Source organism: Pseudomonas sp. RL_5y_Pfl2_73 (genome assembly GCF_963970515.1).
Classification (GTDB): Bacteria; Pseudomonadota; Gammaproteobacteria; order Pseudomonadales; family Pseudomonadaceae; genus Aquipseudomonas.
The window spans coordinates 1-57,671 of sequence record NZ_CAXAPD010000016.1; the positions used below are offsets into that span (position 1 = coordinate 1).

48 protein-coding genes and 3 pseudogenes (1 of these 51 running past the window's edge) are annotated in these 57,671 nt (G+C 61.1%); 17 read left to right on the forward strand and 34 right to left on the reverse strand.

The features are described from left to right. Window positions 1-127: 127 nt before the first annotated feature. On the reverse strand, window positions 128-649 hold the full coding sequence (locus tag AACY42_RS16615) for a hypothetical protein (protein ID WP_339480994.1): 522 nt from the start codon (window positions 647-649) through the stop codon (window positions 128-130). Between the two features lie 382 nt (window positions 650-1,031). Here AACY42_RS16615 and AACY42_RS16620 point away from each other — a divergent pair, with 382 nt between their 5' ends. Further along, the gene (locus AACY42_RS16620) at window positions 1,032-2,018 is read left to right on the forward strand and encodes an alpha/beta fold hydrolase (RefSeq protein WP_235862359.1); all 987 of its coding nucleotides are present in this window, start codon (window positions 1,032-1,034) and stop codon (window positions 2,016-2,018) included. A gap of 287 nt (window positions 2,019-2,305) precedes the next feature. Here AACY42_RS16620 and AACY42_RS16625 read toward each other — a convergent pair whose 3' ends face one another. After that, complete coding sequence (locus tag AACY42_RS16625; RefSeq protein WP_339480998.1) at window positions 2,306-3,205, reverse strand: LysR family transcriptional regulator; 900 nt, start codon at window positions 3,203-3,205, stop codon at window positions 2,306-2,308. 119 nt (window positions 3,206-3,324) lie between these two features. Between AACY42_RS16625 and AACY42_RS16630 the strand changes: the two genes are divergently transcribed. Further along, on the forward strand, window positions 3,325-4,602 hold the full coding sequence (locus AACY42_RS16630; RefSeq protein WP_445261510.1) for an MFS transporter: 1,278 nt from the start codon (window positions 3,325-3,327) through the stop codon (window positions 4,600-4,602). Window positions 4,603-4,872: 270 nt separating this feature from the next. Here AACY42_RS16630 and gspM read toward each other — a convergent pair whose 3' ends face one another. The 24 genes from gspM to AACY42_RS16750 form a co-directional block, all read right to left on the reverse strand. Continuing rightward, window positions 4,873-5,328 carry a type II secretion system protein GspM gene (gene gspM, locus AACY42_RS16635; protein WP_339480999.1) on the reverse strand — a complete coding sequence of 152 codons (456 nt, stop codon included), beginning with the start codon at window positions 5,326-5,328 and terminating at the stop codon, window positions 4,873-4,875. Further along, the gene (gspL, locus tag AACY42_RS16640) at window positions 5,328-6,431 is read right to left on the reverse strand and encodes a type II secretion system protein GspL (protein WP_339481000.1); all 1,104 of its coding nucleotides are present in this window, start codon (window positions 6,429-6,431) and stop codon (window positions 5,328-5,330) included. Before gspL ends, gspM begins: the two co-directional genes overlap by 1 nt. Beyond that, a complete protein-coding gene (locus tag AACY42_RS16645) occupies window positions 6,431-7,276 on the reverse strand; it encodes a type II secretion system protein GspK (protein WP_339481001.1) in 846 nt (281 codons plus the stop codon). Before AACY42_RS16645 ends, gspL begins: the two co-directional genes overlap by 1 nt. Next, the gene (locus tag AACY42_RS16650; RefSeq protein WP_339481002.1) at window positions 7,273-7,812 is read right to left on the reverse strand and encodes a type II secretion system protein GspJ; all 540 of its coding nucleotides are present in this window, start codon (window positions 7,810-7,812) and stop codon (window positions 7,273-7,275) included. The genes AACY42_RS16645 and AACY42_RS16650 overlap by 4 nt, the downstream gene beginning before the upstream one ends. After that, entirely contained in the window at window positions 7,805-8,191 is a 387-nt protein-coding gene (gene gspI, locus AACY42_RS16655) for a type II secretion system minor pseudopilin GspI (RefSeq protein ID WP_339481003.1), read from the reverse strand. Before gspI ends, AACY42_RS16650 begins: the two co-directional genes overlap by 8 nt. Beyond that, on the reverse strand, window positions 8,184-8,651 hold the full coding sequence (gene gspH, locus AACY42_RS16660; RefSeq protein WP_339481004.1) for a type II secretion system minor pseudopilin GspH: 468 nt from the start codon (window positions 8,649-8,651) through the stop codon (window positions 8,184-8,186). The genes gspI and gspH overlap by 8 nt, the downstream gene beginning before the upstream one ends. 2 nt (window positions 8,652-8,653) lie before the next feature. Continuing rightward, window positions 8,654-9,109: a type II secretion system major pseudopilin GspG gene (gene gspG / locus AACY42_RS16665; protein WP_339481005.1), complete on the reverse strand. Its 456-nt coding sequence runs from the start codon at window positions 9,107-9,109 to the stop codon at window positions 8,654-8,656. Window positions 9,110-9,112: 3 nt separating this feature from the next. After that, complete coding sequence (gene gspF, locus AACY42_RS16670) at window positions 9,113-10,321, reverse strand: type II secretion system inner membrane protein GspF (protein ID WP_339481006.1); 1,209 nt, start codon at window positions 10,319-10,321, stop codon at window positions 9,113-9,115. 4 nt (window positions 10,322-10,325) lie between these two features. Further along, the gene (gene gspE, locus AACY42_RS16675) at window positions 10,326-11,789 is read right to left on the reverse strand and encodes a type II secretion system ATPase GspE (RefSeq protein ID WP_339481007.1); all 1,464 of its coding nucleotides are present in this window, start codon (window positions 11,787-11,789) and stop codon (window positions 10,326-10,328) included. Then, the gene (gspD, locus tag AACY42_RS16680; protein ID WP_339481008.1) at window positions 11,786-13,714 is read right to left on the reverse strand and encodes a type II secretion system secretin GspD; all 1,929 of its coding nucleotides are present in this window, start codon (window positions 13,712-13,714) and stop codon (window positions 11,786-11,788) included. Before gspD ends, gspE begins: the two co-directional genes overlap by 4 nt. 8 nt (window positions 13,715-13,722) lie before the next feature. After that, complete coding sequence (locus tag AACY42_RS16685) at window positions 13,723-14,247, reverse strand: type II secretion system protein N (RefSeq protein WP_339481010.1); 525 nt, start codon at window positions 14,245-14,247, stop codon at window positions 13,723-13,725. Beyond that, a complete protein-coding gene (locus AACY42_RS16690; protein WP_339481011.1) occupies window positions 14,244-14,786 on the reverse strand; it encodes a cytochrome b in 543 nt (180 codons plus the stop codon). Before AACY42_RS16690 ends, AACY42_RS16685 begins: the two co-directional genes overlap by 4 nt. Window positions 14,787-14,853: 67 nt before the next feature. Beyond that, on the reverse strand, window positions 14,854-16,320 hold the full coding sequence (gene gbpA, locus AACY42_RS16695) for an N-acetylglucosamine-binding protein GbpA (RefSeq protein ID WP_339481012.1): 1,467 nt from the start codon (window positions 16,318-16,320) through the stop codon (window positions 14,854-14,856). Between the two features lie 341 nt (window positions 16,321-16,661). Next, window positions 16,662-17,729: a uroporphyrinogen decarboxylase gene (gene hemE / locus AACY42_RS16700; RefSeq protein ID WP_339481013.1), complete on the reverse strand. Its 1,068-nt coding sequence runs from the start codon at window positions 17,727-17,729 to the stop codon at window positions 16,662-16,664. A gap of 252 nt (window positions 17,730-17,981) precedes the next feature. Then, window positions 17,982-19,400 (reverse strand): FAD-dependent oxidoreductase, encoded by a 1,419-nt coding sequence (locus AACY42_RS16705; protein WP_339481014.1) that lies wholly within the window; start codon window positions 19,398-19,400, stop codon window positions 17,982-17,984. Between the two features lie 33 nt (window positions 19,401-19,433). After that, complete coding sequence (gltB, locus tag AACY42_RS16710; protein WP_339481016.1) at window positions 19,434-23,882, reverse strand: glutamate synthase large subunit; 4,449 nt, start codon at window positions 23,880-23,882, stop codon at window positions 19,434-19,436. 350 nt (window positions 23,883-24,232) lie between these two features. Next, on the reverse strand, window positions 24,233-25,804 hold the full coding sequence (locus AACY42_RS16715) for an SPOR domain-containing protein (protein ID WP_339481017.1): 1,572 nt from the start codon (window positions 25,802-25,804) through the stop codon (window positions 24,233-24,235). A gap of 9 nt (window positions 25,805-25,813) precedes the next feature. After that, a complete protein-coding gene (gene aroB, locus AACY42_RS16720; RefSeq protein WP_339481019.1) occupies window positions 25,814-26,914 on the reverse strand; it encodes a 3-dehydroquinate synthase in 1,101 nt (366 codons plus the stop codon). A 148-nt stretch (window positions 26,915-27,062) separates the two neighbouring features. Then, window positions 27,063-27,581 (reverse strand): shikimate kinase AroK, encoded by a 519-nt coding sequence (gene aroK / locus AACY42_RS16725; RefSeq protein WP_339481020.1) that lies wholly within the window; start codon window positions 27,579-27,581, stop codon window positions 27,063-27,065. Between the two features lie 4 nt (window positions 27,582-27,585). Then, window positions 27,586-29,673, reverse strand: a complete 2,088-nt coding sequence (pilQ, locus tag AACY42_RS16730; protein WP_339481021.1) for a type IV pilus secretin PilQ — start codon at window positions 29,671-29,673, stop codon at window positions 27,586-27,588. 13 nt (window positions 29,674-29,686) lie between these two features. After that, window positions 29,687-30,214, reverse strand: coding sequence for a pilus assembly protein PilP (locus AACY42_RS16735; RefSeq protein WP_339481022.1), 528 nt, complete (start codon window positions 30,212-30,214; stop codon window positions 29,687-29,689). Continuing rightward, window positions 30,211-30,834 (reverse strand): type 4a pilus biogenesis protein PilO, encoded by a 624-nt coding sequence (gene pilO / locus AACY42_RS16740; protein WP_339481023.1) that lies wholly within the window; start codon window positions 30,832-30,834, stop codon window positions 30,211-30,213. The genes AACY42_RS16735 and pilO overlap by 4 nt, the downstream gene beginning before the upstream one ends. After that, window positions 30,831-31,397, reverse strand: coding sequence for a PilN domain-containing protein (locus AACY42_RS16745; RefSeq protein WP_339481024.1), 567 nt, complete (start codon window positions 31,395-31,397; stop codon window positions 30,831-30,833). Before AACY42_RS16745 ends, pilO begins: the two co-directional genes overlap by 4 nt. Continuing rightward, window positions 31,397-32,461 (reverse strand): pilus assembly protein PilM, encoded by a 1,065-nt coding sequence (locus AACY42_RS16750; RefSeq protein ID WP_339481025.1) that lies wholly within the window; start codon window positions 32,459-32,461, stop codon window positions 31,397-31,399. The genes AACY42_RS16745 and AACY42_RS16750 overlap by 1 nt, the downstream gene beginning before the upstream one ends. Before the next feature lie 207 nt (window positions 32,462-32,668). Here AACY42_RS16750 and AACY42_RS16755 point away from each other — a divergent pair, with 207 nt between their 5' ends. Next, window positions 32,669-35,113 (forward strand): penicillin-binding protein 1A, encoded by a 2,445-nt coding sequence (locus AACY42_RS16755; protein WP_445261515.1) that lies wholly within the window; start codon window positions 32,669-32,671, stop codon window positions 35,111-35,113. A 304-nt stretch (window positions 35,114-35,417) separates the two neighbouring features. Here AACY42_RS16755 and AACY42_RS16760 read toward each other — a convergent pair. Further along, a pseudogene (locus tag AACY42_RS16760) lies at window positions 35,418-35,747 on the reverse strand (group II intron reverse transcriptase/maturase); the annotation flags it as partial. Window positions 35,748-36,282: 535 nt separating this feature from the next. Further along, window positions 36,283-37,355: pseudogene (locus AACY42_RS16765) on the reverse strand (IS630 family transposase). Between the two features lie 216 nt (window positions 37,356-37,571). Here AACY42_RS16765 and AACY42_RS16770 point away from each other — a divergent pair. Beyond that, window positions 37,572-37,874, forward strand: a complete 303-nt coding sequence (locus tag AACY42_RS16770; RefSeq protein ID WP_339481028.1) for a hypothetical protein — start codon at window positions 37,572-37,574, stop codon at window positions 37,872-37,874. A gap of 154 nt (window positions 37,875-38,028) precedes the next feature. Here the strand turns inward: AACY42_RS16770 and AACY42_RS16775 are convergent, their stop codons facing one another. From AACY42_RS16775 to rpmE, 3 genes are all read right to left on the reverse strand, one after another. Beyond that, window positions 38,029-39,297 carry a malic enzyme-like NAD(P)-binding protein gene (locus AACY42_RS16775; RefSeq protein ID WP_339481030.1) on the reverse strand — a complete coding sequence of 423 codons (1,269 nt, stop codon included), beginning with the start codon at window positions 39,295-39,297 and terminating at the stop codon, window positions 38,029-38,031. A gap of 185 nt (window positions 39,298-39,482) precedes the next feature. Then, a complete protein-coding gene (locus AACY42_RS16780) occupies window positions 39,483-40,265 on the reverse strand; it encodes a thermonuclease family protein (protein WP_339481032.1) in 783 nt (260 codons plus the stop codon). A 41-nt stretch (window positions 40,266-40,306) separates the two neighbouring features. After that, entirely contained in the window at window positions 40,307-40,528 is a 222-nt protein-coding gene (rpmE, locus tag AACY42_RS16785) for a 50S ribosomal protein L31 (RefSeq protein ID WP_339481033.1), read from the reverse strand. 292 nt (window positions 40,529-40,820) lie between these two features. On the opposite strand from rpmE, the gene AACY42_RS16790 reads away from it, so the two are divergent. The 10 genes from AACY42_RS16790 to AACY42_RS16835 all read left to right on the forward strand — a co-directional run bounded on the left by AACY42_RS16790 (window position 40,821) and on the right by AACY42_RS16835 (window position 54,047). Continuing rightward, complete coding sequence (locus tag AACY42_RS16790; protein WP_339481034.1) at window positions 40,821-43,040, forward strand: primosomal protein N'; 2,220 nt, start codon at window positions 40,821-40,823, stop codon at window positions 43,038-43,040. A gap of 210 nt (window positions 43,041-43,250) precedes the next feature. After that, window positions 43,251-44,987: an arginine--tRNA ligase gene (gene argS, locus AACY42_RS16795; protein WP_339481035.1), complete on the forward strand. Its 1,737-nt coding sequence runs from the start codon at window positions 43,251-43,253 to the stop codon at window positions 44,985-44,987. A gap of 1 nt (window position 44,988) precedes the next feature. Then, the gene (locus AACY42_RS16800; protein ID WP_339481036.1) at window positions 44,989-45,693 is read left to right on the forward strand and encodes an SPOR domain-containing protein; all 705 of its coding nucleotides are present in this window, start codon (window positions 44,989-44,991) and stop codon (window positions 45,691-45,693) included. A gap of 292 nt (window positions 45,694-45,985) precedes the next feature. Further along, entirely contained in the window at window positions 45,986-46,516 is a 531-nt protein-coding gene (gene hslV, locus AACY42_RS16805; protein WP_003196958.1) for an ATP-dependent protease subunit HslV, read from the forward strand. Window positions 46,517-46,572: 56 nt separating this feature from the next. After that, window positions 46,573-47,910, forward strand: a complete 1,338-nt coding sequence (gene hslU, locus AACY42_RS16810) for an ATP-dependent protease ATPase subunit HslU (protein ID WP_339481037.1) — start codon at window positions 46,573-46,575, stop codon at window positions 47,908-47,910. Window positions 47,911-48,134: 224 nt separating this feature from the next. After that, window positions 48,135-48,512 carry a DUF971 domain-containing protein gene (locus AACY42_RS16815; protein WP_339481038.1) on the forward strand — a complete coding sequence of 126 codons (378 nt, stop codon included), beginning with the start codon at window positions 48,135-48,137 and terminating at the stop codon, window positions 48,510-48,512. 278 nt (window positions 48,513-48,790) lie between these two features. After that, window positions 48,791-50,470 (forward strand): class II poly(R)-hydroxyalkanoic acid synthase, encoded by a 1,680-nt coding sequence (phaC, locus tag AACY42_RS16820; protein WP_339481039.1) that lies wholly within the window; start codon window positions 48,791-48,793, stop codon window positions 50,468-50,470. A gap of 243 nt (window positions 50,471-50,713) precedes the next feature. Then, a complete protein-coding gene (gene phaZ / locus AACY42_RS16825) occupies window positions 50,714-51,571 on the forward strand; it encodes a poly(3-hydroxyalkanoate) depolymerase (RefSeq protein ID WP_339481040.1) in 858 nt (285 codons plus the stop codon). Window positions 51,572-51,683: 112 nt separating this feature from the next. Next, window positions 51,684-53,366: a class II poly(R)-hydroxyalkanoic acid synthase gene (gene phaC, locus AACY42_RS16830; protein ID WP_339481041.1), complete on the forward strand. Its 1,683-nt coding sequence runs from the start codon at window positions 51,684-51,686 to the stop codon at window positions 53,364-53,366. A gap of 60 nt (window positions 53,367-53,426) precedes the next feature. Further along, window positions 53,427-54,047, forward strand: a complete 621-nt coding sequence (locus tag AACY42_RS16835; RefSeq protein WP_339481043.1) for a TetR/AcrR family transcriptional regulator — start codon at window positions 53,427-53,429, stop codon at window positions 54,045-54,047. Between the two features lie 112 nt (window positions 54,048-54,159). On the opposite strand, the gene AACY42_RS16840 is transcribed toward AACY42_RS16835, so the two are convergent. From AACY42_RS16840 to AACY42_RS16850, 3 genes are all read right to left on the reverse strand, one after another. After that, window positions 54,160-55,020 carry a phasin family protein gene (locus AACY42_RS16840; protein WP_339481044.1) on the reverse strand — a complete coding sequence of 287 codons (861 nt, stop codon included), beginning with the start codon at window positions 55,018-55,020 and terminating at the stop codon, window positions 54,160-54,162. Between the two features lie 10 nt (window positions 55,021-55,030). Next, the gene (locus tag AACY42_RS16845) at window positions 55,031-55,453 is read right to left on the reverse strand and encodes a phasin family protein (RefSeq protein ID WP_046064121.1); all 423 of its coding nucleotides are present in this window, start codon (window positions 55,451-55,453) and stop codon (window positions 55,031-55,033) included. Window positions 55,454-55,723: 270 nt separating this feature from the next. After that, window positions 55,724-55,999 carry a polyhydroxyalkanoic acid system family protein gene (locus AACY42_RS16850; RefSeq protein WP_339481046.1) on the reverse strand — a complete coding sequence of 92 codons (276 nt, stop codon included), beginning with the start codon at window positions 55,997-55,999 and terminating at the stop codon, window positions 55,724-55,726. Window positions 56,000-56,154: 155 nt separating this feature from the next. Here AACY42_RS16850 and ubiE point away from each other — a divergent pair, with 155 nt between their 5' ends. The 3 genes and pseudogenes from ubiE to ubiB form a co-directional block, all read left to right on the forward strand. After that, window positions 56,155-56,925, forward strand: a complete 771-nt coding sequence (gene ubiE / locus AACY42_RS16855; RefSeq protein WP_003196937.1) for a bifunctional demethylmenaquinone methyltransferase/2-methoxy-6-polyprenyl-1,4-benzoquinol methylase UbiE — start codon at window positions 56,155-56,157, stop codon at window positions 56,923-56,925. Continuing rightward, window positions 56,925-57,549: pseudogene (locus AACY42_RS16860) on the forward strand (ubiquinone biosynthesis accessory factor UbiJ). Before ubiE ends, AACY42_RS16860 begins: the two are co-directional and overlap by 1 nt. Beyond that, window positions 57,546-57,671 carry the start of a ubiquinone biosynthesis regulatory protein kinase UbiB gene (gene ubiB, locus AACY42_RS16865; protein WP_339481049.1) on the forward strand. It continues 1,479 nt past the right edge of the window, so only the first 126 of its 1,605 coding nucleotides appear in the window; it begins with the start codon at window positions 57,546-57,548; its stop codon lies off the right edge, out of view. Before AACY42_RS16860 ends, ubiB begins: the two are co-directional and overlap by 4 nt.

Genomic DNA, 57,671 nt, shown 5'->3' on the forward strand with positions numbered 1-57,671 from the left:
CTTGCGGGTCTGCTTGCGCTTGCCGGCGTACTCGGCATCGGCGAAGGTCATCTGTTTCATCATTGAAAAGCTCGGCGACTGGTGTCCGGTAATTTTGCCAAATCAGGAAGTCTTTTTCAGAGTTTCCCTAGTGGAGATAATGAACCTCCGCCAGCCTGAGAGCAGGCAAAAAATCCTCCGCCATCGGCACCCCCTCCCGCACGATAATCATGAAACGCCTCTGAAGCGTATTAATGATCTCATCGCCATTGCTCAGGCGACTGCCCACCAATGCAATGTTGCTATTGTTTTTCCCAGCGCCAGTGATGATCCGTGCCGTGCTGCCATCGGCATACACCACCTCATCGCCTTTCTGCGCGGCGCGTACTTTCCAGCCGTTATCCAAGGTGAACGTCAACGACGATGACACTTGCTGGATCGTCCCGCCGTTACGCGTCTGGCTGCCCTCGGTGGCCACTCGATAAATAGCGATGGGCGGATGAGCTTCGACGAAGGCTTTTTGTCGACTCATGAATGCCGCGACGTCTTCGCCGTAACCCTCCAGTTGCCGGGGCTCCAAGTAAAAGTCATCCAGATGACGAAGAGCTTCATGGGAGATTTCGTTGGTGTAGGGGGCATCTAAAGATGAGTGCATTTCCAGGGATCTCATTCATGGGCTTCAGGCTGCATCCCTTGCACTGGGAAGGAGCGCTGAGCCGGCGGCTTCGCAATGATGAATAAGACGTTGTAGCGCCGGTGAGTCGCAACCCCTGCGGAGTGGCCTATGCAACGAATCGGAAGCGTCGTAACTAGAAATGCGCGTTTTCCTACAGTCGAAGGGTATTTGACACAACTTTTCGTCCCGCCCCTGCCCTGCTGATACCAATCGAAGCAACGCTCTTTGCCGCTTGTCGGAACTGTCAACTCTGACAGTTTCGATGGGCTTCGCAATCGCTTCAGGCTTCTAGCCGTTATCCAGGTCAACGCTCGATAAAACTGTTCGACCTTATGAGCTGCAACTCGCATCTCAAGAAAATCAAGCTGGTCCAAACATGGATAAAAAATTGATGAGCACAATAGCCTGGTCGGGCCGCACAGCCATATCTCGCAAACACCCCGCCACATCACCTTCTACGGAACAAGACAGCGTCGTTGTCGACGGCGCGACATTTACACATGCCTATGCATGCGTGAACGGTATTCGCCTTCACTACCTTATGGGCGGTGATGGTGAGCGCCCAATTTTGCTGGTGCATGGGTTTCCGGGCAGTTGGCGTAGTTGGGAGCCGTTGATGGGCGCATTGGTGCGTGCCGGCTATACACCCATCGTTCCTGATTACCGCGGCGCTGGCGAAACGGATATTGCAGTCGGTGGCTACGACAAAAAAAGCATGGCCCATGATCTGCACGAACTGGTCACCCTCTTGAACATCAAGCAGGTCGATATCATTGGCCATGACATCGGCTTGATCATTGCCTACGCCTACGCGGCACTTTATCCGGATGAAACCAAACACATCGTATTGATGGATGGATTCATTCCAGGCATCCCCGGGTGGGAAACCGCTTATAACGGAAACCCTGCTGTGGGCACTACCAGCAAATGGCATTTTCGCTTCTTTGGCAAAACGGCCATTGGCATGATCAAAGGGCATGAAAAAACCTACCTGGATATGTTTTTTGATGACTTTGTATTCGAGGGCAACGACAAAGTGCCAGATATGGTGCGACAGGCATTGATAGAAGACTACTCTCGACCCGATCGCATGGAAGCGGCATTCAAGCTTTATGCAGCCTGGGTAGAAAATGACGCGAATGACAACCTGGAGTTTGCCAAGAATAAACTGACTATTCCGCTGCTCACCATCGGCGGGGACCATTCGAGAGGAAAAAACCTGGCCGAACAGGCTCTGCACATCGCAACGCAACCGCATTCATTGATATTGATCAATACCGGCCATTGGGTGCTTGAGGAACAAACTCAGGCTACCCGCGATGCAATCCTGGCATTTCTGACGATAAAAAATGTCGGGCAATAGGCCATCATAAGATCTGATGGTGGGGTATGAACGAAGAAGGACGCCTCCTTTGGGCTAATGCCTATCAGTTAGGCGCAAACGGCATAAGTCCTGTGGGAGCAAAGCTTGCTCGCGATAGCGGTGGAGCAGCTTGCATCAGCGCTGGATGTGCCGCCGCCTCGCGAGCAAGCTTTGCTCCCACAGGTTTGCTGCTTAACTGACTGACCTTACCCCTTTGGGCGCCCTTCTTAATCGAGTCGGCTGGTCGCTTTTCATGTTGCCCTCCTTCTTCGGTGGTCCTGGGAAGCTCAGGCAACGCATTGATCACCATCGGTCAACAACGCCACAAACGCCTTCGCCATCGGCGAACGCTGATCCTTGCGCTGGACCAGCCACACCGCCGACACCGCCGCCGGATCGAGCAGCGGTCGATAGACCACCCCATCGATACGCATCCGCTGGTAAGACGCCGGCAATACCGAGACACCCAGCCCCGCCGCGACCAAGCCGATGATGGTCATGGCCTCGCCGGCTTCCTGGGCGAAATGCGGGCTGAAGTCGGCGTCGCGGGCCAGGTTCAGGAGTTGGGCATAGAGGCCGCTGCCGTAGCTGCGGGGGAAGAACACGAAGGGTTCCAGGGCCAAGGCCGAAAGGAACAGACCGTCTTCATTGCCCTGGGCCAGGGGATGCTTGGCGCTGAGCACGGCTACCAGCGGTTCGCGGCTGAGTTCGATTTCCGTCAAGGAGTCGGGCAACGGCAACGGTCGCATGATGCCCACCTCGATCTCTTCGTCCACCAACGCGTCGGCCACTTGGGTACTGCTCATTTCCCGCAGGTTCAGGTGCACGGACGGGAAGCGTTGCCGGAATGAAAAAATCGCCTGGGGAATGGTGGAGTTGAAAGGTGCCGAGGAGGTGAAGCCGATTTTCAGCTCGCCCAATTCCCCCAGTTGGGCGCGGCGGGCGACGTCGGCGGCCTTGTCGACCTGGACCAATATCCGTCGCGCTTCTTCAAGGAACAACCTTCCGGCCTCGCTCAATTCGACCCGACGATTGGTGCGCTCGAACAGCCGCGCACCAATCTCCTGCTCCAGTGCCTGGATCTGCTGGCTCAAGGGCGGTTGGGAGATCCCCAGGGCCAGCGCGGCGCGGCCGAAATGCAGTTCTTCGGCAACGGCGATGAAGTAACGCAAATGACGCAGTTCCATGGGCCACCCAATAGGTCGTTAAACGTCTTAAACAGGTCGAACAATATATTGGATAGAAACATTAGCCGGCTATATGCTTTTTCCATTGCCTGCCTGATCGTGCCCTTGCGAGGTCCACCGTGAAAACTGCTGTCGCTCCACTGGCCCATGAAATCCCACCGCGAGTGCAAGGTGACGTCGTCGCCGAACTCAAGGAGATCTACATCGAGAAAGGCACGCCAATGTTCATGCGCACGGTGCTGGCGCTGTTCAGTGGTGGCTTTGCGACCTTTGCCCTGCTGTATTGCGTGCAACCGATGATGCCGCTGTTATCCAAGGAGTTTTCCATCAACGCGGCGCAGAGCAGCCTGATCCTCTCGGTGGCGACCGGCCTGCTCGCCATCGGCCTGTTGATCACCGGCCCGCTTTCCGACCGTATCGGGCGCAAGCCGGTGATGGTCGCGGCGCTGTTCGCCGCCTCGGCGTGTACGATTGCCAGCGCCATGATGCCGACCTGGCAGGGTGTATTGCTGCTGCGTGCCTTGGTGGGGCTGTCGTTGAGCGGGTTGGCAGCGGTCGCGATGACGTACTTGAGCGAAGAAATCCATCCCAGGCACATCGGCCTGGCGATGGGTCTGTATATCGCCGGCAACGCCATCGGCGGCATGTGCGGACGCCTGATCACCGGCGTCTTGATCGACTTTGTCAGTTGGCACACCGCGATGCTGGTCATTGGTGGCTTGGCGCTGATCGCGGCGGCGGTGTTCTGGAGAATCCTGCCCGAGTCACGCAACTTCCGTCCCCGTTCGCTACACCCACGCAGTCTGCTGGACGGCTTCACCCTGCACTTTCGCGACGCCGGCTTGCCGCTGCTGTTTCTCGAAGCTTTCGTGCTGATGGGTGCATTCGTGACGCTGTTCAACTACATCGGCTACCGCCTGTTGGCCGAGCCTTATCATCTGGATCAGGCCTTTGTCGGGTTGTTGTCGGTGGTGTACCTGTCCGGTATCTACAGCTCGGCAAAAATCGGCGCATTGGCGGACAAACTCGGCCGGCGCAAAATGCTCTGGGCGACCATCGCACTGATGCTGGCCGGTCTTGCGCTGACCATGACAACCCCGCTGTGGCTGGTAGTGCTGGGTATGCTGGTGTTCACTTTCGGTTTCTTTGGCGCCCACTCGGTCGCCAGCAGCTGGATCGGCCGCCGCGCCCTCAAGGCCAAGGGCCAGGCTTCGTCACTTTATCTGTTCAGCTATTACGCCGGATCCAGCGTGGCGGGTACGGCGGGCGGCGTGGCCTGGCACCTGGGCGGGTGGAACGGTGTCGGCTTGTTCATCGGCGGTTTGCTGGTGGTCGCATTGTGCGTGGCGGTGAAGCTGGCGAAATTGCCATTGTTGCCGGGGAATGTGCAGGTTTAGGCCCTCAAGATTTCACGACCCAAACCAGGAACAGCGTGGACACTTTGTGGCGAGGGAGCTTGCTCCCGCTGGGTGGTGTAGGAGCTGTGTAGGAGCTGTCGAGTGCAACGAGGTTGCGATCTTTCCCAGACACTTGAGTCTCAAGCGAAAGATCAAAAGATCAAAAAATCGCAGCCTTCGGCAGCTCCTACAGGGCGCAGCCGAGCGGGAGCAAGCTCCCTCGCCACAAGAGCTCATGCGCCTGGCCAAAATTGTTGTGTGCTCGGTCGATCATTGACGCAAAACCACCCGCGCACCCAGCAAACCATTCTCAGCTTCCAGGGTCAGCGACTGCAGCACCGCCCCATCGCGCTCTTGTTGATCCAACCAACGAAGCAACGAATTGGCCTCGCCACTGACGGCAAGCCGCAACGAATCGCCGTCGACCTCCATTTCCGCTATTTCCAGTCCCGCCGCGGTCGCCCCCTCGTTGACTCGCACTGACAGGGGCCCCGTGGCGGCAGTCGCATCCCGGGTGGGTTCGGCGCGCTGGATCCGGGCCATCAGCTCGGCCTGTTGACGGTGCTGGCGTTCGGCAAGCTCCAGTCGTTGCCGAGTCGGTTGCCAGATCGACGTGTAGGCCAGCGCCACCAGCACCAGCCCGACCAGCCCCAACAACAACCCTTGTTCACGGCGCGATGTTTCCCCCCAGGCCTGTTTCAAAGCCAGCCATCCCTTGACGTTCATCAACTGTTCTCCAGTGTGAGAATGGCCTGCACGCGATTGTTCTGTTTGCTCGCGCTGCCCAGGGTGACGGGCAATCCGTTCTGCTGCCCGCGTTCGCGCAGTTGTTCAAGTTCGACGAAGCTGTTGGCCGTCAGTTGGATCTTCCAACCCTCGCTTTCACGAAAATCGATGCGCTGCACCTCAACGTTGCTGGCGCCAATGACCTGCTCGGTCAAGCGGACCAGCCGCGCGACCTGGGTGTCCTGACTGTGTCCATGACGGCTCTGCAATGCCTGGAATTGCGCCGCCAGGTCGACGATCCGCTCCTGCCCGGGATACAACGACCTGAATCGCTGCTCGCTTTGGGCATACAGAAGCCGGGTTTCACTTTCAATAAAACGTAGGCGGGCGTCACTGAAAGCCCAGGTGAGCAACAAAGCGCCCAGCACAGCCGCCGAAGCGCCGCGCCATGGCAGCGGTTGGCGGCGCCGACGAAACGCGCCCTGCAACAAGTCGATGGGGTGTCCGCCAGCGCTCAACAGCCTCTCATCGACCCCCTGGCGATCACGTTCCTCATCCAGCCAGTGGATGTCTTCAGGCAGGCCTGGTTTGAGCGTTGCCAAGCCTCGGGCCGACAACGACATCCGCGCCGACAGCCCTGCGCCCAAGAGCCAACGCCCGAACCAGCGCACGCCAAACGCCTGGTCATCGGCAAGCAGATCGGCATCAACATGCACCGCACGCACTTCAATGCCTTGTGCCTCCAGCAACACCAGGAGCGCCTGGAACCGGGCCCGCTCCGTCACCATCATGGGATAGCGGTGCTGACGGTCGCGCGGGCCGATGCTGATGTGCAGCGCCTCCAGGTTTTCACTCAGTTGCTCTTCGATGGCGAATGCCAGGGCCTGGGGTTTGGGCTGGCGTCGAGAGGGCCATGGAGCGCTGCGCAACCAACTGCACATTTCCATCGGCAACAGCACATCGACGAGCCGTCCGTTCAACTCGCCGGCCGCCTCATGCAAAGTCAGGCGACGACGCTCGCCGGTTGGCGACCACACGCAGCACGGCCAATTGGCGCAAGCCGCGCCCAGGCCTTCGGCCGTCAGGTAAAGCCAGGTTTTCATCAGGGAAGCTCGCTGGTGCTCAAGGGTAGGAAACGACGCTGACGAACAGTCCAGCGCCCGCTAACGGAATCGCGCTCAACATCCGAGGCCAGGTGCAGACGGCTGCCGGTGTGGGTCACACTCACGGTGATCCGGAACCAGCGACTGCCCACCCCCAGACCGTGGCTGTTGAGGCCCAGCCCGGACAACACCGGGTCGTTGGTAAACGCCTGCACGCTGGCGTAGGGCGCGTGGCGCCGCTGGTTGACCAACGCGTTGGCCGGTCCGGCTTCCATGCCATCCAAGGTCATCAGCACGAGCTGCGCAGCGGTATTGATGTTCAGCCGCGCGTCTTTGGGCAGCAACACGACCCACGGTTCCAGGCGCCGCAGTGTCTGGCCGTCGATGCCCGGCAGCAGGCGCAGTTGACTCAACTCCTGCACCGGCCCGACCTGGGGCAAGGACAGCGCCGGTAAATCCAACAAGACGAGCAATCGGCTCCAACGGCCGAGGGTGACCTGATCGATTTGCCCCAGGGCCAGCAGCGCGTTGAGATTCAAGCGCCCGGACAAATCCTCGATATCGATGTGAAGCTTGGCGTCTTCCATTTCGAAGGCAGGCTCAAGCCGAGCCCAATCCTGGCCCAGGTCAACGGGCCCGGACGGCGTAATTGCGCTGCCTTCCAATACCGCCAGCGCCCAGGCTTCACCCGCCAGCCCCAATTGCCGTAACTGGACCTGCTGCAGCTGCTGCGCACTGCTGTGCAACAACAGGCGATGACTGCGCAACAGGCCACCGACCAGCAGCAAGGCCAGGCTCAACACCAGCAGCACGCTGATCAGCGCCACGCCGCGTTGTCGGATCATGGCAACGTCTCCGGCAACAGCAGCACCCGACGGACCTGTTCGAAACGCCCCACCGACACGATCAATTCCAACGCCAGCGGCGACGTGTCGCCCGCGGTTTCGCTGTGCCAACCCCGCTGTCGGTCGAACACACGCCAGCTCAGGCCGTGCACGTCGTCGAGCAGTTTCTGTTGCTGCACGAGGGGCCTGTCTTCGCCTTCGCCAACACTGTCGCGCCACAACGCTACGCCCTCGAGCCGATAGCGCACCGTCTGCCGTTCGCTGCGTGGCTGGTCCAGTGGATTTCGCCAATGGCTGCGCTGCAGTTGCAAACGCCCCGGCGCGAGTACGACCGAGCCGGCAACCGCCTGCCACACATCCCGCTCGATCACGCCGACCGCACGCTGCAAGGCCCGGATGTCACGCTCATGCTGACCGGTCCCCTGCTGGGTGCGCACGACGCTGTCGAACAGCCGCCAACTGGCCAGGCCGAGCAAGGCAAAGATGGCAATGGCGATGACCAGCTCCAATAAGGTGAAGCCCGACTGTCTATTCATGACGGTTGCGGATCCACCCGGTGCTACGGTGCACGACGGTCGCGCTGCCGGCACGGCTGACCTGGATCTCGACCTGCAGCAGGCGCGCATCACCGGCCGGGGCGATACGTTGTTGCAAGACCCAGTCGCGGCGATCCAGGTGGCGGTTCAGGCGCTGTTGCTCCGATGGCGCAGCGGCTTGCAGGCGCAGTTCGCTCAACTGATTGTCCGCCAGCCAGGCGCCAAATAGACGGTCCTCGAGTCCCACGCTTTGCTTGAGCACGAACTGGCTGGCCGAGAGCACGGCCGCCGCCAGCGTCGCGAAAATCGCCAGGGCGATCACGACTTCCAACAGCGTGAAGCCCTGGCAACCGGCGGCCTGCCTGCGAGCCTTAGTCATCGATCAGTGGCTCCGCCAGACCATCGCTCGACACCCGGGAAATCGTCTGCCCGGCGACTTTGATGAGCAGCCTGAACGGGCTGATCTCGTCACTGCTGAGCATCAGCAACTGCGGTGGACCTTGAACATCGTCAAGCATCAGAACATGCCCCTCCTGCTCGAGCCCGAGCGTCAGCCCTTCAGGCAATCGATGCGACGCCGACACCGCCTTCCAGCTCTGGACTTCGAGTCGCAATGCCTGATAACTACTAGGCTGCACGCGCACACCGTATTCCTGCCCGTCCAATACCGCCCGCTCGCGCAACTGCTGGACCACACGGACGAAGTCTTGGGCTTGCTGCCGGGCCTCACGCATCGGGCTCGAACCCGTGGCGAAGCTGACCATGCCCGCCAGGATCCCGATCAAGACGATGACGACCATCAGTTCCAGCAAGGTGAAGCCCTGGCAATGACGACCCATGTTCACTCGGCCCAATTGCCGATGTCGGCCGCCATTGCTTCACCGCCCAGTACGCCATCGGCGCCCAGGGAGTAGAGGTCATAGCCGCCATCGAGGGATTTATGCCCGGGATTGAGGTACTGGTAGGGCGTCCCCCAGGGATCGATCGGCAGGCTTTTCAGGTAGCCCTGGGGGTTCCAGCTCCTTGCCACTGGCGTGCCGGACGGGCGTTTGCTCAGCGCCTCCAGGCCTTGTTGGGTCGAGGGGTACTGGAGATTGTCGAGGCGGTACATTTCCAAGGCCGTGGCAATCGCCTGGATATCGGTCCGGGCGGCCGTGGCCTTGGCTTGATCGGGTCGGCTCATGAACTGCGGCACCACGATGGCGCCCAGCACGCCAATGATGACCACCACCACCATGATTTCGATCAGGGTAAAGCCACGTTGATGACGTGCAGGTCGCTTGTTTTGGAATTTCATCGGTCAATTCACCAATTGGTTGAGGCTCAGGATGGGTAGGAGGATGGCCATGACGATCAGCAGCACAACGCCGCCCATCAGCACCAACATGGCCGGTTCGAACAGGCTCACCACCAGCGCGATACGCGCCGCGAGGCTGGCCTCCTGTTGTTCGGCGGCCCGGGCGAGCATGTTGTCGAGCTCACCGGCCCGTTCACCGCTGGCGATCATGTGCAGCATCAGCGGCGGGATATCGCCGCCCTGCTCCAGGCCACGAGTGAGCGTCCCGCCCTCGCGGACCGAACGGGCGACGTCGGCCATGCGGGCGCGGATCGTCAGGTTGCCGATCACCTGCGCGGCGATGTGCAAGGCATCCACTAGAGGCACAGCGCTTTTGCTCAGGATCGCCAGGGTGCTGGCGAATCGGGCCGCCTCCATCGCCCGCAGCACCTCGCTCAACAGCGGCAGCCGGAGCAACACACGGTGCCAGCGCAGCCGCCACGCCGGTTGGCGTAGGCTCCAACGCCACAACCCGAGCAGCCCGGCCAGCGCACCGAGCAGCAGCAGGCCATAGCGACGCAAGCCATCGCTCACGGCAATCAGCGCCTGGGTCAGCCAGGGCAACGGCTGGCCGCTGTCGATGAAAATCTTCACCACATCCGGCACCACGTAACCCAGCAGGAAGCCAACAATTGCGACGCAGGCCAGCATCAGGATCAGCGGGTACACCAATGCCAGTTGAATGCGCTGGCGCGACGCCTGCCGCGCCTGGGTGTAGCTCGCCAGTTGCTCCAACACCTGGCCCAGGTGCCCGGATTGCTCGCCCGCCGCGACCGTGGCGCAGAACAGCTCGGGAAACGCCTGGGGAAACGCCCTCAGTGCCGTCGCCAACGCGTGGCCTTCCATCACCCGGCTGCGCACCGCCGCCAGCAGGTGGGCGACGCGGCGTTTCTGGCTCTGTTGCGCCACCGCCCCGAGGGATTCTTCAAGGGGCAGACCGGCCTGGATCAAAGTGGACAACTGCAACGTCAGCAATGCCAGATCTGCCGGGCTCAAACGAGCTCCGGCATGCCGCCCGCCCAAGGTTCGCGGTGCCTTGGCTTCAGCCAGTGCACTGGGCAGCAAGCCGCGCTCACGCAACAACTGGCGAGCATGGCGCGGGCTGTCGGCTTCCACGCGGCCCTTGCAGCGTCGGCCCTGGGCGTCTTCGGCCCGATAGTCGAAGGTCGGCACGGCGCTAATCCTCCTGGGTGATGCGCAGCAGTTCATCGACACTGGTCAGGCCTTCCAGCACCCGCTGGCGGCCGTCCTGGAACAGGCTGCGAGAGCTCTTGCGCGCCTCGGCGGCCAGCGCCTGCTCGGTGGCGCCCTGATGAATCAGCTGCGACAGGGCGGCGCTGACATTCACCAGCTCATAGATACCGAAGCGTCCGCGATATCCTTTCTGGCATTGCTCGCAGCCTTGGGCCTTGAACAACCGAGGCGCAGCATCGGCGTCGAGGCCCAGACGCCGACACGTAGCGGCGTCGGCCACATAAGGCGTCTTGCAGAACGGGCACAGGCTGCGCAATAAGCGCTGGGCGACGATACCGGCCAGGGACGACGCCAGCAGATAGGCATCCACGCCCATGTCCGCCAGCCGTGTGACCGCGCCGACGGCGGTGTTGGTGTGCAGGGTCGAGAGCACCAGGTGCCCGGTCAGCGACGCCTGGACAGCGATTTCGGCGGTTTCGCGGTCGCGTATTTCGCCGACCATCACCACGTCCGGGTCCTGGCGCAAAATGGCCCGCAAGCCGCGGGCGAAGGTCATGTCGACTTTCGGGTTGACCGGCATCTGGCCGATGCCCGGCAAGTGGTATTCGATGGGGTCTTCAACGGTGAGAATGTTGCGGCTCTGGTCGTTGATGCTGGTCAGCGCCGCGTACAGGCTGGTGGTTTTCCCCGACCCCGTGGGCCCGGTGACCAATACGATACCGTGGGGTTTACCGAGCAACTGGCGCAGGCTCGCCAGGGTGTCGTCGGGCAGGCCCAGGCGCTGCAGTTCCAGGCGCCCGGCCTGTTTGTCGAGCAGGCGCAACACCACGCGCTCGCCATGAGCCGAAGGCAGCGTCGAGACCCGCACATCGACTTCGTGCCCGGCCAGCCGCAAGGCCATTCGCCCATCCTGGGGCACGCGTTTCTCGGCGATGTCCAGGCGCGCCATGACCTTGATTCGCGACACCAGCAGACTCGCTAGTTCCCGACGCGGGCGGAGCATTTCCTGCAACTGACCGTCGATGCGCATGCGCACCGACAGGTACTGTTCGAACGTTTCCAGGTGCACGTCTGATGCGTGTTCGCGAACCGCCTCGCTGAGCAGGGCATTGATCAGTCGGATGATCGGCGCATCGCCCTGCTGCTCCAACAGGTCGGTGGTCTGCGGTATTTGGTCAGCCAGGCTGAGCAGGTCCAGCTCCTCGTCCAGGCCTTGGGCGACCTGTTCGGCGGCGCTCTGGCCCTGGCGATAGACGCTGGCCAGGCGCGCGGCGAACGGCACTGGTTCCAGCACCTGAATAGGTAAGTCCCGACCGCACAGGCGCTGCACTTCTGCCACGGCGGTCAGTGGCGTATCGCGACGCATGACCAGGCTCAAGGTAGGCCCCGCGCCTTCCAGCAGCACGCCCAGGCGCCTGGCGAAGCCAAAGGGTAACGGCTCGCTCACAGGTCACCGGAGCGCTGCGGGCGCGGGTCGCCTGCCGGCGCATGCGGGGAGGATTCGAACAACTGGCGAGCGTCCCGGGGCAGCAGCAACGAATTGTTTTTCCGCGAGCCCGGCTTGCTCAGGTCCCGGAGCGCGTCATAGCGCTGGCGGCTTACCTCGGCAAGGTCTTCGTTGCTGCGCACGATGGTCGGGCGCAGGAACACCATCAGGTTGCTTTTAGTCTGGGTGTCGCGGTTCCAGCGAAACAGCGCGCCCAGGTACGGAATACTGCGCAGCAACGGCACACCGCTTTGCTGGGTGCGGACACTGTCGCGGATCAGGCCGCCGATCACGATGATCTCGCCATCGTCCGCCAGGATCGTGCTCTTCAAGGCCCGCTTGTTGGTGATCAGGTCGGAGGAGTCCACTCCTGAAACCGACGGCGCGATGTCCGAGACTTCCTGCTCGACTTCAAGGCGCAAGGTCGAGCCTTCGTTGATGTACGGCTTGACCTTGAGGCTGATGCCCACGTCCTTGCGTTCCACGGTGGTGAACGGATTGTCCGCACCGTTACCGTTGGTGGTGTAGGAGCCGGTCTTGAACGGGACGTTTTGGCCCACGATGATTTCCGCCTCCTGGTTATCCAGGGTCAGCAGGCTGGGGGTGGACAGCAGGTTGCTGTGGGTATTGCTCGCCAACGCCGAGACCAGCGCACTGAAGCGATCGCCGCCGAGCCGCAAGACCGCGCCTTCAGGTGCCTTATCGAGCTCACTGAAATCCAGGCCACCGATGATCGGGATGTCAGTCCCGGGGAAATTGATGAGCCCTGCCGCGCTGCCGCTGTTGAGACCCCACTGCACCCCCAGCGCTTCGGAAATATCTCCGGAAATCTCCACGATGGCCGCGTGAATCAGTACCTGGGCCCGGGGTTGATCCAATTCACGGACGATGTTTTCGATGATGCGGACCTGGGCCGGATCGGCGATCAGCACCAAGGCATTCTGGCTTTCATCGGCCTTGATCATAAACGGGCTGGTGGCGGCACTGTCTCGCTGGCCGGCCAGGGTCGGTGTGGTTTTTTTATCCTGCCCGATGCCTTCCAACACTTCGGCCAATTGCTTGGCATCGCTATGGCGCAGGCGGATGACCCGGGCGTTGTCCTGGGAGACGGCGGCCGGGACGTCGAGGGTCCGAGCCAGGTCGACCAAGCGCTGACGCACCGCCGGTGAGCCGATGACCACCAGGCGATTGCTGCGCGAATCGGCGATCACCAGGCCCGCCATATCGCCCTCGCGCTTACCACCGGAAGCTTCCATCAGCGGCGCGATGTCCCCAGCCTGGGCATGCCGCAACCGCACCACCACATGATTACGGTTGCGCCCCGAGTCCAACTGCCGAACCACGTCGGCAATGCGCTGGGCATTGGCAGCCGTGTCGGTGACCACCAGCGCGTTGGACGACACCGAAGGGCCGACGTAACCATTGGCCGACACCAAGGGCCGGACCAGCCCGGCGACGTCGGCGGCAATGCTCGATTGCAGGTCGATGACCCGGGTGACGAACTGCGACGGCGTGGCGCTTTTCGCATCAGCGATTCCAGCGCGCGTCTTGGCCTCGCTGACCGGGGTGATCAGGATCCGCTCGCCCTCGTCGATCACAGTGAAGTTGTGTGCATCGAGTACCGAATAAAACAACCGACGCACGCCTTCGCGGTCCAGCGCCTGGCGGGACATCACCGTAATGCGCCCGGACACCCGGGGATCTAGCACCACGGTCTTGCCCAGGATCGCCGAGAACTCCTCGACCACGTCGCGCAGTTCCGCATTGTTCATCGCCAGTTGCCATTGGGTCTCCTCGGCCTGCAGCGAACCGCAGAACGCCACTGGGCAGGACACGGCCAGACAGAACAGGACGCGCGAAACACCGCCCCGGATAAAGCTGTTCATGAATTCGATCACTCTGATTGCCCGGCCACCGGGCGTAGGTATTGCGAGGAATGCTGCGCGGCATGGCGCCCGTCTTCGAGCGCCAACCGGCGTAGCAAGGGCTTGACCCCGTGTTGCAGGGCCAACCGTTCTTCACGTCCGTTGCGCCATAACATCACATGGCTGGCCTCGACCCGGCGCAGCACGCTGCCACCGGGCAAGCGCTCACCCACCTGGTAAATACGCGGGCCGGCGGCGTCCGCCAGCAATGCCCGGGACAAGCCTTGGCTGGCGACAAAGCTGGCTTGCAACGTAATCGGTTCGGCGCTCGGTGCCTGGGCTCCTTCAGGTGCCAGACCTAGCACCGTGGCCACGGCTTGCACGTTGGGCAGGTCGCGAACAGGAGCCACCGGCGGGTTGGCCAGCACCGGCACATCACCGCCCAATGCCTGGCGAAAGCGCCACTCTTGCCCGGCCAGGAAGATCCCGTACAGCAACGGCAGCAGCACCAGCAGCTTTGGCAGACGGCTGGCGAGCCGAAAAAACAGGCTCACCGTTGTGTTCTCTGGATCGTGTCCGCAGGCTTGGCGAAGGACATTCGCCGCACCACCCTGTGCCCGGAAAACTCATGCCAGAGCACCGCGCACAGATGCAGCGCGACAAGTATCGAAAGCACCATGCAAGACAGCGCATGGATCGTGTTGGCCAATTCAATCCATGCCGGATCAGCCAATGGCTGGGGCAGTCGAACCAGGCCGAAAATACTGATGGCGCTTTTCATCATCAGCACGCCGGTCACCAGTACGACGCCGATGACCAGGTAGATCAGCGTGTGCACCGCCAGGGCCAGCCGCTGCGTAAATGAAGACGCGATTCCACGGGCTTCCAGCGCGCCGAAAAAAAGGCAGGCCCGCCACACAAAAAATGGAATGAACAGCGTGGTCAGCGACACATTGAGTGAGCCGATCCACTGTTCGGTCGAAGCTGACACCGGGTTGAACGCCACATAAAAACCGGACACCAACGCCCATAAGATAATGGCCGCCGACACCCAGTGCAGCAGCACCCGTCGCCTGGAGTAATTGATAGACATCACTGCGCGCTCGTATGAAGGCCCCAAGCAACCCGTGCGGATCGCCTGGGGCCATGCCTGTCAGGACTTACAGTTTGTCCCAGGCGCTCTGCCAGGACGCACCGACTCCCGGCTCGAAACCGTTCGATGTCGGGCTGTACTGCTTGCAGTAGCCGGACGCCGGGAACGGCTTGCATTCGAAGACTTCGTCAGTCTTGGGCTGCAGCACTTTCGTGCCGGCGGTGTAGTCGCTGAGGCCTTCAGGGAACACGAAGTCGTACTCGATGCCTGCGCCCTCGCCGGTCAAGGTGACCGCCTGGGTGTCCTGGCGATTGGTGCGCCCGTCTTCGGTGGTCCCCACCAGTGTCAGGGTGTGAGCGCCAGGCGCGCTGCGCACGTCCAGGTTCAGGCCGGTGCTGCCCTCACCCACGGTCTGGCTAACGACACCGACCTGCTTGTTCTTCTCATCGAACAGCGTGGCTTCAAGGTTCATCCTGCGGTTCGTCTGCGCGGTGAAGGCCATGCTGACCCGACCTTTGTCGAGTACGTACTCTGGCTGCAGGGAAGAAATTTCCATGCTGGCGCCAGCGTCTTCCTTCATGTCCAGTTGCACTTCATAGCGCTTAACGCCACTTTCGTCCTGGGCGTACAGGCTGTTGGCGCCCTTGATCGGCGTGATGTTGCCGTCTTCGTCACGAATACCGGCACGAATCAGGGGGTGAGCGTTGTTGATGGCTTCGGCCAGTTTGAACGACCAGTTCTCAGGCTTGCCTTCCTCGGCGTTGTCGATGCTGATTTCTACGCTGTATTCGGCACTTTCACCGGTCGCGGAGAACGCCCGGGCCTTGACCTTGTCACCCACCAGCAATGGGGTCGATGGCGCAATGCTGCCCACCGGCTGCCAGCCGCCCGGCAATGCGGCTTCGGCGAGAATGTTCACATCCGCCGGATCATAGAACGCATTAGCGGTGTCACCTACCGTCCAGACCGCCAGGATGACGTGATGACCCGTCTTGCTGTCGGGAATGACGCAGTTATGCGGGGCACCTGCTACCGGGAGTTGATTACCGCCATCCACCGTACAGAACGGCGTGCTGTCGAACGAGGCACGCTTGAGCGCTTCGTTGGGACTCCAACCGTCGCGAGTGATGAAGTATTCGTGCTTGGTCGCTGGGTGCGCCGCGGTGTAGTGCCATTTAAAGGCAATATTGCGGTCATTGATTTCAGTCAGGTGCCAGCGCGTGGCCGACTGGGCATCGAGGGCGGAAAACATGGCGTGGCCGCCGCTGGCGATTTTACCGTCAATGGGACCTTGCAGCGGGGCACCGCCCACTCCATTGGGGAAACCTTTAAAGGTTTCACCGGTACTTTGTGGCTCGTATTGCGCTTGCCCGCAATTTTTGTTTTCACCTTTCTGGCACAGCAATGCACGCGAAGGTGGCACGTCGAGGTAACCATGGGCCAGTACACTTTGGGATGCCGCCATGGCCGACAACAGAACTAATGAGGACGCACACCCCGTTAATAGATTGCTCTTGTTGAAGTTATTCTTCATATAAATTCCAGACTAGTCATCAAAATGAAAGACGGATCACCGTCCTCTTGAAAGGTGCGCCAGACCGCTCAGCGCACACCCTTGCAAGTGACCGGAACCTTATAGAAAGCCGAACATTCCCTATGTAGGAAAAATCTCTCAACATAGAAGGAATGATCTCTGAATCGATTTCCCCTACATAACTAGAGAAACATCTTACGAACAGAAATAACTATCAACCCAAGACAAACAAACACACCCAAAAGAAGCAATTGGCTGCTTTAGGTCGGATCGTTAAACAAGCGCGCATAAAAAAGCCTGTCCGGCGCAGGTCCGGACAGGCTGGGTGACAGGGACCGCAATCAGACGTGATATTGCGCCGACAATTCATGCACCGCCCGTAGGAAGGCGCCAGCGTGTTCGGGGTCGACTTCCGGGGTGATGCCATGGCCGAGGTTGAACACATGGCCACTGCCACTGCCGTAGCTGGCCAGGATGCGTCCGACTTCAGCGCGGATGGCTTCAGGCTTGGCGTAGAGCACGGTGGGGTCCATGTTGCCTTGCAGGGCAACCTTGTGACCGACACGCTCGCGGGCGTTGCCAATGTCGCAGGTCCAATCCAGGCCCAGGGCGTCGGCGCCGACCTCGGCGATGCTTTCCAGCCACAGGCCGCCGTTCTTGGTGAACAGGATCACCGGGACCTTGCGACCTTCGTGCTCGCGGATCAGGCCGCTGACGATCTTGCGCATGTAGGCCAGGGAAAATTCCTGGTACGCCGCCGCCGACAGGTTGCCGCCCCAGGTATCGAAGATCTGTACCGCTTGCGCACCGGCCAGGATCTGGCCGTTGAGGTAGGACGTGACCGACTGGGCCAGCTTGTCCAGCAACAGGTGCATGGCTTGCGGGTTGTCGTAGAGCATTGCCTTGGTCTTGCGGAAATCCTTCGACGAGCCGCCTTCGACCATGTAGGTGGCCAGGGTCCATGGGCTGCCAGAGAAACCGATCAGCGGCACACGACCGTTGAGTTCACGGCGAATGGTGCTGACCGCGTCCATGACGTAGCCCAGGTCTTTCTGCGGATCGGGAATCGGCAGGGCCTCGATGTCGGCCAGGGTGCTGATGACTTTTTTGAAGCGCGGGCCTTCGCCGGTTTCGAAGTACAGGCCTTGGCCCATGGCATCGGGAATGGTCAGGATGTCGGAGAACAGGATGGCCGCGTCCAGCTGCGGATACCGATCCAGCGGCTGCATCGTCACTTCGCAGGCGAACTGCGGGTTCATGCACAGGCTCATGAAGTCACCGGCCTTGGCGCGGCTGGCGCGGTATTCCGGCAGGTAGCGACCGGCCTGGCGCATCATCCACACCGGGGTGACGTCTACGGGTTGCTTGAGCAGGGCGCGAAGGAAACGGTCGTTCTTCAGGGCAGTCATGTCGGCATCCGGAAAAAAAGTGCGGGCATTTTCTCAGAGCGCGAGGCAAAAGGCACGGCAAGAGCCGTGCCTTTTATCTATCGGGGCAATTTGTCGCGGGGCAGCACAACTTTCGCAACACCACAAAACACCTGTGGGAGCGAGCTTGCTCGCGATGAGGGCGTCACATTCAACATATTCGTCGACTGATTCACCGCTATCGCGAGCAAGCTCGCTCCCACATTTTGATCGCATTCCAGCATCAGGAAGTGATCAGACTTGCAGGTAATCCAGGATCCCTTCCGCCGCATTGCGGCCTTCGAAGATCGCCGTCACCACCAGGTCGGAACCCCGGACCATGTCGCCACCGGCGAAGATCTTCGGGTTGCTGGTCTGGTGCTTGTACTGGCCTTGTTCCGGGGCCACGACGCGGCCCTGGCTGTCAGTCTGGATGCTGAACTGCTCGAACCACGGCGCCGGGCTTGGGCGGAAGCCGAAGGCGATGACCACGGCGTCGGCCGGGATGATCTCTTCGGAACCGGGAATCGGCTCGGGGCTGCGGCGGCCACGGGCGTCCGGTTCGCCGAGACGGGTTTCGACCACCTTCACGCCTTCGACCTTGTCTTCACCGACAATGGCAATCGGTTGGCGGTTGTAGAGGAACTTCACGCCTTCTTCCTTGGCGTTCTTCACCTCTTTGCGCGAGCCGGGCATGTTGGCTTCGTCACGACGGTAGGCGCAGGTCACCGACTTGGCGGCCTGGCGAATCGAGGTGCGATTGCAGTCCATCGCCGTGTCGCCACCACCGAGCACCACGACCTTCTTGCCTTTCATGTCGACGAAATCTTCCGGCGACTTTTCAAAGCCCAGGTTGCGATTGACGTTGGCAATCAGGAAATCGAGTGCGTCATAGACGCCTGGTAGGTCCTCACCGGCAAAGCCGCCCTTCATGTAGGTGTAGGTGCCCATGCCCATGAATACCGCATCGTATTCTTCGAGCAGTTGCTCCATGGTCACGTCCTTGCCCACCTCGGTGTTCAGACGGAACTCGATGCCCATGCCGGTGAAGACTTCGCGACGATTGCTCAGCACGGTTTTTTCCAGCTTGAACTCGGGGATGCCGAATGTCAGCAGGCCGCCGATTTCCGGATTCCTGTCGAACACCACCGGGGTCACACCACCACGCACCAGCACATCGGCACAACCCAGGCCCGCCGGGCCCGCACCGATGATCGCCACGCGCTTGCCGGTCGGCTTGACCTTGGACATATCCGGACGCCAGCCCATGGCGAACGCGGTGTCGGTGATGTACTTCTCCACCGAACCGATAGTCACCGCGCCAAAACCGTCGTTGAGGGTGCAGGCACCTTCGCACAGGCGATCCTGCGGGCACACCCGGCCACAGACTTCCGGCAGGGTGTTGGTCTGGTGGGACAGCTCGGCGGCCTGGAGGATGTTGCCCTCGGCCACCAGTTTCAGCCAGTTGGGAATGAAGTTGTGCACCGGGCACTTCCATTCGCAGTACGGGTTACCGCAACCCAGGCAGCGGTGGGCCTGGTCGGCCGACTGCTGGGGTTTGAAAGGCTCGTAGATCTCCACGAACTCTTTCTTGCGTTGACGCAACAGTTTCTTCTTCGGATCCTTGCGCCCGACATCGATGAACTGGAAGTCGTTATTCAGACGTTCAGCCATTGTTAAAACCTCATCAAACTCTTCAGGCGCATATCACTGCGGGTTGGCACGAGTGCTGGAAAGCAACGATTTCAGGTTGGCAGCCTTGGGCTTGACCAGCCAGAAACGACGCAGGTAGTCATCGAGGTTTTCGGCGAGGTTACGTCCCCATTCGCTGTCGGTTTCCTCGACGTACTCATCCAGTACGCGCTGCAGGTGGCTGCGGTAGGCTTCCATCGCCTCGCCGCTGATCCGCTGGATTTCCACCAGTTCGTGGTTGACCCGGTCAACGAAGGTGTTGTCCTGGTCGAGCACGTAGGCGAAACCGCCGGTCATGCCAGAGCCGAAGTTATAACCGGTTTTGCCCAGCACGCAGACAAAACCACCGGTCATGTACTCACAGCAGTGATCGCCGGTGCCTTCCACGACAGTGTGGGCCCCGGAGTTACGCACGGCAAAACGCTCGCCCGCAGTACCGGCGGCGAACAGCTTGCCGCCCGTGGCGCCGTAGAGGCAGGTGTTGCCGATAATGGCACTGTCCTGGGTCTTGTAGACGCTGCCCTTGGGCGGAACGATGACCAGCTTGCCGCCGGTCATGCCCTTGCCCACGTAGTCGTTGGCATCGCCTTCCAGGTACATGTTCAGGCCCCCGGCGTTCCAGACACCGAAGCTCTGGCCCGCGGTGCCCTTGAAACGGAAGGTGACCGGCGCCTTGGCCATGCCCTGGTTACCGTGCTTGCGTGCGATTTCGCCGGAGATCCGTGCGCCGATGGAACGGTCGCAGTTGCAGATATCCAGGTCGAACGCGGCTCCGCTCAGGTCGTTGATCGCCGAGGCGGCCATGTCGACCATCTTCTCGGCCAGCTCACCCTTGTCGAACGGCGGGTTGCGGTCGACCTGGCAGAACTGTGGCTTGTCCGCCGGAATGAGATCGCTGCCCAGCAACGGGGTCAGGTCCAGGTGATGCTGCTTGGCGGTCTGGCCCTCGAGCACTTCCAGCAGGTCGGTACGGCCGATCAGCTCTTCAAGGGAGCGCACGCCCAGCTTCGCCAGCCACTCACGGGTCTCTTCGGCCACGTAGGTGAAGAAGTTCACCACCATGTCGACGGTACCGATGTAGTGATCCTTGCGCAGCTTGTCGTTCTGGGTCGCCACGCCGGTGGCGCAGTTGTTCAGGTGGCAGATGCGCAGGTATTTGCAGCCCAGGGCAATCATCGGCGCGGTACCGAAGCCGAAACTCTCGGCGCCGAGGATGGCGGCCTTGATCACGTCCAGGCCGGTTTTCAGACCACCGTCGGTCTGCACCCGGACCTTGCCACGCAAATCGTTGCCACGCAGGGTCTGATGGGTTTCAGCCAGGCCCAGCTCCCACGGTGCGCCCGCGTACTTGATCGAGGTCAGCGGCGATGCGCCGGTGCCGCCGTCGTAGCCGGAGATGGTGATCAGGTCGGCATAGGCCTTGGCCACGCCGGCCGCGATGGTGCCAACGCCCGCTTCCGCCACCAGTTTCACCGAGACCAGCGCCTTCGGGTTCACCTGCTTGAGGTCGAAGATCAGTTGCGACAAGTCTTCGATCGAGTAGATGTCGTGGTGCGGCGGCGGCGAGATCAGGGTCACGCCAGGGACCGCATAGCGCAGCTTGGCGATCAGGCCGTTGACCTTGCCGCCGGGCAGTTGGCCGCCTTCGCCGGGCTTGGCGCCTTGGGCAACCTTGATCTGCAGCACTTCAGCGTTGACCAGGTATTCCGGCGTCACACCGAAGCGGCCGGTCGCCACCTGCTTGATTTTCGAGCTCTTGACGGTGCCGTAGCGCGCCGGGTCTTCGCCGCCTTCACCGGAGTTGGAACGCGCACCGAGGCGGTTCATGGCTTCGGCCAGGGCTTCGTGGGCTTCCGGGGACAAGGCACCCAGGGAAATGCCGGCCGAATCGAAGCGCTTGAGCACCGATTCCAGCGGTTCTATTTCACTGATGTCCAACGGTGTGTCGAGAGTCTTGACCTTGAGCAGGTCACGAATCATCGACACCGGACGGTTGTCCACCAGCGAGGTGTATTCCTTGAACTTGCTGTAGTCGCCCTGCTGCACAGCAGCCTGCAAGGTGTTGACCACGTCCGGGTTGTAGGCGTGGTACTCGCCGCCATGAACGAACTTCAGCAGGCCGCCTTGCTGGATCGGCTTGCGCGGGCTCCAGGCTTCGGCAGCCAAGGCTTTCTGTTCGGCTTCGAGGTCGACGAAACGTGCACCTTTGATGCGGCTCGGCACGCCACGGAAGCTCATCTCGCAGACTTCTTCCGACAGGCCGATGGCCTCGAACAGTTGCGCGCCACGGTACGAGGCGATGGTCGAGATGCCCATCTTCGACAGGATCTTGAGCAGGCCTTTGGTGATGCCCTTGCGGTAGTTCTTGAACACCTCATAGAGGTCGCCCAGCACTTCACCGGTACGGATCAGGTCGCCCAGCACTTCATAGGCCAGGAACGGATACACCGCCGAGGCACCGAAACCGATCAGCACCGCGAAGTGATGCGGATCGCGGGCGGTGGCGGTCTCAACCAGGATGTTGGAGTCGCAGCGCAGGCCTTTTTCGGTCAGGCGATGGTGCACCGCGCCGGTGGCCAGCGAGGCGTGGATCGGCAGTTTGCCCGGGGCGATGTGACGGTCGCTGAGTACAATCTGGGTACGACCGGCGCGCGCGGCCTCTTCAGCCTGATCGGCAACGTTGCGGATTGCCGCTTCCAAGCCGACGCTTTCGTCGTAGTTCAGGTCGATGACCTGGCGCGCAAAACCCAGGCGGTCGAGGTTGGTCAACGAGCGCCACTTGGCCGGGGAAATGACCGGCGAGCTGAGGATCACCCGCGAGGCGTGTTCCGGCGACTCCTGGAAAATGTTGCGCTCGGCGCCGAGGCAGATTTCCAGGGACATCACGATCGCTTCGCGCAGCGGGTCGATCGGTGGGTTGGTCACCTGGGCAAATTGCTGGCGGAAATAGTCGTACGGCGTACGCACGCGCTGCGACAGCACGGCCATTGGCGTGTCGTCACCCATGGAGCCGACCGCTTCGTAGCCCTGCTCGCCCAGCGGACGCAGCACCTGGTCACGCTCTTCGAACGTCACCTGGTACATCTTCATGTACTGCTTGAGCTGGTCGACGTCGTAGAACGCCGAGCCGTGGTCGTTGTCTTCCATGGTCGCCTGGATGCGCAAGGCATTCTTGCGCAGCCATTGCTTGTACGGATGACGGGACTTGAGGCGGTTGTCGATGGCGTCGGTGTCGAGGATCTGGCCGGTCTCGGTGTCCACGGCAAAGATCTGACCCGGACCTACGCGGCCCTTGGCAATGACGTCTTCGGGCTGGTAGTTCCAGACGCCGATTTCCGAGGCCAGGGTGATGAAACCGTTGGTGGTGGTGACCCAGCGTGCCGGACGCAGACCGTTACGGTCCAGCAGGCACACAGCGTAGCGACCGTCGGTCATGACGATACCGGCCGGGCCGTCCCACGGCTCCATGTGCATGGAGTTGTATTCGTAGAAGGCGCGCAGGTCCGGGTCCATGGTCTCGACGTTCTGCCACGCCGGCGGCACCAGCATGCGCACGCCGCGGAACAGATCGATACCACCGGTCACCATCAGTTCCAGCATGTTGTCCATGCTCGAGGAGTCGGAACCCACGCGGTTGACCAGCGGGCCGAGTTCTTCGAGGTCGGGCATCAGGTCGTTGGCGAACTTGGTGCGACGGGCCACGGCCCAGTTGCGGTTGCCGGTGATGGTGTTGATCTCGCCGTTGTGGGCGAGGAAGCGGAATGGCTGGGCGAGCGGCCATTTCGGCAGGGTGTTGGTGGAGAAGCGCTGGTGGAACACGCAGATTGCGGTTTTCAGGCGCTCGTCGCTCAGGTCTGGATAGAAGGCGGTGAGGTCCGCCGGCATCATCAGGCCTTTGTAGATAATGGTCTTGTGGGAAAAGCTGCAGATGTAGTGATCGGTGTCGGCAGCATTGGCCACGGACGAACGACGACGGGAGCTGAACAGCTTGATCGACATGTCCTGGTCGCTCAGGCCTTCGCCGGCGATGAACACCTGTTCGATCTGCGGCAGGCGCTCAAGCGCCAGGCGGCCGAGGACACTGGTGTCGATCGGCACTTTGCGCCAGCCGACCAGTTGCAGGCCAGCGGCCAGGATCTCGCGATTCATGTTCTCGCGAGCCGCTTGGGCTTTCACCGGATCCTGGTTGAAGAACACCATGCCCACGGCATACTGCTTGGGCAGGGTCACGCCAAACGTTTCCTGGGCTACGGCACGCAGGAACTCGTCGGGCTTTTGAATCAGCAAGCCACAACCGTCGCCGGTCTTGCCGTCGGCGTTGATCCCACCACGGTGGGTCATGCAGGTCAGGGCCTCAATGGCCGTTTGCAAAAGGGTGTGGCTGGGCTCGCCCTGCATATGAGCTATCAGGCCGAAACCACAGTTATCCTTGAATTCATCTGGTTGGTACAGACCTGCTTTCATAGACACTTTCTCACCAGGCTGCCTCTAATCGAGGCAAATTTCTTTTTAATTCAACCCGTTGCATACCGCGCCGAACGTACGCCAGCTTTGCGGGGGCAAAAGGGAGGTCATTGTACACACCGACACAGAGGCTCACAAATTTGACGACGAACTGGCGCAAATCCATGTCGCATTTGTGAAAGGTTTAAAGCTATATGCTGTGCTAGTCAAAACTTTTTTGGGTTCGACCGCTACGACTCAAACGCTACTGTGACGCAGACACCACAAGGCGCGCGGCCTGAAAGGTCGCCCGCCCCTGCGGAAATTTTGAGGTTGCCGGGAGAGGCGGCCTGGGTAAGGCCGCCGAATCTTCAGCGAGTTGCTGCCAGTTCCTGTTGGACGCTGGCGACAGTGCGAGGCCAAGGTTTACCAGCCTGAACCTTCGCTGGCAAGGCCTTGATGGCGGAAACGGCTGCATCACGGTTGGCAAAACTGCCGTAGGTAACGACATACAGCGGCTTGCCGTTGAGGACTTTCTTGAAATAGCGGTACTCACCGCCCTGCTCCTTGACGAAGTTCTGTGCCGAGGCTTCGGAACTGGTGCCAAGGATCTGCACGACGTAGTTGCCCGGTGCCTGGCCAGCGTACCAGCTACCGCCCGCGGCTTTGGCAGCAGGTTTGGCTGCGGGTGCTGGCGCCGCCGGCTTGGCGGCAGGCGCTGGAACCGGAGCAGGCTTGGCGGTGGCCACCTGGGTGGGCGCTGGGGTCGGCTTGGCGGCCGGGACAGGCGTCGGCGCAGGTCCGGCCGGCACGCCCACAGGCGGTGCGGTGGTGGTCACGGTCGGCGGTGTGTCGCTGCTGCCGTCGATCGGTGGCGCCACGCCGTCGTCGCCTTCGGTGACACCACCGGCCGCTTCAGCCAGCGGGCCACGCATGACCGGTTGCGACTGGCCGACCAGCGGCAGCGGCATCGGCTGGGTGTTGCCGGCGAACTCCACTGCTGGCGCACCACCGTTGGGTTGCGGCGCCTCTTGGCCGAGAGGCAACTGCGCCTGTTCGTTGGCAGGGGCACCCGTGGTGGGTGCCTTGGTGCGCCCCGGCATCAGCCAGGCGGCGGCAACCGCGACCACGACGACGGCGGAAATTGCCAATACGTGTTTCTTCGGCATGTTGAACCCCATACTTGGACGCTTCACCGCTGAGCGGCTGGCAATCATGACTTCGATCAAAGCATCGCGGGCGACCTGGTTGATGTTGCCAGGCCAACCGTCGGAGCTTTCGTGAACCTCAGAGATCTGATCGGCGCTGAAAAGTTCGATACCCCGGCCCGCACCCTCAAGACGCTGGGCCAGGTATTCACGCGTTTCTTCCTCGGTGTAGGGCGCCAGCTCGATGACGTGGAAGCGCTCTTCCTCAAGACTCAATTGGTCCAGATCAGCGATCAGCGACGACTCACCAAACAGGAACACATGAGGGCGACCCTCCGGCGCACCGGCCGCCAGGGCCAGCAGGGCCTCAAGAGCCGACTCGTCGAGCTGCTCGGCATCGTCCACCAGCAGATAGACTTCCTGCCCGGTCAGCGCCAGCTGCACGATCTGATCGAGAATTTCACCGATTTCGGCCTGCGCGACGTTCAGCGCCTGGGCCACCTGACGCAATACACCGGCGGCATCGCCGGCGCCACGGGCCGACACCACTACGCTTTGCACGGACTGTTTGTTGGTACTGGCCACCAGGGCCTGGCGCAGCAAGGTTTTGCCGCTGCCCTGGGGACCGGTGACCACCAGCAGCAACTGGCTGTAGCGCGCCAGGTGATGTAGCTGGCCCAGTACCGGCTTGCGCTGGGCAGGAAAGAACTTGAAGCCCGGGACCCGCGGTGCAAAAGGGTCATGACTCAATTGGAAATGGCCGAGGAAAGCCTCGTCGGCATGCAAACTAGTCATCGGATCTTATTAACCTTTAAGCTGAGCCAGGGCGCGGTAGTCCGCTCCCAGCGTGGCCTGTAGAACTTCTTTCGGATAATCATCGGTCACCACCGCTTCGCCCATGTGGCGCAGCAGCACCAGACGCAGACGACCGTCGATCACTTTTTTATCGATTGCCATGTGTTCAAGAAAATCCGCCTCGCTCATTTCCTCGGGCGGAACCACCGGTAGCCCGGCGCGCTGGAACAGACGAATACCGCGATCACGCTCCTGTTCGCTGATCCAGCCCAGGCGCGCAGACATCTCCAGGGCCATGACCGTACCGGCCGCGACCGCTTCACCGTGCAGCCAGACACCATAGCCCATGTGGGTTTCGATGGCATGGCCGAAGGTGTGACCCAGGTTGAGTGTGGCGCGCACCCCCGACTCCCGCTCATCAGCACCGACCACGGCAGCCTTGGCGGCGCAGGAGCGTTCGATGGCGTAGGTCAGCGCCGGTTGATCCAGCGCACGCAGGCGGTCGACGTTCTCCTCGAGCCAGCCCAGGAACGGCTCGTCGCAGATCAGCCCGTACTTGATGACTTCCGCCAGCCCCGCAGACAGTTCGCGGGCCGGCAAGGTATTGAGCGTCGCGGTGTCGATCAGCACCACGTTGGGCTGATAGAAAGCACCGACCATGTTCTTGCCCAGTGGATGGTTGATCCCGGTCTTGCCCCCCACCGACGAGTCGACCTGTGACAGCAGCGTGGTGGGGATCTGGATGAAATCGACGCCGCGCTGGTAGCAGGCGGCTGCAAAACCGGCCATGTCGCCGATCACACCGCCACCCAAGGCAATCACCGTGGTGCGGCGATCGTGGCGCGCGGTCAACAGGCCATCGAAAATAAGGTGCAGGGTTTCCCAGTTCTTGAAGGCTTCGCCATCGGGCAATATCACTGAAATGACCGAGAAGGCCGACAGGCTATGGGTCAGACGTTCCAGATACAGGGGCGCGACGGTTTCATTGGAAATGATCGCCACTTGCCGCCCAGCGATATGCGGCGCCAGCAGTTCGGGCTGGCCCAGCAAGCCTTCGCCAATATGAATCGGGTAGCTGCGCTCGCCCAGATCAACCTTAAGTGTCTGCATGTGTCCCCACAGTGAAGATGGAATCAGGCGTCCTGCCTGCAATTAACGAAAGTCCACGGCGCTTGTTCTGGCGCCAGTTAATGGCCATCCGCCACGCCCCAGGCGGGCCATGACGGGACGTCGAGGATAGCGCATTTCGCCAAGCGCATTAACGGGGAGGCAGTTGCTGAAGGCGATCGAGAATGTCTAGCACCACCATCCGCGGCGGCCGCTCGTCGGTTTCCACCACCAGGTCGGCGATCTGCCGATAGAGCGGGTCACGCAGCTCCAGGAGGTCGCGCAGGGTCTTGGCCGGGTCGGCGGTGCGCAACAGCGGCCGGTTGCGATCCCGGGCGGTACGACCGACCTGCTGCTCGACAGAAGCATGCAGATAGACCACTCGTCCGCCGGCATGCAACGCCCGACGATTGGCTTCGCGCATCACCGCGCCGCCACCGGTGGCGAGCACCACGCCATCGAACGCGCACAGCTCGGCGATCATCGCCTGCTCACGGTCACGAAAGCCCGGTTCGCCTTCCTTGTCGAAAATCCATGGGATATTGGCGCCCGTGCGCAATTCAATTTCCTTGTCGGAATCTTTGAACGGCAGGCGCAGCTCTTTGGCCAGCAAACGGCCGATGGTGCTTTTTCCAGCGCCCATCGGCCCAACAAGAATCAAATTTCGCACAGAATCAACGACTCACAGCAATCGCCTGGTTATTCATGATACGCGGAGTGAGGAACACCAGCAGCTCGGATTTGCTATCCGAGACCACATCACGCCGGAAAAGGCGGCCAAGATACGGCACATCGCCAAGAAATGGCACCTTATCTACAACCTTGCTCTGAGTATTTGAGAAAACCCCGCCAATCACAATGGTCTCGCCATCATTGACCAGGACCTTGGCATTGACCTCGTTTTTCTTAATCGGCGGCACATCATTCACCTTGTTCAGGTAGTCCGGCTCATCCTTGGTGACCTTGACCTCCATGATGATCCGGTTGTCGGGAGTGATCTGCGGGGTCACCTCCAGCGATAGCGAAGCCTCCTTGAACGACACCGACGTAGCGCCGCTGGAGCTGGCTTCCTGATAAGGAATTTCCGTGCCCTTGAGGATCTTTGCCGTTTCCTTGTCGGACGTCACCACCTTGGGTTGGGAGACGATCTCCCCGTTGCCGGTTTTCTCCATGGCCGTCAGCTCAAGGTCCAGCAATACGTTGTCGGTGATGAAGGCAATGCCGATGCCCGAGGTATTGCCCGAGGCGCCCAGGTCGACGAACGGCTGGTTGGTGCTAGTGCTGCCCGGCGTGCCGATGGTGGTGGAGTCGCCCGTGGTGACCCCCGAGGAGCTCCAGTTGCCTTTGTTTTGTATCGAACCGCCCCAGCGCACGCCCAGGCTTTTGTCGTAGTCGACGTTAGCCTCGACAATCCGCGCCTCGATCATCACCTGGCGCACCGGAATATCCAGCTGCGCCACGATCCGGCGCAGTTCGTCAAGGCGGTCCTGGGTCTGGTAGGCAATGATGTTGTTGGTTCGCTCATCGACCGTGATCGTGCCGCGCTCATCGGCTTTCGCCTCGGCACTGGTCACCGACTGGAACAGCTTGGCGATGTCCGTCGCCTTCGCATAGTTGACCTGCAACAGCTCACGCCGCAGCGGCGCCAGGTCGGCAATCTGTTTCTGCGACTCCAATTCCTGGCGCTCACGGGCGGCAATTTCATCAGCCGGAGCTACCAACAGCACGTTGCCGACCTTGCGCTTGTCCAACCCCTTGGTCTTGAGCACGAGGTCGAGCGCCTGGTCCCAGGGCACATTCTGCAACCGCAAGGTGATGCCACCCTGCACCGTGTCGCTGGCCACGAGGTTCAGGTTGGTAAAATCGGCAATCAGTTGCAGGACCGAACGCACCTCGATGTCCTGGAAGTTGAGCGAGAGCTTCTCGCCACTGTAGGCCGCACGGTCGGCGTTGCGTTTTTGCAGGTCCTCGACAGTCATGGGCCGGACGCTGACGGTGAGCTTGTTGTCGGTCTGGTAGGTCGAGTAGTCGAAGGTGCCACTGGGCTCGATGCTGATGGTCGCCCGGTCGCTGCCGGCGCTGGCATTGACGAATTGCACCGGGGTGGCGAAGTCCTTGACGTCCAGGCGCACCCGCAGCGGCTCAGGTAACTGGGTCCTGGCGAAATTGAGGATGATCTTGCCTTCGCGCTCCTGGATGTCCGGGGCGATGGACGGATCAGACAGGTCGATCACCACGTTGCCTTCGCCCTGGGTCCCACGCTGGAAGTCCACCCCACGAATCGCCTTGCCCACCGGCGCACTGGCCCTCGCAGGCGCAGCGCTGGCAACCGCCGGGCGCGGGGCCTGGGCGGAGCTCTTCGGGGCAGCACGCTTCGAGGTGGCGCCCTTGCCAACCACCACGAACAGGTTGTTACCTTCGACCCGGGTGTCATACGGCGCCAATTGGGTAAGCCCGATGATCAACCGGGTGCGATCCCCAGCCTCGACCACGGTGGCGCTGCGTGCATTGCCCCCGCCCAGGTCGCGGCGTTTGCTGGAAAGCTGATTGCTCACGCCCGGCAGATCCAGTGCAATCCGCGCCGGCTGTTCGGTGGTGTAGCCCCGGGGTGTCGGCGGCGGCCCGTCGAAGGTGAGCTTCAACTCGACACGGTCCCCCGGCAACGCCGCCACATCCAGCGTCTTCAGGCTGGCCCCGTGAACCATCGGCGACAACAGCGCTATCCATAGCGAAATACCGAGGGCTGAAAAAAACCTGTTCATTGTTCGAGTTCCACTATGAATGCTCTTTCAAAGGAATGGTCCGTGGTCGCTCCAGCCAGGCACCCTCGCCATCGGGAACGATTTCGACCACATCGACCTGGGCGGCGCTGATGTTGACGATCCGCCCGTCGTTGCGCCCCAGATAGTCACCGACCTTGAGCCGATGCACCCCGCCCGCGCCCCGCAGGAGCGCGAAGGAGCCACGGGCGTTGGAGATCGTACCGACCATTTCAAACTGCTCGATGTTGAAGCCTTCCAGGTACTGTTTGACCCGGTTCGGGTCGGGCCGGACGTTGCGCGAGCCCCGCTGCCGCTCGGCCTGGTCCACGCGGACCTGCCGGGAAAACGGGCCGCGCAGGTTGGCGGCACTGTAGGTAAAGGTTTCGTAGGGCCTGAACGTCGGCGTCGGCTCGATCTTGCCGGGCGGCCGCAGACGCACTTCGTTCATGTAGGCGTCCAGGTCGCTGAAACCGTTGTCGTTACCACAGCCCGCCAGCGCGACCAGGCCTGCCAGCAGGCAGATGCGCCACACCGGCCTCATGGTTGCGCCTCCTGCTCGTTGTACCGGTAGGTCTTGGCCTGGATGCTCATGCGCAGTTTCGTGCCTGCCTCGGGCTCCATCGGTGCGACCTCGAAATCGTGCAGCGTGACAATCCTGGGCAGCCCCGCCACCCCACTGACGAACGTCGCCAGGTCGTGGTAGCCACCGGTCACGGTGATCTGGATCGGTAACTCGATGTAGAACGGCTGGGTGACCTCCGGCAGCAACTTGATTTCCTCGAACTCCAGACCACTGCCCAGGCCGGTGCGAGTAATGTCCTCCAGCAGGCCCGGCACTTCGGTATCGCTGGGCAATTGCCGTAACAGCACACCAAAAGACGTTTCCATCTGCTTCATCTGCTCGGTGTAGCGCTCCAGGTTCGCGGCCATGTGAGCCTTGCCCGCAAATTGCGCCTTGAGGGTATTTTCTTCCTCGCGCACTTGCTGCAACTGGTTTTCCAGGTCACTCAAGGCAACGTTATAGCCCAGCCCCAGCACCAGGACCACCAGCAGGACACCGGACAGCCATTTGATGGGCGCCGGCCAGGAGCCGATGTTGTTGGTGTCCAGATCACCGAGGTCGATCTGGCGCAGCGCGTCGAACCACTCCCCCGGTTTCATTGGCCCTCCTCCGCATCGGCCGGGCGTGTCTGGCGAACCGTGAGCTGGAAAACGTTGGCCTGGTCGAGCTGCCCAGAGGTGGTGGCCTTGACCGCCGTCAGGCTGGGCGTGTCGAACAAGTCCGACGAGTCCAGGTTGCGCATCAGGTCCGAGACCCGGTTGTTCGATTCCGCGGCCCCCTTGATCGAGAGCATCCGGTCTTCCAACTTCACTTCAGTGAAATACACCCCGTCCGGCAGGGTCCGCACCAATTGGTCGAAGATGCGCCCACTGACTGGCCGGTTACCCTGCAGGTCCTGGATGATGCGCATGCGCTCCAGCAATTGCTGGCGACGGGCCTTCAATTCGCTGATCTGCTTGATGCGTTCGTCCAGCACGGCGATCTGCTCGGAGAGATAGCTATTGCGAGCGACCTGGTGGTCGATGGCGCTGTCGATGGACCGAACCGCGACCAGGACCACGCCGACCGCACCGACCAGCGCCCCCACCAAGGCCAGCAAAAAGCGTTTGCGCCGCTCCTCGCGCAACTCTTCGCGCCAGGGAAGCAGGTTGATCCGCGCCATCAGTCGAAACTCCTGAGGGCCAGCCCACAGGCAATCATCAATGCCGGCGCATCACCGGCCAGGGCGCCGGCATTGATCTTGCTGCTCAGGGTCATGTTGGTAAACGGGTTGGCCACCTGGGTCGGCGTGCCCAGGCGCTGCTCGATCAGCCGATCCAGGCCGGTGATCGAAGCCGTGCCCCCGGCCAGCAGAATGTGGTCCACCGCACCGTACTGGCCCGAAGCGAAGAAGAACTGCAGGGACCGCGAGACCTGCTGTACCAGAGCCTCGCGAAAAGGTTGCAGCACTTCGCCGAGATAGTCATCCGGCAGGCCACCCTGCTTCTTTGCCAGGCTGGCCTGCTCGGGTGTCAGGCCATAGCGGCGCTGAATTTCCTCGGTCAGTTGGCGACCGCCGAACAATTGTTCGCGGGTATAGATGATGCGCCCGTTGTGCAGCACGCTGAGGGTGGTCATGGTGGCGCCGATGTCGACAACCGCCACAGTCAGCCGTTCCTGGGAGGCAGCCAGTTGCGTGGCGAGCAGGCCGAAAGCACGCTCCAGCGCATACGCCTCTACATCGACCACCCGGGCCGTCAGCCCGGCGAGCGCCAACGCGGCCTCGCGGACCTCGACGTTTTCCTTGCGGCATGCCGCCAGCAGCACTTCGACGCGCTCGGTACTGCGTGGCGAAACACCCATCACTTCGAAATCAATGGCCACCTCATCCAGCGGATAGGGTATGTATTGATCCGCCTCGATCTTGAGCTGGTTTTCAATGTCATCGTCGGACAAGCCGGCGTCCATCTCGATGGTCTTGGTGATCACCGCCGAACCCGCCACGGCCAGCGCCACGCCACGCAAGGGCGTCTTGGCCTTGGCCAACAGGCGCGACAACGCCTGCCCCACCCCTTCGAGCTCGGCGATGTTCTTCTCGACCACGGCGTTGGCTGGCAACGGTTCGACCGCGTAGGACTCGACGCGGTATCGATCGCCCTGGCGGCTCAACTCCAGCAACTTCACCGACGTCGAACTGATGTCGATCCCCAGAAGCGCATGGGCTTTTTTATTGAAGAGTCGTAGCACTACCAATTCCCTATGACTATCCGTGAGTTACGGACTCTCTAATATGCATTGCGTTCAATCACAGCGGTCCGACGGACGTCGGGATGGCATTCCCGAGGACAAAAAATGCTTATAATGCTCAGCGTTTTTTTTCGCTTTGTTGCAAGCACGGGTCCATCCCTGCACCTGGCGCCTTTTCATTCTTTGCCTGGATACCCAAAAGCCTTGATTCGTCTGCTGAAATTTTTCGGATGGTCCATCGTCGCCGTTTTCTGCGGACTGCTCTTGGGCCTGAGCGGTGCCTTTCTTTACCTTAGTCCGGGATTGCCGTCCGTGGAGGCGCTGAGAAGCATTCAGTTGCAGATTCCGTTGCGGGTGTACAGCAGCGACAACAAATTGATCGCCGAATTTGGCGAAATGCGCCGCACGCCAATCCGTTTCGCCGACATTCCCCCCAATTTCATCAATGCGTTACTAAGTGCTGAAGACGACAACTTCGCCAATCACTACGGCGTCGACCCGGGCAGCCTGATGCGCGCCGCCAGCCAGTTGGTCAAGAGCGGACACATCCAGTCCGGCGGCAGCACCATCACCATGCAGGTGGCCAAGAACTTCTTCCTGAGCAGCGAGCGCAGCTTCTCGCGCAAGACCACCGAGATCCTCCTGGCCCTGCAAATCGAGCGGCAGCTGACTAAAGATGAAATCCTCGAGCTGTACGTGAACAAGATTTACCTGGGCAACCGCGCCTACGGCATCGAGGCGGCGGCGCAGGTGTATTACGGCAAGTCGATCCGCGATGTGAGCCTGGCACAGATGGCGATGATTGCCGGCCTGCCCAAGGCCCCCTCGCGCTTCAACCCTCTGGCCAACCCGGCGCGCAGCAAGGAGCGGCGCGACTGGATCCTGGGGCGCATGTACAAGCTCGGCAAGATCAGCGAGGCCGACTACACCGCCGCGATCAATGAACCGCTGAACGCCAGCTATCACGTACCAACCCCGGAAGTGAATGCCCCGTATATCGCCGAGATGGCCCGTGCCGAAATGGTCGGGCGCTATGGCAGCGACGCTTACACCGAAGGTTTCCGCGTGACCACCACGGTGCCAAGCAACTTGCAGGAAATGGCCAGTACCGCACTGCATGAAGGCCTGATGACCTACGACCAGCGTCACGGCTACCGCGGCCCTGAATCACGCCTGCCGGGCAAGACCAAGGAAGCCTGGGCCCTGGAGTTGACCAAGCAGCGCACCATCAGCAGCCTGGAGCCGGCGATTGTCACGTCGGTGGACAAGGACGGCATCGAGGTGCTGACCCGCAACAGCGAGCAGGAGGAACACGTGGCCTGGGACACCATGAAGTGGGCCCGCCCGTTCCTCAATACCAACAGCATGGGCGCCAACCCACGGCAGCCATCGGACGTTTCCCAGGTCGGCGACCTGATCCGCGTCCAGCGCCAGGCGGACAACACCCTCAAGTTCAGCCAGCTCCCGGCAGCCCAGGGTGCCCTGGTGTCCCTCGACCCGCTGGACGGTGCCATCCGTTCGCTGGTGGGTGGCTTCGCTTTCGAGCAAAGCAACTACAACCGCGCGTTGCAGGCCAAGCGCCAACCGGGCTCGAGCTTCAAGCCGTTCGTCTACAGCGCCGCCCTGGATAACGGCTACACCGCCGCCAGCCTGGTGAACGATGCACCGATCGTGTTCGTCGATGAATACCTGGACAGGGTCTGGCGACCGAAGAACGACACCAATACGTTCCTCGGCCCGATTCGCTTGCGTGAGGCGCTGTACAAATCCCGTAACCTGGTCTCGATCCGCCTGTTGCAGGCACTGGGCGTGGACCGCACCATCGACTACATCAGCAAGTTCGGCTTCAACAAGCAGGACCTGCCACGCAACCTGTCCCTGGCCCTGGGCACCGCGACCTTGACGCCGTTGGAAGTTGCCATGGGCTGGAGTGCATTTGCCAACGGCGGGTACAAGATCACCCCGTACATCATCGACAAGATTGAGAGCCGCAACGGCGAGACACTGTTCGCCGCCAACCCGCCACGCGTGCCCACGGGTGAGCAGGCCAGCGATGGCGTCGCGGCACCGTCCACCGAGACGTTTACGGTCAATGCGACACCGGGCGAAGCCACCACGGCCCCGGGCCTGCCGCAGACGCCCGCCATCGCGCAACGCATTGTCGATGGCCGTACCATCTACATCCTCAACAGCATGCTGCAGGACGTGATCAAGCTCGGCACCGGCCGCCGCGCCCTGGCCCTGGGTCGCACGGACCTGGCGGGCAAGACCGGTACCACCAACGAATCCAAGGACGCCTGGTTCTCCGGCTACAACGCCGATTACGTGACCACTGTCTGGACCGGTTTCGACCAACCCGAAAGCCTGGGCCGCCGCGAGTTCGGTGGCACCGTGGCACTGCCGATCTGGATGAACTACATGGGCGCCGCCCTCAAGGACAAACCGCCTCACACCCAGCCAGAACCGGAAGGCATCCTCAGCCTGCGGGTCGATCCGGTCAGTGGCCGCACTGCGACGCCAAGTACCCCGGGTGCGTACTTCGAACTGTTCAAGAGCGAAGACACGCCACCGTCGGTCAACGAGCTGGGCAACGGCTTCGCACCGGGCAGCCCGCTGCCGGCGGACGAAGTGGCGCCGATCGATTTGTTCTGACCGCCCCCACATCCCTGTGGGAGCCGAGCTTGCTCGCGATAGCGCCAGCCCTGGTAAACCAAAACCCGTGGCGAGGGAGCCTGCTCCCGCTGGGCTCTGTAGGAGCTGCCGAAGGCTCGGGCCGCGTTCGGACGATCTTTTGATCTTTCGCTTGGGATTGAAGTGCCCTTGGAAAGATCGCAGCCTCGTTTCACTCGACAGCTCCTACACAACCGAGCGGGAGCAAGCTCCCTCGCCACGGGGTTTGGATTGAGGCTCAAGCGTTGGGCTGAGAGACCTGGGGTATTGAAAGATTGTCATTGCGAGCAGGCGGATGATACTCGCCGGCCAGCAACCGAGCCTTTAGGATCGGCCAATGCTGATTCGTGTAGTACGCCAATTGCTCCACCGTCATGCCATCGGCATCCGGTGAGCCCTTGTTGCTGACCACACCTTGATACGCACGCCGCAGGTTAGCGGGAGCTTGAACCGCTCCATCGGCGTGTTCGGTTTCGAGTTCGTCCACGCCACAGACGCTGCCGATGCCTGCGCACTGCCAACCCCAAGCCCTGGATTCCGTCCAGCGCTTGGGGTTACAGCCCTCTTGTGGAGAGATTTCTGCTTTTGACGAGACTCTGACGCCTACGGGCGACATAACCTGTTCGGCCCTTCATCGACCCGGTTACGACGATTACTACGGCGTCAGCTGACTTCTCCACGCTCATCCCGTCGCCTCCCGACGTTCGGTAGCACAGTGGCAAGCATGCAGATCTCCTAGGACAATTCGCGCAACCTTCCTGCTTATGCCTGTCGGATCTACGTCGGAGCGTTCCGTGCAAGTAATGGGCTTTGACGAAATGCGCCGTCTTACCCCGCCACGCCGCCTCATCCGCTTCCTGTTTGTCAGGCCATCATTTTACCTCGGGCTTCCTTCAGATTCGCAGTCACCTGCGACACCCTTGCCTCTGCTAACACCTCCCTTGCCGAGTGTGTAGAGGACTTTCACTTCCAAGTCACCAGCGTGGTACAGCCAAGCTGGTTACGCTTACGCGCAACGCGCCATGCCTGGCGCACCCAATAAAAAGCCCCGACTCATAGGAGCGGGGCTTTTGTTGAAGCGCTACAAACGGTTTAGCCATTTAGCACATCATCACGTCCTTGGGCGGCCAGTGTGATGTTCTCGAAATAATCTACCCATTAGCCTGTGAGGCCATCGCCTCGCGGGCTCGCTTTATTTTGTTCAAAATATCCTCTCCTTTTGCGTTCCAAATATAGCGGGGCGGCTGCGCACTTCGCAGTGCCGGGAAGGTGGTGATCGAGCTTTCCAGTTCGCGAACCGAACTGAAACTGCCGTCACGCAGGTACACCGTGATATCCCGAAAAAGCGTTCAGCCATGTTCATCCACGAGCTGGATGTCGGGGTGAAATGCATGTGGAAGCGTTTGTGTTTCTCCAGCCACGCCTTCACTTTGGGGTGCTTGTGCGTGGCGTAGTTGTCGACGATCAAATGCAGCTGAAGATGTTTAGGCGTTTCTCGATTGATCGTCTTGAGAAATTCCAGCCATTCCTGATGCCGGTGTTGGCGCTCAATGGAGCTGATCAAGCGTCCCTGGAGATAATCCAGCGCCGTGAATAAAGTGACGGTGTCATGACGCGCATAATCGTGCGACTGCGTGCGGATATGGCCGATCCCCAATGGCAGCCCAAGCTGAGGGGCGCTCAAGGGCTTGCACTTGACTTTTTTCATCGCAGCAGAGCACCAGAGCCTTGTCTGACGGAGCCAAGTACAGCTCGATCACGTCCCAAAATTTCTCCTCAAAGTGCGGGTCATTGGACAGTTTGAAGGTGCGGGTCAGGTGGGGTTTCAAGTCATTGGCTGCCCAGAGTTTGTGCACGCTAGTGGCCGAAATTCCAGCCGCTCAGGCCATGCTTCGGCAGCTCCATCGAGGCTCACCGATGCGCGGTTGAGTAACTTGCTCAAGAACACGACGCACCGCTTCAGGGCAAAAATGGTTTACGCCCCCGAGCTGGCTTATCAAGCAAACCGTCCAACCGTTGAGCCTGGAAGCGCTGACACCAGCACGTGATAACGGGGAGCGAGAACCCGGTCAGCCGGGCTGATCTCTACTCGCGTACACCCTTGGGCCGCCAACAGAATCACTCGGGCGCGGCGGCCGTCGCGCTGGCTGATAGTGGCCGAACGTACACGCCGGCTCAGCTCGGCATGTTCTTCTGGACTGAGGACAATGTTGAGTGCGTTCACCGGCGTCTCTCCGAACGTTGGATGACACGGGAAGTGTAGCCAATATCGGAGAAATGTTAATTCAACAGCACACTAGCTTGCATAAGACAGCTTGCCAAATTGCTCTATAAACAAAAACGACCAAAATTAAATAGAATAAAAAACTGTCAGATCTTACAGTAGCCGCCCTTGTACTCTTAACCATAATCAAATCTCACCAACTCAGAGGATTTGATCATGAACGAAGATGTCGTTGCACGGATCAACAACATTGCGCCAGAAACATACTTGCGCATAAGCTACTACAAGTCTAACGGCGAGCTTTCAAACATGGATCAGGGCTGGTTAAAAACAGTCGATCTCGACGCAGGGACACTGAGCTTGAAAAGCTCCAACTATGACACACTGAAAACAGTCTGGATCAACAATATAAAAAGCGCCAATGATATTGATGACACCCATACTGGAAGCGGCAGCGCTGGCCCAGCAGTATCTGGCGGCATGCATTGGGTGGCCGGCGTAGGATGGCAAAAGAACTGACAAAAGGTGCAATGAGCCAAACTTAATGTGGCTCTAAAAGCGCTCAACAAAAACCATCAATAAAGCAACACGTTCGTGCTGCGTTTCCCACATCGGGATACAAAAAGCCCCGACTCACAAGAGCCGGGGCTTTTCGTTGAAGCGCTACAACGGCTTAGCCGTTGAACACGTCATCCACGCTCTTGAGCGGGTAGTTCTTCGGGTACGGCAGGGTGGCCACACCGGTCTCGATGGCGGCCTTGGCCACGGCGTCGGAGATCAGGGTGATCAGGCGGGCGTCCATGGGTTTCGGAATGATGTACTCACGACCGAATTCCAGCTTGATGCCGCCGTAGGCGTCGCACACTTCCTGAGGCACCGGCAGCTTGGCCAGTTCGCGCAGGGCGTTGGCGGCTGCAACTTTCATTTCTTCGTTGATGCGCTTGGCACGAACGTCCAGGGCACCACGGAAGATGAACGGGAAGCCTAGTACGTTGTTGACCTGGTTCGGGTAGTCCGAACGGCCGGTGGCCATGATCACGTCGCTGCGGGTCGCGTGAGCCAATTCCGGGGAGATTTCCGGATCCGGGTTCGAGCAGGCGAACACGATTGGGTTCGGTGCCATGCGCAGCAGGTTTTCCGCGCTCAGCAGGTTCGGACCCGACAGGCCGACGAACACGTCGGCACCGTCCAGCGCGTCCGCCAGGGAGCGCTTCTCGGTCGCGTGGGCGAAGACGGCCTTGTACTGGTTCAGATCGTCACGACCGGAGTGGATCACGCCGGTACGGTCGACCATGAAGATGTTTTCGATCTTGGCGCCCATGCTCACCAGCAATTTCATGCAGGAGATCGCCGCAGCGCCGGCGCCGAGGCAGACGATCTTGGCTTCCGGCAGGGTCTTGCCGGCGATTTCCAGGGCGTTGATCATGCCGGCCGCGGTGACGATCGCGGTGCCGTGCTGGTCATCGTGGAATACCGGAATGTCGCACTGCTCGATCAGGGCGCGCTCGATCTCGAAGCACTCAGGTGCCTTGATGTCTTCCAGGTTGATGCCGCCGAAAGTGATGGAGATGCGCTTGACGGTGTCGATGAAGGCTTGCGGGCTCTCGGAATCGACTTCGATGTCGAATACGTCGATACCGGCGAAGCGCTTGAACAGCACACCCTTGCCTTCCATGACTGGCTTGGAGGCCAATGGGCCGAGGTTACCCAAGCCAAGAATCGCGGTGCCATCGGAAATGACTGCAACCAGGTTGCCTTTACCGGTGTATTTGTAGGCCAGTTCAGGGTCGCGAGCGATTTCGCGGACTGGTTCGGCTACGCCGGGGCTGTAGGCCAGCGACAAGTCGCGAGCAGTAGCGGTGGCCTTGGTGAGCTCGACACTCAGCTTCCCTGGACGAGGATTAGCGTGATATTCGAGAGCGGCAGTTTTCAGATCAGACATGTGGGCATTCCGCTTTTTACTGTGTTGGACAGACGGACCGCCGAGGATACGCGCCTCGCAAAGTCCCCACAAGACTGACCAGTCACTGCTGTCAAGCGCCCTACCCTACGACTTTGGACCAATAGCCGCGAAACACAAGGGCTACATGCATACAATTTACCAATAAAATGTCTACAACCTTCCTCTTACAAGACCGTTTGAAGCATGGCAGGATCGGTCAGCGGCAACATCCATCGCGCCTGCCCAGCCTTGTTGCCGCCACGTCGGGCACGGTCGACGACCCAGCCACGGGCCTCGATTTTTCGGCCCTTTAGCCGCTCCAGGGCCGAGGCGTCGAAGTGCCTCTGCACACCGGGCGCAATGTGCAAGACAACCGCCCCCCGCAATTCAATCCAGATGCCACCACGATTGCGCCGCACGCTTTCGACACGTCCGCTCGTCAGCACAAAACCAGGCGCATTGATTTGCTCCGCTCGCACGACGGGCGATTTTTTCCAGAGGCCGGTTCCAGCTTGCCGCGCATGACGTTCGGCCATTTGCTGGCAACTGACCAGGTCGACGTTCGGCGCGACCGCCACCAGAAACCCCAGCCCTTCGGCAATCAACCGCTCCTCGAGGTTCTCGCCCTGGGTGTTGTAGACATGGGCCAGCGTGCGGCCGTAATCGTCGCGGTCGTCCTTGCCAGGCAATACGCCCACCCGGCCACCGCTGGCGGCCACCAGAGCTTCGAGTCGCTGACGCGCCGCCACGGCGAACGGTTCGTCGGCGCGGCCTCGCTTGCCCAGCTCCGGACTATTGAGCCCAATCATCCGAATGCGTCGGCCATCCTCCAAGTACAAGGTGTCGCCATCCACCACCCGCTGCACCGCCACCTGGGGCAGGTTGCCCGGCGAAGGACAGGACGCCTGGGCACCACTGAGCCAAATCGCAGACACAAAAAAGGCGCCCACAAGGGACGCCTTTTTCATCGTTCTGGAGCGGTCGAGACGACCATCCAAAATGATCAGCCTCAGGCTTTTTTGGTAGCGCCAAAAGCACCGAAACGATCGGCGAACTTCTGAACACGGCCGCCGGTATCCAGAGTCTTTTGCTTGCCGGTGTAGAACGGGTGGCATTCGTTGCAAACGTCGATCGCCATCGCTTTGCCGTAGGTCGAACGCGTTTCGAACTTGTTGCCGCAGCTGCAGGTTACGGCAATTACTGGGTATTCCGGATGGATATCGGTTTTCATGCTCTTTTCCTCAGGCTAGCGTGCCGCCACCCAACACTATTGTTGAATACCGCACGTAATTAGGCCGCGGATTCTACCAGACAACATCAATCACGCAAGCTATGACTTGTACCAACCGTCTGCTAGGCTCCCGGCCTCATGCGCAAGCTCTTTTGTGGGAGCGAGCCTGCTCGCGATGGCGGAGTGTCAACCTATCTCCATGTGGCTGATTCTACCGCTATCGCGAGCAGGCTCGCTCCCACAGGGGTTGTTCCAGCTTTCTGAATTCATCCGTTTATCGAGACCCTCCCGCGTGCCCGACGCCATCCTGCGCCTCGCCTTGCCTTCGCCACTGCGCCGTCTGTTCGACTACCGCGCCCCGGCCGGGGTCCTGCGCGCCCAGCTGCACCCGGGCATGCGCCTGCGGGTGCCGTTCGGTCGGCGGGAGATGATCGGTATCCTGGTGGAGGTCACCGACCACAGCGAGGTCCCGGCCGACAAGCTCAAACCAGCCCTGGCCCTGCTCGACGCCACACCACCGCTGCCCGCCGCGCTGTTCAAGTTATGCCTGTGGACGTCCCAGTATTACCAGCACAGCCTCGGCGACACCCTGAGTTGGGCGCTGCCGGTGCTGCTGCGCCAGGGCGAACCGGCCGAGCCGCGCCAGGAGCGGTTCTGGTCGGTAGCCCCCGGCGCCTCGCAGGACGATCCACGCATCGCCCGCGCCCCGCGCCAGCGTGAGGCCTTGACGACCCTGGCCCAGCATCCCCACGGCGTGGCGCATCAATTGCTGAGCAAACTGATGCTCAGCAAGGACAGTCTCGATCTACTGCTGGCCAAGGACCTGGTGCAGGTGGAAGTGCGCAGGCACGCCCCCGGTGCCCGCCATGAACATTGGCTGGCCCAGCCGGAACTGCCGCTCAACGCCGAACAGCGGGCTGCTTGCGAAGCGATTCGCGCAGGCTTCGACAGCTATCACGCCTTTCTGCTGGCAGGTGTCACCGGCAGCGGCAAGACCGAGGTCTACCTGCAACTGATCCGCCAGACCCTGGAAGCCGGCAAGCAGGCGCTGGTGCTGATTCCGGAAATCAACCTCGGCCCGCAAACCCTGGCGCGCTTCGAACAGCGCTTCAACGCCCGGATCGCCCTGGTGCATTCGGCGGTCAACGACCGCGAACGCCTGGAGGCCTGGCTCGCCGCCCGTGACGGCGAGGCCGATATCATCATCGGCACCCGCTCGGCCCTGTTCACACCGATGAAGGACCCAGGCCTGATCATCATCGACGAAGAACACGACGGCTCTTATAAACAGCAAGAAGGCCTGCGCTACCACGCCCGCGACCTGGCACTGGTGCGCGCCCGCCAGGAAAACATCCCAATCGTCCTCGGCTCGGCCACGCCATCGCTGGAAAGCCTGCACAACGCCTACACCGGCCGCTACGGCCTGCTACGCCTCAACGAAAGGGCCGGCGGCGCCAAGCAACCGCGCTTCCTGCGCCTAGACGTGAAAAGTCGCCCGCTGGACAGCGGTATTTCCGGGCCGATGCAGCAAGCCATCGGCCAGACCCTGGCTGCCGGACAGCAGGTCCTGGTGTTCCTCAATCGCCGCGGTTTTGCCCCGACCCTGCTGTGCCACGACTGCGGCTGGATGTCCGGCTGCGAACGCTGCGATGCGCGGATGACCGTGCATCAACGCCATGGCGAGTTGCGTTGCCACCATTGCGGCCACGTCGAGCGCGTGCCAAGGCACTGTCCCCAGTGCGGCAAAGTGGACTTGCGCCCGGTCGGCGCCGGCACCGAGCGTGCCGAAGAACGACTGGGCATCCTGTTCCCCGATTACCCGGTACTGCGGGTGGATCGCGACAGCACTTCGCGCAAGGACGCGATGAACCAGTTGTTTGCCACGATCCAGAAAGGCCAGCCGTGCATCCTGGTGGGCACGCAGATGCTCGCCAAGGGGCACCACTTCCCACGGGTCACACTGGTGTCGATCCTCGACGCCGATGGCGGGCTGTTTTCCGGTGATTTCCGCGCCAGCGAGCGCATGGCGCAACTGATCGTCCAGGTCGCAGGTCGGGCCGGGCGAGCCGAGGAGCCGGGCAAAGTGATCATCCAGACCCACCTGGCCGATCATCCATTGCTGATCCAACTGACTGAGCAAGGCTATTTCGCCTTCGCCGAACAAGCCTTGAGCGAACGCCGCAGCGCCGGCCTGCCGCCCTTTGCCCACCTGGCATTGTTGCGGGCCGAAGCCCATAAGCCGGGGCAGGCCGAAAGTTTTCTCGATGAGGCCTGCAGCGAGGCAGAGCGCTTGCTGGCGGAGCAGAACCTCACCGGCATCGAACTCTTGGGGCCGGTGCCGGCGCCGATGGAACGGCGAGCCGGGCGCTATCGCGCGCAGCTTTTATTACAGGCCAATGCCCGGGCACCGCTGCATCGACTGCTGAGCGCCTGGCTGCTGGTGCTGGAACAGATGCCCAGCGGGCGGGCGGTGCGCTGGTCGCTGGATGTGGATCCGGTGGATTTGTATTGACCCAAGCATCGTCATCGCGAGCAGGCTCGCTCCCACAGGGAATCGCATTCCAATGTGGGAGCGAGCCTGCTCGCGATGACGGCCGAATAATCACCACACATCCCCAACCGACCCGCTACAGTTGGCAAGCTCGCCCGCGCCACGGATAATGCCCAGTTTTTCCACCAGCGCATCGAAGCGCCGCCGCGCCTGCGGTTGAAAGAGAAGACCATGAAAGACACCATTCGCCAGCTCATCCAGCAAGCCATCACCCAACTCGTCACTGAAGGTGTGCTGCCAGAAGGCCTGTCGCCGGCGATTCAGGTCGAAAACACCCGCGACAAGACCCACGGCGATTTCGCCAGCAACATCGCGATGATGCTCGCCAAGCCGGCTGGCATGAAGCCACGAGACTTGGCGGAGAAAATCATCAATGCCCTGCCGGCCGACGAGAACGTCAGCAAGGCTGACATTGCGGGCCCCGGCTTCATCAACTTCTTCCAGAACACTCAGGCCCTGGCTTCGCGCCTGGATGCGGCCCTGGCCGATGAGCGCATTGGCGTGCGCAAGGCCGGCCCGTTGCAGCGCACCGTGGTCGACCTCTCGGCCCCCAACCTCGCCAAGGAAATGCACGTCGGCCACCTGCGCTCGACCATCATCGGCGACGGCGTGGCCCGGGTCCTGGAGTTTCTTGGCGACACCGTGATCCGCCAGAATCATGTCGGCGACTGGGGCACCCAGTTCGGCATGCTGATGGCTTATCTGCAGGAAAACCCGATCACCAGCGACGAATTGTCGGACCTGGAGAACTTCTACCGCGCCGCCAAGCAACGCTTCGACGAGTCGCCCGAGTTCGCCGACCGGGCCCGGGGCCTGGTGGTCAAGCTGCAGGCCGGCGATGCCGAGTGCCTGGTACTGTGGAGCAAGTTCAAGGACATCTCCCTGTCTCACTGCCAGAAAATCTACGAGCTGCTGAACGTTAAATTGACCATGGCCGACGTGATGGGCGAAAGCGCCTACAACGACGACCTGATCAACGTGGTCAACGACCTCAAGGCCAAAGGCATGCTGGTGGAAAGCAACGGCGCCCAGTGCGTGTTCCTCGACCAGTTCAAGACCGCCGATGGCGAGCCGCTGCCGGTGATCATCGTCAAGGCCGACGGTGGCTACCTCTACGCCACCACCGACCTGGCAGCCGTGCGCTACCGTAACGGCGCGCTCAAGGCCGATCGGGTGCTGTACTTCGTCGATCAACGCCAGGCCCTGCACTTCCAGCAAGTGTTCGAAGTCGCACGCCTGGCCGGTTTCGTGCCCCACCCAATGGACATGGAGCACATGGGCTTTGGCACCATGAACGGCGCCGACGGCCGCCCGTTCAAGACCCGTGATGGCGGCACGGTAAAGCTGATCGACCTGCTGACCGAGGCCCAGGACCGCGCCTACACCCTGGTCAAGGGCAAGAACCCCGAGCTGGCCGAAGACGAACTGCGCAAGATCGCCAAGGTCGTGGGCATCGACGCGGTGAAATACGCCGACCTGTCCAAGCACCGCACCAGCGACTACAGCTTCAACTTCGACCTGATGCTCAACTTCGAAGGCAACACCGCCCCGTACCTGCTGTACGCCTACACCCGCGTGGCGGGGGTGTTCCGCAAGCTGGGCAAAAACTTCAATGAAGTGGACGGTCAGATTGTGCTTGAGGCCCCTCACGAACAGGAACTGGCGGCGAAGCTGGCGCAGTTCGGTGAAGTGTTGAATAACGTCGCCGACAAGGGCACACCGCACACCCTGTGCGCCTACCTGTACGATGTCGCCGGCCTGTTCTCCAGCTTCTACGAGAACTGCCCGATCCTCAACGCGCAAACCCCAGAGCAAATGCAGAGCCGCCTGCGTCTCGCCGCACTGACCGGGCGGACGCTCAAGCAAGGCCTGGAACTGCTGGGCCTGGAAACCCTGGAGCGCATGTAAGTTGGCCGCCAAGAAAAAACCTGCACCCAAACGCGGCGCCAGTCGTTACCAGCCTCCTGCCAAACAACCGATTCCGGGCTGGTTGTGGATGGCCATCGGCCTGACCGTCGGCGCTTTCATTGTGTTTCTGATGAAGCTGGAGCCGGGCCAGGGCGATGACGTCAAGCGCGTCCGGCAAGAGCAGCAGAAAGCCACGCGGATCGCCGAGGCCAACAAAACCCCGCCGAGCCCGACACAACCGGTGAAGCCGAAGTACGACTTCTACACCTTGCTGCCGGAATCGGAAGTCATCGTGCCGCCCGAGGCCGTGCCGGAGAAAACCCTGCCGACGCCGCAAGTGCCCCAGGTGCCCACCACCCCGGTGACCCCGGCCGAAGCGGCGAAGATCGACACCGCTCGCGCCCAGGCGGCCCTCGCCGGCATCACGCCGCCACCGGCCCCACCGGTGCAGAAAGCCGCGCCGGTGACGAAGTTCTTCCTGCAGGCCGGTTCGTTCCGCAAGGAAGCCGACGCCGACAAGGTCCGGGCGCAGATCATTCTGCTGGGCCAGTCCGTGTCGGTGGAGTCCGGCACCGTGCGGGACGAGACCTGGTACCGGGTACTTGTCGGGCCGTTCAGCAACCGTGAGGAACTGACCAAGGCCCAAAAACAATTGGCCGGTAGCGGTTTCAGCAATCTGTTGTTACAACAACGCCAGAGCCGCTGATTTCTACAGAGAACACCTGTGGCTGCAAGGCTTTCGCGGCCACGGGACCTGTAGGAGCTGCCGAGCGGAGCGAGGCTGCGATCTTTTGATCTTTTGATCTTTTGATCTTTTGATCTTTGATCGTTTGATCTTTCGCTTGAGATTCAAGTGTTTTTGGAAAGATCGCAGCCTCGTTGCACTCGACAGCTCCTACGCGCCTCGCACCACTCGTCCCCCGCAGTTGAAAAAACCCACGCCACCCCCATATGAGTTCCATCCGGGCATTTTCGCCCCGCTGCGTGGAGACTCTCCCTTGACCACCATCGTTTCAGTCCGCCGTCATGGCAAAGTCGTCATGGGCGGCGACGGCCAGGTTTCACTGGGCAACACCGTGATGAAAGGCAACGCGAAGAAAGTCCGCCGCCTGTATCACGGCGAAGTCATCGCCGGTTTCGCCGGGGCCACTGCCGACGCCTTCACTTTGTTCGAGCGTTTCGAAGGCCAGCTTGAGAAACACCAGGGCCACCTGGTCCGTGCCGCCGTGGAACTGGCCAAGGAATGGCGCACTGACCGCTCCCTGAGCCGCCTCGAAGCCATGCTCGCGGTCGCCAACAAGGACGCCTCCCTGATCATCACCGGCAACGGCGACGTTGTTGAACCCGAAGACGGCCTGATCGCCATGGGTTCCGGCGGCGCCTACGCCCAGGCTGCGGCCAGCGCCCTGCTGAAAAAAACCGACCTGTCGGCCCGTGAGATCGTCGAGACTGCCTTGGGCATTGCCGGCGACATCTGTGTCTTCACCAACCACACCCAGACCATTGAGGAGCAGGACCTCGCGGAATAAGCCTGTCCAGGCGACCCACGCCACGGCCCATTCTTGCTTGAGGACCACCCATTATTATGTCCATGACTCCCCGCGAAATCGTCCACGAACTCAACCGCCATATCATCGGTCAGGACGATGCCAAGCGCGCCGTCGCCATCGCCCTGCGTAACCGCTGGCGCCGGATGCAACTGCCCGAAGAACTGCGCGTCGAAGTGACCCCCAAGAACATCCTGATGATCGGCCCGACCGGTGTCGGTAAAACCGAGATCGCCCGTCGCCTGGCCAAACTCGCCAACGCACCGTTCATCAAGGTCGAAGCCACCAAGTTCACCGAAGTCGGCTATGTCGGCCGCGACGTCGAGTCGATCATCCGTGACCTGGCCGATGCCGCCATCAAGCTGCTGCGTGAACAGGAAATCACCAAGGTCCGCCACCGCGCCGAGGACGCCGCCGAAGAGCGCATCCTCGACGCCCTGCTACCGCCGGCGCGCATGGGTTTCAACGCCGACGCTGCCACGACCCAGGACTCCAACACCCGCCAACTGTTCCGCAAGCGCCTGCGCGAAGGCCAATTGGACGACAAGGAAATCGAGATCGAAGTGGCCGAAATGGCCGGCGTCGATATTTCCGCGCCGCCAGGCATGGAAGAGATGACCAACCAGTTGCAGAGCCTGTTCGCCAACATGGGCAAGGGCAAGAAGAAAAACCGCAAGCTCAAGGTCAAGGAAGCGCTGAAACTGGTGCGCGATGAAGAAGCCGGCCGCCTGGTCAACGAAGAAGAGTTGAAGGCCAGGGCGCTGGAGGCGGTCGAGCAGCATGGCATCGTGTTCATCGACGAAATCGACAAGGTCGCCAAGCGCGGCAATGTCGGCGGAGCCGATGTGTCCCGCGAAGGTGTACAACGCGACCTGCTGCCGCTGATCGAAGGCTGCACGGTCAACACCAAGCTGGGCATGGTCAAGACTGACCACATCCTGTTCATCGCCTCCGGTGCGTTCCACCTGAGCAAGCCGAGCGACCTGGTGCCGGAGCTGCAGGGTCGCCTGCCGATCCGCGTCGAGCTCAAGGCGCTGACGCCGGAAGACTTCGAACGCATCCTCAGCGAGCCCCACGCATCCCTGACCGAACAGTATTGCGCGCTGCTCAAGACCGAAGGCCTGAACATCGAGTTCACGCCAGAAGGCATCAAGCGCCTGGCCCAGATCGCCTGGCAGGTCAACGAGAAGACCGAGAACATCGGTGCCCGTCGTCTGCACACGCTGCTCGAACGCCTGCTCGAGGAAGTGTCGTTCAGTGCTGGTGACCTGGCGAGCACCCACAACGAAGCGCCGATCCTCATCGACGCCGAGTACGTCAACAACCACCTGGGTGAGCTGGCGCAGAACGAAGACCTGTCGCGGTATATCCTGTAAGCCACACGACGTGTGAGCGGGCTCCTATGGCGAGGGAGCTTGCTCGCGCTGGGCCCTGTAGGAGCTGTCGAGTGCAACGAGGCTGCGATCTTTCCACGACCCATTGAGTCTGGCGTGAAGATCAAGATCAAAAGACCGCAGGCTTCGCCAGCTCCTACACCGTCCAGCGCGAGCAAGCTCCCTCGCCACATAGCGTTCACATAAGGCTTCAAGAGGACGATCCCATGACCAAACTCCCCAGCGCCATCAACTTGCACAAAGCCTCCAAGACCCTGACGCTCAAATACGCGCCAGACGAGGAGTATCACCTGCCCGCCGAATTCCTGCGGGTGCACTCGCCTTCCGCCGAGGTCCAGGGCCACGGCAAACCCATCCTGCAATACGGCAAGCTCAACGTTGCCCTGACCAAGGTCGAACCGGCCGGCCAATACGCACTGAAACTGACCTTCGACGACGGCCACGACAGCGGTCTGTTCACCTGGGACTATCTCTACCAGCTAGCGGTGCGTCAGGAAGACTTGTGGAGCGATTATCTTGGCGAACTCAAGGCCGCCGGAAAAACCCGCGATCCGAACGAGTCCGTCGTCAAGCTGATGCTCTAACTCAAGGGCTGGCGCTTTAGGGCGAATTTTCTAGACTCATCTGCTTGAATGCCCGCGCGGCAACGTCAATGACTGGCCTGCTTGCGAAAAAAATTAAACTCGGGTAACCAATGGAGCTGGCAAGTTACCTGCAAAGGAACCGCCGAGTTCCTGGCATACGTTTCCTCATTGGCCCTCGATGCGGAATTAATGGTCACCCGAGCAGCGTACCTGGTATCGGCTGTGTGGCTTCATGGCACGATCCGGGTACTCGTCTGAAGGACAATGGAGCGTCGTAGATGAGCAACAAGAACAACGATGACCTGAAGTATCAAGCCTCGGAAAATACCCTGGGGCTGAATCCCGTCGTCGGCTTGCGCAGAAAAGATCTGCTGGCCTCTGCCCGCATGGTGCTGACCCAGGCCATCAAGCAACCGCTGCACGGCGTCAAGCACGTCGCCCATTTCGGCGTCGAACTCAAGAATGTCCTGTTCGGCAAATCCGAACTGCAACCGGCCGGCGACGACCGTCGCTTCGCTGACCCGGCGTGGAGCCAGAACCCACTCTACAAACGTTACCTGCAAACCTACCTGGCGTGGCGCAAGGAGCTGCACGCCTGGATCGACGACAGCAACCTCTCGCCCGCAGACATCAGCCGTGGGCATTTCGTGATCAACCTGATGACCGAAGCCATGGCCCCGACCAACTCGGCGGCCAACCCGGCAGCAGTCAAGCGCTTCTTCGAAACCGGCGGCAAGAGCCTGCTGGATGGCCTGTCCCACCTGGCCAAGGACCTGGTGCACAACGGCGGGATGCCGAGCCAGGTCAATATGGGCGCGTTCGAGGTCGGCAAGAGCCTGGGCGTGACCGAAGGCGCCGTGGTGTTTCGCAACGACGTGCTGGAGCTGATCCAGTACCGCCCCATCACCGAGCAGGTCCACGAGCGACCGCTGCTGGTGGTGCCGCCACAGATCAACAAGTTCTATGTATTCGACCTGAGTCCGGACAAGAGCCTGGCACGCTTCTGCTTGCGCAGTAACGTGCAGACCTTCATCGTCAGTTGGCGCAACCCCACCAAGGAGCAGCGCGAGTGGGGCCTGTCGACCTACATCGAGGCGCTCAAGGAGGCGGTGGACGTGGTCACGGCCATCACCGGCAGCAAGGACGTGAACATGCTCGGCGCCTGCTCGGGCGGCATCACCTGCACCGCGCTGCTGGGCCATTACGCCGCTCTCGGCGAGAAAAAGGTCAATGCCCTGACCCTGCTGGTCAGCGTGCTCGACACCACCCTGGACACCGACGTGGCGCTGTTCGTCGACGAACAGACCCTGGAAGCGGCCAAGCGCCATTCCTACCAGGCCGGCGTGCTCGAAGGTCGCGACATGGCCAAGGTGTTCGCCTGGATGCGCCCCAACGACTTGATCTGGAACTACTGGGTCAACAATTACCTGTTGGGCAACGAGCCGCCCGTCTTCGACATCCTGTTCTGGAACAACGACACCACGAGGCTGCCGGCGGCGTTCCACGGCGACCTCATCGAAATGTTCAAGAACAACCCACTGATCCGCCCCAATGCACTGGAAGTGTGCGGCACGCCCATCGATCTCAAGCAGGTCACCGCCGACATCTTCTCCCTGGCCGGCACCAACGACCACATCACGCCATGGAAGTCCTGCTACAAGTCGGCGCAGTTGTTTGGCGGCAAGGTGGAGTTCGTGTTGTCGAGCAGCGGGCATATCCAGAGCATTCTCAACCCGCCAGGCAACCCCAAGTCGCGCTACATGACCAGTGATGACATGCCCGCCAAGGCCGAGGACTGGCAGGAGAACTCAACCAAGCACACCGACTCCTGGTGGCTGCATTGGCAGGCCTGGCAGGCCGAGCGCTCGGGCAAACTGAAAAAAGCCCCTACCGTGCTGGGCAACAAGGCCCACCCGGCCGGTGAAGCGGCGCCCGGCACTTATGTGCATGAGCGGTAATGGATACAACTCGTCTGGCGCGGGAGTGGGCTTGCTCACGAAAGCACTTTGACAGCCGACATTAACGGTGAATGCAAGGCCGTCTTCGCGAGCAAGCCTGCTCCCACATTGGGTTGTGCTGTGAACATGAGTTTCAGGTTCGCAACCGATCCAATGTGGGTGCGGGCTTGCTCGCGAAGGTCGCGACTCGGTCTAACAGACCGAACACAGGTAACCCGAGACATGACCCACAGGGCTTGAAGCATGCCGCAACCGTACATCTTCCGTACCGTCGATCTGGATGGCCAGACCTTGCGCACCGCGGTACGTCCCGGCAAGCCTCACTTGACGCCGCTGCTGATTTTCAACGGCATCGGCGCCAACCTCGAGCTGGTGTTCCCGTTCATCCAGGCCCTGGACCCGGACCTGGAAGTCATCGCCTTTGACGTACCCGGTGTCGGCGGTTCATCGACGCCCAGGCGGCCGTATCGCTTTCCTGGCCTGGCCAAACTCACCGCGCGAATGCTTGATTACCTGAACTATGGGCAGGTCAACGTGATCGGCGTGTCCTGGGGGGGCGCCCTGGCCCAGCAGTTCGCCCATGACTATCCCGAACGCTGCAAGAAGCTGGTACTGGCAGCCACGGCGGCCGGGGCGGTGATGGTGCCAGGTAAACCGAAGGTGCTGTGGATGATGGCCAGCCCCCGACGCTACATTCAACCGTCCCATGTGATGCGTATCGCCCCACTGATCTACGGCGGCTCGTTCCGCCGCGACCCGAGCCTGGCGGCCAGCCATGCGGCCAAGGTTCGTTCGGCGGGCAAGCTCGGTTATTACTGGCAACTGTTCGCCGGCCTGGGCTGGACCAGCATTCATTGGCTACACAAGATCCACCAGCCGACCCTCGTGCTGGCCGGCGACGACGACCCGCTGATCCCGCTGATCAACATGCGTATGCTGGCCTGGCGCATTCCCAACGCCCAACTGCACATCATCGATGACGGCCATCTGTTTCTGATCACCCGGGCCGAGGCAGTGGCGCCGATCATCATGAAATTCCTGGAGGAAGAACGTCAGCGCGCAGTGATGCATCCGCATCCCTCGCCGCTGGGCGGCGGCTGAAACCGCCTATTAGCGCCTGGCAGGACGCCGGACCGCGCAGCGACCCGAAACAGCGACTATGTTGTCTGGTTCGGTGTGTTTGTTTTTAGCCTGATGACGAAGGAGTTGACTCATGCGCGACAAACCGGCGAAGGGTTCCATGCCCGCCCCTGCCAGCTTCATCAACGCACAAAGTGCGGTCACCGGCCTGCGTGGCAGGGACTTGCTGTCGACTTTGCGCAGCGTCGCCGCACACGGCTTGCGCAACCCGGTGCACAGTGCCCGGCACGCGTTGAAACTGGGCGGCCAACTGGGCCGCGTGCTGCTGGGCGAGACCCTGCACCCCAGCAACCCCAACGACCCGCGTTTTGCCGATCCCACCTGGCAGCTCAATCCGTTCTACCGCCGCAGCCTGCAGGCTTACCTGAGCTGGCAGAAACAGGTGACGAGCTGGATCGACGAAAGCACCATGAGCCAGGATGACCGCGCCCGCGCCCACTTCGCCTTCGCCCTGCTCAACGACGCCGTTTCGCCGTCCAACACCCTGCTCAACCCGCTGGCGGTCAAGGAACTCTTCAACTCCGGCGGCACCAGCCTGGTTCGAGGCCTCAGCCATCTGGTGGACGACCTGCTGCACAACGACGGCTTGCCGCGACAAGTCACGCCCCATGCCTTTGAAGTCGGCAAGACCCTGGCGACCACCCCCGGTGCGGTGGTGTTTCGCAACGAATTGCTCGAGCTGATCCAGTACCGGTCCATGAGCGAAAAGCAATACGCCAAGCCGTTGCTGATCGTGCCGCCGCAGATCAACAAGTTCTACATTTTCGACCTGAGCCCTTCCAATAGCTTCGTCCAGTACGCCCTGAAAAACGGTTTACAGGTCTTTATCATCAGCTGGCGCAACCCTGACGTACGCCACCGCGAATGGGGCCTGTCCAGCTACGTCGAGGCCGTGGAAGAGGCCATGAACGTTTGCCGGGCGATCACTGGCGCCCGTGAAGTCAACCTGATGGGCGCCTGCGCCGGGGGCATGACCATAGCCGCCCTGCAAGGCCACCTGCAAGCCAAGCGCCAGCTACGCCGGGTCGCCAGCGCCACCTACCTGGTGAGCCTGCTGGACAGCCAGATCGACAGCCCGGCCACGCTGTTCATCGACGAGCAGACCCTCGAAGCCGCCAAGCGCCGCTCCTACCAGAAAGGCATCCTCGATGGCCGCGACCTGGCCCGGGTGTTCGCCTGGATGCGCCCCAACGACCTGATCTGGACTTACTTCGTCAACAACTACCTGCTAGGCAAGGAGCCGCCGGCCTTCGACATCCTCTACTGGAACAACGACTGCACCCGGCTGCCGGCGGCTTACCACGGCGATCTGCTGGACTTTTTCAAGCACAACCCACTGACCCATCCCGGTGGCCTGGAAGTGTGCGGAACGCCCATCGACCTGCAGAAAGTGACGGTGGACAGCTTCAGTGTGGGCGGCATCAATGACCACATCACGCCGTGGGACGCGGTGTATCGCTCGACCCTGTTGCTGGGTGGCGAAAAACGCTTCGTGCTTTCCAACAGCGGCCACGTCCAAAGCATCCTCAACCCACCGGGCAACCCCAAGGCCAACCACATCGAAAGCGCGAAAATGAGTAGCGACCCACGGGCCTGGTATTACGACGCCAAGCATGTCGAAGGCAGTTGGTGGACCCAATGGCTGGGCTGGATCCAGGAACGTTCCGGCGCCCAGCACGAAACCCAGATGACCTTGGGCAATGTGAACTACCCGCCCCTGGACGCAGCTCCCGGTACCTATGTTCGCGTGCGCTGAAGGCCTTACCCCACGGCCAGGCGATTGGCCGTGGCATGACTTGATCATTAAGAAGACCGGATGAAAACCCGCGACCGCATCCTTGAATGCGCCCTGCAATTGTTCAACGAAAAGGGCGAACCGAACGTCTCCACCATGGAAGTTGCCAACGAAATGGGCATCAGCCCGGGCAACCTCTATTACCACTTCCATGGCAAGGAACCGCTGATCCTCGGGCTGTTCGAGCGATTCCAAAGCGAACTGGCACCGCTGCTGGACCCTCCGGCGGACGTGCAGTTGGCGCCGGAAGACTACTGGCTGTTCCTGCACTTGATCGTCGAGCGCCTGGCGCAGTACCGCTTTCTGTTCCAGGACCTGTCGAACCTGGCCGGGCGCCTGCCGAAGCTGGCCAAGGGCATCCGCCAGTTGCTCAATGCCCTGAAGCGCACCCTCGCCTCACTGCTGGCGCAGCTCAAGGCCCAGGAAATGCTGATCAGCGACACCCAAGCCTTGGGGCAACTGGTGGAGCAGATCACCATGACCTTGCTGTTCTCCCTGGACTACCAGCGGATCCTGGACCGCGAGGGCGAGGTGCGACTGGTGGTCTACCAGATCATGATGCTAGTGGCCCCGCACCTGCCACCCGCGGCCAAGGTGGCGACTGAGCAACTGGCGTTGCGCTACCTGGAAGAACACGACTAACCACTGGCTGTGACAGATCCATTGTGGGAGCAAGCTCGCACACAGGTTGACCTGCTTACAAACAAAAACGCCCGACCTTCACAGGCCGGGCGTTTTTGCATGTCCCGCAGAATCAGGACTGGGTGGTAGGCGTCGTTGGAACCGGCGCTGGAGTTGGCGTGGCGACCGGGGTCGGAGCGGCGGCGGAGTTCGCCGTGCTCGTCGGGGTCGCCGGTTTGGCGGCCGCGGTCGGCGCCTTCGGTGCAGCGGCTTTTGACGCGGCCGGCTTTTTCACGGCCGGTTTTTTCGCCGCAGCAGGTTTGGCCGCCGCTTTTGCCGCAGGCTTGGCGGCGGGTTTCGCTGGCGGTTTGGCAGCCGCCGTTTTAGCCGCAGGCTTGGCTGCCGTTTTAGCCGCAGGTTTGGCCGCTACCGGTTTGGCCGTCGCCTTGGCAGCAGGCTTGGCCGCAGCCGTTTTAGCCGCGGGCTTGGCCGCTGCTTTCGCCGCAGGTTTGGCCAGTGGCTTGGCCGCCGTTTTAGCAGCAGGCTTGGCCGCCACAGCCTTGGCTGCCACCGGGGCGACTTTCGCGCCAGTGAGTTTTTCGATCTGCTTGGTCAGGGTGTCGACCTTGCTGTGCAGTGCCTTGACTTCACTACGGCTCGGCACACCCAGGCGCGAAATCGCACTGTTCAGGCGTTTATCGAAAGCCCCTTCCAGTTCGTCCCATTTGCCCAGTGCACGATCCTTCACGCCGCCGATTCGCGACTTGGCGGACTCGGCGGAGCCCTTGGCGGCATCAACTTGTTTGCCGACCGCCGTCTTGGTGAGTTTTTCGGCCTTCTCGCCGTCCTTAACCAGGGACTCGAAGAGCTTGCTGCCGTCAGTGTCGATCTTCGAGTACACGCCTAAACCAGCAAGCCAGATTTTGCGGGAATACTTTTCAATTTTCCCGGCCCACGAGCTGCCCTCTTTTTCTGTGATTTTTTTGCCAGCCATCCCGTTCTCCTTAATGTTTACGCGCGACACGTTCGAGCAATGCTGTCAGCTCATCGAGCTTAGCAGAGAGTGTCTCAACGTCATGTTTAGACGGAATGCCGATACGATTCAAGGCACTTGCAACACGGGCATCGAATACCTTCTCGACTTTATCGAGTTGTACTTCAACCCGAGCCTTGAAAGTATTGACCTCGCTCTTGGCTTCAATCAATTCACTGTTGGCCGCTTCAAGTTTCCCGGCAATTTTCTTTTTGCCTTTGGTTTCAATAACTTCGCCAGCCTTTACCAGCTCCTGGAAGTACTCGCTGCCTTCCTGGCCAACCTTCGTGTAGGCGCCCAGGCCAGCCAGCCAGATCTTGCGCGCGTACGTTTTCACGTCACTGAGCGTGGAAGATTCAACGTCGGTTTTTTTCTTCAGAATAACTTTGGCCATGGTGCACCTCACTCGAAAAAAGGTTTGAGGAACTGCCCGCACATGGACGGGCTCAGGCACAAAGTAGTGACAATAATTAGAAAGGGCACCCTAACAACTGACACAAAACCTGAGGGCGATGACTTTCAATGTGAGAGCGAGCCTGCTCGCGATTGCGGTGAACCCGCAACATTGATGTTGAATGACACACCGCTATCGCGAGCAGGCTCGCTCCCACAAGAGGATGGGTGGTGAACTTGAGTCATGCATTCCACCCACCCTTTCGATCAATCAGGCCAACGCCTTATCCAGTGCTTTTTCGATTTCGCTCTTGATCGTGCCGCCCATGGCCGACATCAACATGCCCAGCTCCACGTCGACGCGGATCGAGTCCTCGCCCACATGCACTTCGCCCTTGACCCCGGAACGCTTGAGTTTCAGGGTGTCGCCCACCCACTGCGGCTCCAGGCCATAGCTGTCGGACAACTTCTGCGCCAGCTTGTCGGCCTTCTCTCGCGCCGCTTCCTTGCCCAGGCCATGGGCACGCTCAACAGTTATACGGGCCATCGGGTGACTCCTGTTTTATCGGGACTTGCCTGAACGTTTCAGACCCTGGCTGCGTCAAAACGTCCCGGCGGTAGCCCATCTTACCTTCAGCCTTGCCAAGACAAAGCCCTCTACCGGGATTAGAATGTCCCGCATTCTTTTTTGGTGACCGCGATATGACTGATCAGCGCAAAGGCAGCGATGCCGAACCCACCACTCACTTCGGCTTCAAGAACGTGCCGGAAAGCCAGAAAGCGGAAAAAGTCGCTGAGGTTTTCCATTCCGTCGCCGCCAAGTACGACTTGATGAACGACCTGCTCTCGGGCGGCATGCACCGCTTGTGGAAGCGTTTCGCGATCGAACTGTCGGGCGTGCGCAGCGGCAATCGCGTACTGGACATCGCCGGCGGCACGGGCGACCTGACGAAGAAGTTTTCCCACATCGTCGGGCCCACCGGCCAGGTGGTCCTGGCCGACATCAACGAATCCATGCTCAAGGTCGGTCGCGACCGCCTGCTGGACCTGGGTGTGGCCGGCAATGTCGAGTTCGTCCAGGCCGACGCTGAGAAGCTGCCGTTCCCCGACAACCATTTCGACTGTGTGACCATCGCCTTCGGCCTGCGCAACGTCACCCACAAGGAAGATGCCCTGCGCTCGATGCTGCGAGTACTCAAGCCTGGTGGCCGCCTGCTGGTGCTGGAGTTCTCCAAGCCCACCAACGCGCTGATGTCCAAGGCCTATGACGCCTACTCGTTCGCCTTCATGCCGCTGATGGGCAAGCTGATCACCAACGACTCGGAAAGCTATCGCTACCTGGCCGAATCGATCCGCATGCACCCGAACCAGGAAACCCTGAAGTCGATGATGGTCGAGGCCGGTTTCGACCGCGTGACCTACCACAACATGACCGCAGGCATCGTCGCCCTACACCGCGGCATCAAACCCTGATGCTGCTCACCGGCCTGCTCGCCAGCGTCGAACTGGGCCTCAACCGGGTGCTGCGCCTGGACAGCACGGCGCTCGCGCGCCTGGCGCGCTTGAGCGGCCGCGTGATCGCCGTCGACTGCCGTAGCCCGGCGTTGCGGTTGTTCATCCTGCCCAGCGACGAAGGCCTGATGCTCGCAGCACACTGGGAGGCCGAGGCCGACTGCACGCTGCGCGCCCCGGCGTCGAGCCTGCTGAACCTGGCCTTGGGCAAGGATAAGACCGCGGTGCTGCACAGCCCCGACGTGACGCTCGACGGCGACAGCGGTGTACTGCTGGAACTGGCGGCGATTCTCCAGGACCTGGAGCTGGACTGGGAATACGAAGTGTCCCGCTGGATCGGTCCGGTGGCGACCCAATTGCTCAGCGGCCATTTGCGCAGCCGCAGCCAATGGTATCGGCAGGGGTTCGCCAGCCTGGGGCAGAATCTGAGTGAATACCTGGCCGAAGAATCGCGTACCCTCGTAGGCCAACGCGAAGCCCAAGCCCGTTTTAATGAACTGGACCAGGTCAAACTTGACCTGGAACGTCTCGAGGCGCGTTTCGAGCGCCTTTCCCGATCCCTTGAAACCAAGCGATAACGCATGAAGCTGCTTGCCGTCCGCCGTTTGTTGCGCATCCAGCGCGTCGTGATCCGCTACCGCCTTGATGACCTGCTGTTCGCCCTGCCACTGCCCTGGTTTCTCCTGGCCCTGCGCTTCGTGCTGCCC

Coding starts and splice junctions, on each gene's coding strand:
- gspD (WP_339481008.1), bottom strand. CDS start 13,714: ATGAACAGCTTTATCCGGGGCGGTGTTTCGCGCGTCCTGTTCTGTCTG.
- ubiE (WP_003196937.1), top strand. CDS start 56,155: ATGACTGATCAGCGCAAAGGCAGCGATGCCGAACCCACCACTCACTTC.
- AACY42_RS16845 (WP_046064121.1), bottom strand. CDS start 55,453: ATGGCCAAAGTTATTCTGAAGAAAAAAACCGACGTTGAATCTTCCACG.
- aroB (WP_339481019.1), bottom strand. CDS start 26,914: ATGCAGACACTTAAGGTTGATCTGGGCGAGCGCAGCTACCCGATTCAT.
- AACY42_RS16780 (WP_339481032.1), bottom strand. CDS start 40,265: ATGAAAAAGGCGTCCCTTGTGGGCGCCTTTTTTGTGTCTGCGATTTGG.
- phaZ (WP_339481040.1), top strand. CDS start 50,714: ATGCCGCAACCGTACATCTTCCGTACCGTCGATCTGGATGGCCAGACC.
- pilO (WP_339481023.1), bottom strand. CDS start 30,834: ATGAAACCGGGGGAGTGGTTCGACGCGCTGCGCCAGATCGACCTCGGT.
- pilQ (WP_339481021.1), bottom strand. CDS start 29,673: ATGAACAGGTTTTTTTCAGCCCTCGGTATTTCGCTATGGATAGCGCTG.
- AACY42_RS16775 (WP_339481030.1), bottom strand. CDS start 39,297: ATGTCTGATCTGAAAACTGCCGCTCTCGAATATCACGCTAATCCTCGT.
- gspG (WP_339481005.1), bottom strand. CDS start 9,109: ATGAAATTCCAAAACAAGCGACCTGCACGTCATCAACGTGGCTTTACC.
- gspL (WP_339481000.1), bottom strand. CDS start 6,431: ATGAAAACCTGGCTTTACCTGACGGCCGAAGGCCTGGGCGCGGCTTGC.
- gspM (WP_339480999.1), bottom strand. CDS start 5,328: ATGAACGTCAAGGGATGGCTGGCTTTGAAACAGGCCTGGGGGGAAACA.
- AACY42_RS16815 (WP_339481038.1), top strand. CDS start 48,135: ATGACCAAACTCCCCAGCGCCATCAACTTGCACAAAGCCTCCAAGACC.
- gspI (WP_339481003.1), bottom strand. CDS start 8,191: ATGACTAAGGCTCGCAGGCAGGCCGCCGGTTGCCAGGGCTTCACGCTG.
- AACY42_RS16735 (WP_339481022.1), bottom strand. CDS start 30,214: ATGAGGCCGGTGTGGCGCATCTGCCTGCTGGCAGGCCTGGTCGCGCTG.
- hslU (WP_339481037.1), top strand. CDS start 46,573: ATGTCCATGACTCCCCGCGAAATCGTCCACGAACTCAACCGCCATATC.
- AACY42_RS16650 (WP_339481002.1), bottom strand. CDS start 7,812: ATGAATAGACAGTCGGGCTTCACCTTATTGGAGCTGGTCATCGCCATT.
- phaC (WP_339481041.1), top strand. CDS start 51,684: ATGCGCGACAAACCGGCGAAGGGTTCCATGCCCGCCCCTGCCAGCTTC.
- AACY42_RS16705 (WP_339481014.1), bottom strand. CDS start 19,400: ATGGCTGAACGTCTGAATAACGACTTCCAGTTCATCGATGTCGGGCGC.
- argS (WP_339481035.1), top strand. CDS start 43,251: ATGAAAGACACCATTCGCCAGCTCATCCAGCAAGCCATCACCCAACTC.
- AACY42_RS16645 (WP_339481001.1), bottom strand. CDS start 7,276: ATGATCCGACAACGCGGCGTGGCGCTGATCAGCGTGCTGCTGGTGTTG.
- AACY42_RS16715 (WP_339481017.1), bottom strand. CDS start 25,804: ATGACTAGTTTGCATGCCGACGAGGCTTTCCTCGGCCATTTCCAATTG.
- gspH (WP_339481004.1), bottom strand. CDS start 8,651: ATGGGTCGTCATTGCCAGGGCTTCACCTTGCTGGAACTGATGGTCGTC.
- AACY42_RS16620 (WP_235862359.1), top strand. CDS start 1,032: ATGGATAAAAAATTGATGAGCACAATAGCCTGGTCGGGCCGCACAGCC.
- AACY42_RS16840 (WP_339481044.1), bottom strand. CDS start 55,020: ATGGCTGGCAAAAAAATCACAGAAAAAGAGGGCAGCTCGTGGGCCGGG.
- AACY42_RS16745 (WP_339481024.1), bottom strand. CDS start 31,397: ATGGCGCGGATCAACCTGCTTCCCTGGCGCGAAGAGTTGCGCGAGGAG.
- AACY42_RS16615 (WP_339480994.1), bottom strand. CDS start 649: ATGAGATCCCTGGAAATGCACTCATCTTTAGATGCCCCCTACACCAAC.
- gltB (WP_339481016.1), bottom strand. CDS start 23,882: ATGAAAGCAGGTCTGTACCAACCAGATGAATTCAAGGATAACTGTGGT.
- rpmE (WP_339481033.1), bottom strand. CDS start 40,528: ATGAAAACCGATATCCATCCGGAATACCCAGTAATTGCCGTAACCTGC.
- AACY42_RS16770 (WP_339481028.1), top strand. CDS start 37,572: ATGAACGAAGATGTCGTTGCACGGATCAACAACATTGCGCCAGAAACA.
- gbpA (WP_339481012.1), bottom strand. CDS start 16,320: ATGAAGAATAACTTCAACAAGAGCAATCTATTAACGGGGTGTGCGTCC.
- AACY42_RS16835 (WP_339481043.1), top strand. CDS start 53,427: ATGAAAACCCGCGACCGCATCCTTGAATGCGCCCTGCAATTGTTCAAC.
- AACY42_RS16690 (WP_339481011.1), bottom strand. CDS start 14,786: ATGTCTATCAATTACTCCAGGCGACGGGTGCTGCTGCACTGGGTGTCG.
- AACY42_RS16850 (WP_339481046.1), bottom strand. CDS start 55,999: ATGGCCCGTATAACTGTTGAGCGTGCCCATGGCCTGGGCAAGGAAGCG.
- hemE (WP_339481013.1), bottom strand. CDS start 17,729: ATGACTGCCCTGAAGAACGACCGTTTCCTTCGCGCCCTGCTCAAGCAA.
- phaC (WP_339481039.1), top strand. CDS start 48,791: ATGAGCAACAAGAACAACGATGACCTGAAGTATCAAGCCTCGGAAAAT.
- AACY42_RS16625 (WP_339480998.1), bottom strand. CDS start 3,205: ATGGAACTGCGTCATTTGCGTTACTTCATCGCCGTTGCCGAAGAACTG.